This is a genomic window from Streptomyces chisholmiae (assembly GCF_031845445.1).
GTDB lineage: Bacteria > Actinomycetota > Actinomycetes > Streptomycetales > Streptomycetaceae > Streptomyces > Streptomyces chisholmiae.
On the sequence record NZ_JAVREO010000018.1, the window covers coordinates 57,672 to 113,273 of the forward strand.

Sequence of the window (55,602 nt, forward strand, 5' to 3'; positions counted from 1 at the left end):
CGTTTAAGGGCGTGGGGGTTCAAGTCCCCCCTCGGACACCATACTTCCCCAGGCCTGACCTGCGGTTTCTCCTCGGTCAGGGGCTCTCAGGGCCGCGTGTGACCAGCAGCGTGACCAACGCGGGTGATGATCTTGCGCCGTCAGCCGAGCGCCGAACAACCCGGCCCGTTCGGCGCTGGCACTTCTGCTCGGAAGACCTTCGGGTGGCCGAGTGGCACTCCCCTTCCTCGCCCCCGCCAAGCCGCTCTACCTTCCGACTCAGTGGCGGCGTCCTGGACACCCAGGTCCCCGTCGTGAACCCCGGAGACACCGTCTCCTGGCCCCACTGGAAGATCCGCGGGCCCCTGCGTTCCTTCGCCCTCACCAGCCCCGCCGGGGAGCACTTCGGCAGCACCCCGGCCGAGGGGAACGCCGTGGCGGACGGACGGATCCTGATCGTGGACACCCGCCCCGGTCACAAGGCCCTCCTCGACAACGAGGGAACGAGTTGCTGGCCCGCGCTCGACACCGACCCTCAGCCGTGGTCCGTACCTGCCGGACGCTCGGTGATCGGCCTGAGCATCGTCGCGGCCGGGAGCACAGCCGGCGCGCGGCTGACGCTTCGTCCCCGCTACATGACCCACCGAGGTCTTCCTCGCCTACGATAGTTGCGGTGCGTGCCCGTAGGCGGGCCGTTTTGGGCCGAGGACAACGATCTGGCGTCAGGTGTGTGGATGCACAGCTCTGCCCCGGAGGCTGGTCCGGCCCGCAGCTCATAAACTGGTTCCACACTCGACGGGCGGAGATGCAGTTGCGCGGTATTGGCGAGTACCCGTCAGATCGGCTAGCGCATCTTGTCGATATTCGGACCAAACCCGGATTTCCGAACGCCACAATCATCCACAGCTACGCGACCTACCCCATCCTCCTTCGTCGGCCCGATGAAGGGAGCAGGCAGGAGTACATACACTGTGGGCAGTGCAGCGCACGGATCCGTCTACGCATCTACAGTGCCAAACGCACCGCGTTGATACGGCGCCTATGGCTCGTACTGGCAATGGTTGGCTTAGCACTGGTGGCGGGATGCGTATACGTCGCCTTTGGAACCCACGGCTCGCCCATGTCTCTGACGCCCATCCTGTTCGTCCTCACCATGACCGCGAGCTTCATAGGCCTTCTGGCTCTGCTCCTTGGAGTCATTTACGGCTGCACCTACGACGGCACCCACGTGACGCCAGCGGTCAGCTCACACAGATTGGTCGGCATCGGGCGTCGGCCACCGACGACTCACTCGTGAGTGGCGAACGGTCGGTGATCCACAGGTGATGCTGGAAGGCACGTGGAGCCTCAGGTTTCGCTGAGCGCCACCGCCGCCACCTCGCAGTGCAGTCGCCACGTTGCCGAAAGAGATTCACTGAGGTCCGCGAAACTTGGGAAGTTGGTTGTACCCAACAGCAGGGTCATTCGATCGGAACTGGAGGATGAACTCCTTCTCCCGCTGGTTGACTTCAGCCTTCTCAGCTGTTTCGGATTCCCACAGGATCTCCTTCCTGATGGTGAAATCGCGCAGTGCTTCGCGATCGGTGTCCTGCTCCAACAGCCTTTTCGACGGGCTCCCGTAGTACCGAAGTCGGTCATCGGTGATGTCCTGTCCTATATAGATCTTGCCCGTCGGATAGGTGATCTTGTAAATGACCTTCATGCCGGCACCGTAGCACTGCACCGCAGCGCCCGGGCGGCTACTTGATACGCAGGAGGGAGCGTGGGATACCGCGTTGCGGTCCGAGACTCATCTGTCCGACGCATCGGAGTCATTCAGATCTGGATCAGACTCGACATCGTCGTTCGCTGTTGCCAGCCGGCACCTGGCAGCTCCTCGTGCGCGACCGCACCCCCCGGCCCGCGCTCCTCCATCACGGTGGAGGCACCGCCATCTACCAGCTGGGTTCGAACAGCCGGTCCTGACCGGGCAGATCGAGTCCATCGAGCGCTGCGGACCGTCGAGCAGTACACCGGGCCGGGGCTCGGTGTCCGTGGCTGGCCGCTGCGACAACCAGCTCGCCTACCGGTGACTGGGCTTCCCCGAACCTGGCCGGCCGATCGCCGGGCAGTCCCTCGGTCGCGATCCCCGGGCGGTCAAAGGACCGGCTGGGCAGGCGGTGTGGTCGGCACCGGAGAACGCGCTCGGCGCCCTCGGCATCGAGTGACCGCCGGGTCAGTGGAATGGGCCCGGCCCCGCGGCAGTTCGGCGACGAACTCACCGACAGCCTTCGGTTCGACGTGCTGGGGACGTAGTCGAGGACTGGAGCAGGCAGAGAGAGCGGGCCACCGACTCGTGCCCGATCCAGATCCGCGAGCGATCCGGCCGCACCGCTCACACCTACAGGACAGATCCGAAGAGATCCGCTTCTCCCCGAGCCGGGCAACCTGCGCCAGTACACCTGGGCCCGGTCCGCCCCTCTGGTGACCCGCGCGATCGTCGCCTGCCAGGGTGAGAACGAGGATCGATACCTCCCCCAGAAGATCGCCGCGGAGGCCGAAGCGGGGTTATTGTCGTGGCGCTGCGCAGGATCGGCTCCGTACCGACACCTCGGTGCGATCCGCGCCCCCCACGGGACCCGGCGGGCCCGCCGCTGGCTTGAATGAGCGTGAACGCGTTCGTCGGAGTGGCAGCCCGCAGCGGCCGCGAGTGAGCGGTGGCCCGTAGGCGCGTACAGGGAGTTGCCCTCTGCTACGGTGCCCGGGGATCGACGATCACAAGGGGGGCGGATGGGGTCCGTCCGACAGTCGAGGGCCGAGCGGCAGCGGCAGGCACAAATCCTGCGGTACTGGCGGGCCGTGGAGTACTTCTCACCGCCGAAGGTCGATCGGGCCAATCCGCGCAAAAACGTCTTCCCGGTGGGACCGGGGCAACCGTTGCCCTGGGAGCCCGGGTCCGCTGTCAGTCGGATGCGGACCCGGCCGGATCGGGTGTGGCAGCACACGGTCTACGCCGGGATCTTCGCGGTCGACAAAGTGCGCGACGTCCTCCTCGAAGCGTTCCGCGCGCCCGACTCGGAACAGGACCTGGACGGCCGGATCGGCGGCGACAGCGCGGTGCTCTGCTTCAGCGTGAACCAGGACGGGCTGCTGATCAAGGAGAGCGTCACGCTGTCCTCGTGCGCGTGGGCGGTCGGGCAGACGCTGCACCCCGGACCGCACAGCGACCAGTGGCTGACCACGTTCGACAGGGACAGCACGCTACTGCTGCAACGGCTGCTGGAGCTCGGCGACGGGCGGATCGAGGTCGATCGCGAACCCGCTGCCGACTCCGGGTCGTCACCGTCGGGACTCGGCCGGGTCGCGGGGCTGACGTCCCGCCTCGTGGTCAGCGCGGCGAAGGGCGGCCTGGACGCGGCGGCCGGTGCGGTCGGTGCCGGGCTCGGTCCGCTGGCCGGAGCGGTCGCCGCGAAGGTGGTCGACGAGGTCGGCGGCGACCTGATCGACGCCGCCGCCGCCCGGTTGACCGACCGCCCCCGGGACGGGGTGGCGGCCGGCCAGGGCCGGGACGGTCCTGACGCGGAGGAATCAGAGGGAACAGCGGAGGAAGGAAGAACGGAGCGGGACGAGGCGGAGCCCGCGGGGCCGCCGCCCGAGGTGGGCACGAAGGTCCTGGACGGGCACGACCTCTCGGCCGTCACCCGGTGGGTGGCCGAGCAGTTGGGCGTCGCCGAGGTTCTCCAGCCGACGAGGATTCAGGTCAGGAGCTACCAGGTCGCGGCCAAGCACGCGGACGAGGCGGGTGGCGACGGCTTCCTCAACAGCTTCTACGCGGACGACCTGGAACGCGTCGCCGGGGTGGTCGAGGCCGGGCAGGCCGGCACCGCCCTGGTGGACTATCTGCGCGCCGGGGCGGATCTGGACGGTATGGATCGCCTCGATGTTCGGCGGCTGCCCGAGGTCGTGCGCGAGAACGTGCAGCCGGCGAGCACGCCGCCGGGCCGCTGGCCGGCCGATGCCGACAAGCCTTTGGTCCTCAGCCAGCAGTTCGCGGTCAACCGCGTCCTGGCCGGTCTCGGGCCGGACGACGGCCGCGGGATCTACGCGGTCAACGGGCCGCCCGGCACGGGCAAGACGACCATGCTGCGGGACCTCATCGCAGCCGTGGTCGTCCAGCGGGCCGAGCGGCTGGCGGTGTTGCAGCGGCCGGAGGACGCCTTCGTCCGCAAGCCGCGCACCTGGCGCACGGAGGAGACCGCAGGCAAGACCTACCCCCGCACCATTCATCCGCTGATCCCCGAACTCACCGGCTTCGAGATCGTCATCGCCTCGTCCAACAACGGCGCGGTGGAGAACGTCACCCTGGAGGTCCCGGGGGCACGGGCGATCGGCGCGGCGTGGCAGGGGCGCGCCGACTACCTCGCCGGCCCCGCCAGCCTGGCGCTGGAGGAGGACGCGTGGGGTGCGATCGCCGCCCGCCTGGGGCGGCGGAGCAACCGTTCCGACTTCGTCCAACGCTTCTGGTGGGGCGAGGAGGCCAAAGGCAGAGGCCGGCCAACGCCGGTGACACACGAGGAGCGCCCCCGGCTGGGGCTGCAGAAGATGCTCCAGTTGCAGGCCCAGCACCTAGCTGACGGAGCACAGCGCCCCCCGAACGCCAGCCAGGAGGCGGACCACGCGGCGCCGTTGGGGCGGGAGACCTGGGCGCAGGCCGTCCGGCGCTTCACCCAGGCCCGCGACCGGGTGGGCGAACTGGCCGCGGAGCGGCAGGAGGTCGCGGACCTGCTGACCCGGCTCGCCGGCCCTGACGCCCTGCTGGACGAGCTGCTGTCCGAGGAGTCCGGCGCCCAGGACACGCTGCGTCTCCTGGAACAGGAGCAGCGCCGCGCCGAAGGCGCACTTGCCGCCGCCCGGGCGGAGCACGCCCGGCGCCGGGACGCGATGTCCGCCGAGCGGACACGGCTGGACTTGGCTGAGGCCGCGGTCCGCGCCGGCGAGGAGGACGTGCGGGTGGCGGAGGCGTCACTGCACGCCCACCAGGCGGACCGACCCCGGCTGTGGGTGCGAGTCTTCCAGCGCGAGCGTACGCGGCGCTGGGAGGTGGAGAGCCGTCCGCTCCGGGCCGAGGTCACGGCAGCTGACCTCCGCCTCGCCGAGCTCGAAGCCGCGCGAGCCGCACAGCAAGCCACCCTGCGCACCGCGCAGGGGCGGCTGGACCAGGCGCTGGGGGCGATCAGGCGCGCGGCGGACCGGCTGGCCGTGTGCGCTCAGGCACGCGAGCGGCAGGTCGCCACCGCCGCCGAGGCCGGCCAGCAAGTGGCCCGCCGGCGCAGCGAGCGGGCGGCGGACGAACGCCGACTGGACGCGGCCAGGGAGCGGTGGGGCGACCGGGTTCCGGGGGCCGAATGGCGGGCGCCCCTCGATGACCGGGTGGCCATGGAGACGCGCGAGCGGTCAGCGCCCTGGATGGACGCCGCGTTCGCCGAGGCGCGCTCGGAGCTCTTCCTCGCAGCCCTGGATCTGCACCGCGCGCTGCTGGCCACCGCGCCCGAGCGGATGCGCACCAACCTGCGGGCCGTCATGGAGGTGGTCAAGGACCAGGCGCCGCCGGACCTGGACGCCGAAACGGTGCTGGCTGCCTGGCAGTTGCTTTTCATGGTGGTCCCCGTGGTCTCGACGACCTTCGCGTCGGTCGCTCGCATGTTCGCCCAGCTGGGCGGCGAGTCCCTGGGTTGGCTGTTCGTCGATGAGGCCGGTCAGGCCGCGCCGCAGGCGGTGGTCGGCGCGCTGTGGCGGGCCCGCCGCGCCGTGGTGGTCGGCGACCCGTTGCAGCTTGAGCCGGTGACCACCCTCCCGTGGACCGGCCAGCGGCGCCTGGCCGGCCACTTCTCGGTGGACCGTCAGTGGGCCCCGGCGGCCGGCTCGGTGCAGACGCTGGCCGACCGCCTCAACCCGTACGGCACCTGGCTGACGGACCAGGAGGGCGAGGACATCTGGCTCGGCTCGCCGCTGCGTGTGCACCGGCGTTGCGATCGGCTGATGTTCGAGATCAGCAACAAGATCGCCTACGACGGGATGATGGTCTACGGGGTCGTCCGGGAACAGGACGACTTCCCGCTGGAGTTGGACAGCGTGTGGTGGGACGTTCCCGCGCTGCCGGGCGAGGAGAAGTGGAATCCCGCGGAGGGCAGGGCCCTGGAGACCACCATCGACCGGATCCGCGGCCGCGTTGACGAGGCGATCCGTCAGGAGCGCCTGCTCGGTGGCGAGGCGTTGCCCGACGTCGCGGCGGCCGGCGGCGCGGCCGACGAGGGCCGGCGCCGGCTGGACGAATCCGTCTTCGTGGTCAGCCCGTTCCGGGACGTCGTCCACGGCCTCGGCCGGGTGGTGAGCGGCAGGCTCGGCACCCAGCGCTACGGCACGGTGCACACCACGCAGGGCAAGGAGGCCGACATCGTGATCCTGGTGCTGGGCACCGGCGCCGGTCAGGTGAGGTCGCGCGACTGGGCAGCCCAGAAGCCAAACCTGCTCAACGTGGCCGTCACCCGCGCCCGCCGCCGCCTGATCGTCATCGGCGACCTCGACGCCTGGTCCCGGCACCGCTACTTCAAGGACCTGGCGCAGCACGAGCTGATCCGCCGCTGGTCCCCCGAGCGCTGAGCCGGGACAGCCGGTACTACGGCTCGCCGCTGGACCAGAAGGCGCAGGACGGGTTGTCCCACATCTCGTGGCAGGGGCGGAAGTTCGGCGCGGCCTCGTCGTACGGGATCTCGGCGATGACCGGGCTCGCCAGCCAGTAGTGTTCGGGCCGGTCGGGGACGGCCTCGGCGAAGAACGGTCGGTCGCCGTCGCGCAGGGTGACCTCGGCCGTGGAGCCGTCCGCTTCGCGGTACTCGGCCCGCAGCTCCCAGGCGCAGGACTGGTCGTGCACCAGGCTCTCGACCCGGAGGCCGCCCGGTTCCAGTCCGCCACCGATGTCGATGCGCCGGTGCCCGAAGTACGGCTCTCCGTGGTCCGGCCCGCCGTCGGCGATGTACAGCGTGGGGTCGGACGCCGCCAGGTCGACGACCACCCCCGGATAGGTCCCCTCCCCCTGGGGCGGTATGTCCACGACCGTCCGCGCGGTGGGCGCCTGACACGAGACGTTCACCGGGGTCATGTCCACGATGCTCAGTTGCGTGGCGCGTTCCGACAGCAGCGTCATGGTGAAGGTGGTGGCGACGGCCCGGCCGTCCGCCGTCGGGTACGGCGGCTGGGACCCGTCCGTCGGGTAGCGGATCAGCCGACCGCCCCGGGAGCGGAGGTACGCCCAGACCTCCTGGTAGGGGGTGGCCCGCAGGGTGGCCTGTTCCTCCTCGGTGAGCAGCCGGTCCAGCACCACCCGGTACTCGTTGGGCACCGCGGTGTCGTAGGTGATGGCGTGGGTGAAGGGGGCCCGTGCCCGGTCCAGCCGCCGCTGGGCGTCCAGTTCGGTGCCGAGCCGGGATTCGGTGCTCCACAGGTCGAACCAGAAGCTCGCCACGAGACCGCACAGCGCGGTGAGGAGCCCCAGGGAGACGGTGATGGCCAGGGCGCCGCGCCGGGTGCGCCGGGAGGCGCCCCGCCCCTCGGGGAGGTACCGGTCGGCCAACACGTCCCGGATCGACGGCTCGTCGGGCGGTGGCGGCGACGGCGGTGGGGACGGGGGCGGCGGCGGTGAGGGCGGCGGTGGCGGCGGTAAGGAAGAGGAACCCATCGAGGATCTCCAGCCTGCGCGTCGGAGGAGAGCCACGCTCGGTGAGCCGTCGAACGCGGTGGATCCTCCAGAGTACGCCGAGCGGCGGCCCTCGGTCTCGATCGGACCGCCAACGGGCGGTGGCCGAGGTCGCGTTGGGAGCGGCCGGACGGTGGCGGAGGAATCCCGGACCGGGCGGGATGGCGGCCCGCCGGCCACGTCCGCATGCTGGGGGCATGACGGGAGAACAGCAACGGATACCGGTGGTCCCGACGAGCGCGTTGCCGGCCGGCGCGGGGACGGTGGCGCTGGTGACGGGCGGGGCGCGGGGGCTCGGGCGGGCGGTGGCCGGGCAACTCGCCGCCCGGGGGGTCGAGGTCCTGGTCGGCTCGCGGAGGCCGGACGAGGCGGTGGCGGCGACCCGCGGGCTGCCCGGGGTCAGTGTGTTGCCCGCGCCGCTCGACCTCACCGACCAGCGGTCGGTGGACGCGGCCCTGCGCGTGGTCGAGGAGACCAGGGGCCGGCTCGACGTGCTGGTCAACAACGCGGCGGCGCCGCCGGACTGGGACAACGACGTGGTCGAAGCCGACCTGGCCGCGGCCGCCCGGGTGCTGGAGGTCGACCTGTTCGGCACCTGGCGGATGACGATCAGCGCGCTGCCGCTGCTGCGGCGCTCCCCCGGGCCGCGGGTGGTCAACGTCAGCTCGGGGGCGGGCTCGCACGCCGACGGCCGCTACGGGCTGGCTGTCTCCGGGGGCGCGTTCCCCGGCCACGCGATCGGCAAGGCCGCGGTCAACGCGCTGACTTCGGCGCTGGCCGCCGCGCTCGCCGACACCCCGGTGCTGGTCAACGCGGTCTGCCCGGATGTGACGGCGACCGTGCCCGGGGCGGCGGCGCGGGGCGCGCGACCGGCCGCGGCGAGCGCTCCCGGCGTGGTCTGGGCCGCCACGCTGCCGCCGGACGGCCCGCGCGGCGGCTTCCACCGGGACGGGGCCGCGCTGGGATGGTGAACGAGGGCGGGCCGGGCTCGCTGTCCGAGGACGAGTTGTCGGGCGTGCTGCGCCACCTTCAGCCGGTCGGTGTGCTGTCCGGCGGTTTCGTGTCCGACGTGCCCTGGGTCTCCGGCGGCGCGGTCGGCGGCGAGCTGAAGGTCGTCGCGGTGCTGCGGGGCAGCGCCCGACTGGCCACGGACGGCGGGCTCTCGGCGCGGCTGGGGGCTGGCGACGTGGCGTTGCTGAGCGGGCGTTCCTGGCTCACCCTGCGCGGCGGCGCGGGTCGGCGGGCGCCGCGCGAGATCGCCCCGCCGACCGGCTGGTCGGGCCAGGGGTCGGCACCGGACGGCGCGGGCGATGTCGTGGTCGGCGGTCACCTGGGGCTGGGCGTCGCCGGCCGGGAGCTGCTGCGTGCCGCGCTGCCCCCGCTGAGCCGGCTGCCCGGCTCGGCCCCGGGGGCGCACCGGCTGCGTTCGGTGTTGGGGCTGCTGCTGGCGGAGTTCGTCGACGGCGGCCCCGGCTCCCGGTTCGCGGCCGAACAGTACGCGCGGCTGGTCCTGTTGGAGGCGGTGCGGGCGCTCGTCGCGGGGGCCGCGCTGCCGCCCGGCTGGCTCCGGCTGCTGGCGGACGAGCGGCTGCGGCCGGCGGTCCGGCTCATCCACGAACAGCCGGGGCGGTCCTGGCGGTTGGCGCAGCTGGCGCGGGCGGCCGCGATGTCGCGGACCACGTTCGCCGACCGCTTCCGGCGGACCGGCGGGTGCACCCCGTTCGGCTATCTCCACCGCTGGCGGGTGGTGTTGGCCGAGCACGCGCTGCGCCACACGGACACCACCGTCGACGCGCTCGCCGGCCAGCTCGGCTACGCCTCGCCCGGTGCCTTCAGCACCGCCTTCCGGCGCACCGTCGGGATGCCGCCGGGCGCCTACCGGCGGGCGCACACCGGGCGTTGAGCGGCGCGCCCCAGCCGGCGAGACGGCGACGGGCGGCGGAGCGGCGATGGGGCGGAGCAGCGGAGCGGCGATGGGGCGGCGGGGCGGCGGGGCCCGTGCTCGGCGTGGGAAACCGCGTGGTCGGGGCCGGCCGGCCTGCGGTATACCGGAGGGCTGGCCGTCACCGCTCCCGGAGGTTTTCCATGCGTCGTCTCGCCGTCTTCCTCGCCTCGTCCAACGGGACCGACCCGGTGCACGTCGAACTGGCCGCCGCCGTGGGCGCGGAGCTGGCGGCGCGGGGCATCGGGGTCGTCTACGGCGGGGGCCGCTCCGGGCTGATGGGGGTGCTGGCGGACAGCGCGCTGCGGGCCGGCGGCGAGGTCGTCGGCGTGATGCCGCGCAGCATGGTGGAGCGGGAGTGGGCGCACGACGGGGTGACGGAGCTGCTGCTGTGCGACTCGATGCACGAGCGGAAGGCCATGATGGCCGACCGGGCCGACGCGTTCGTCGCGCTGCCCGGCGGGCTGGGCACCCTGGAGGAGATCTTCGAGGTGTGGTCCTGGCGTCAGCTCGGCTTCCACGCCAAGCCCGTCGGCCTGCTGGACGCCGGCGGCTTCTGGGCGCCGCTGCTGGCCGCGCTGCGCGGCATCGCCGACTCCGGTTTCCTGGCCGCCGCCACCCTGGACGACCTGGCCGTGGCGCCGGCCCTGCCGGAGCTGTTGGACGCGTTGGAGGAGCGGCTGCGGGTCCCGGCGCGGCCGGCGCGCGGCGGCCGGGAGGTGGTCGCCGGCCCGCGGCCCGCGCCGGTCGACCGGGCCGGCCGACCGGCGGGCTGAGCAGGCGGGGGCGGGGCCGGGGCCCCGCCCCCGGGTCAGTCGGTGTAGACCTCCGCCCGGTCCACGCTGACGAACGCCGCGCCGGAGGACGGGTTGCGTTCCCCCGTCACCCGGACCGTCAACGTGTGGGTGCCGTACGGGAGTCGGGGGCTGAGGTAGTTCAGCGTCTCGCCGACGCGGATGAGTCCGTGGAAGTCGACGCGCTGTTCCGGCCCGCCGTCGACGCTGATCGCGGCGATGCCGTTGCCGGTGTCCCGCACCGACAGCAGCGCGATCCGGGTGCCGGTGAAGGTGAAGGTGGCGGTCGCGCCCGGCTCGTCGCTCCAGTGGTCGTCGCCCCAGAAGCACTGGGTGGCGCAGCCGTTCCCCGCGTTCCAGGCGCCGGTGAAGGTGACGGTGCCGTCGCCGCTGGAGCGGCCGTCGTCGTTGATCCAGTGGTTGCCGGAGCCCGGATCGCCGGCCGGCAGGTCCTGGGTGGCCCCGAGGGCGAGTGGGGCGCCCAGGTCCGGGCGGCCGTCCGGGTGCCAGCCGATCCGTTGGGCGCGGGTGGTGCGGTCGGTGTAGGTGTTCACCGAGGTGGTCTTGGCGTGGTAGATGATCCAGTCCTCGGTGCCGTCGGGGGACGTGAAGAACGTGTGGTGGCCGGGGCCGTAGACGCCGACCGCGTCGTTCCTGGCGAAGAGCGGCCCGTGGTGCTGGGTCCAGTTCCCCGGGACCAGCGGGTCGGCGCCCGCCGGCAGGGACATCATCCAGACCTGGTAGTCGGGCTTCCCGGTGTCGCAGGTCGAGTAGGTCATCCAGGTGTGGCCGTTGCGGTAGAGGAACGCCGGCCCCTCGCGGACCTCGGGGCAGCCGCCGGCGCCGTCGAGGGCGACCGCGTCGCCGGAGACCGTGTAGGGGTTGGACATCGGCGCGATGTTCAGGCCGTTGTGCTGGTAGGCGTTGATGCCGCTGTAGGCGAGGTAGAGCCGCCCGTCGTGCTGGAGGATGCCGGGGTCGATGGCGAAGTCGTCGGCGTGGTTGGGCGGCGCGAGCTTGGCCTTGAAGTGGTAGGGCCCGCGCGGGTCGTCGCCCTCGGACTCCAGGACGTAGAGCCGGTGGTGCTCGTCCACCCCGTCGTCGGCCGTGTAGTAGAGGTACCAGCGGCCGTCGAAGCGGTAGAACTCGGGCGCCCAGATGTGCTGGTCGCGCGAGGGGTCGGTGTCCGTCCAGACGGTGACGGGGTCGGCGGCGAGCAGGGTGGCCAGGGAGGGCGAACTCCACATCCGGATGGCGTCGCCCTGGGTGGTGGCGAGGTGGTAGTTCCCGTCGGCGTAGGTGAGGAACGGGTCGGGGCCGGTGTTCAGGGGGTTGCGGAAGGTGCCCGCTGCTGTGGGGGTCATCGAGTCTCCTGCGCTGGCCGGTGGGGTCAGGACCAGGCCGATCAGCAGTGCGAACACCGCGGCTACCAGGGTGGTTCGGGTTCGGGCGCGCATCGTCGGCTCCCTCTTCTCCGCACGTCCGGTGGACGCCGAGCCGGCGTCCGCTGACGGTTGTCCATGGCAGCACGACGCTTACAGCGATGTAAATCCCTCGACGGCGATCCGGTACGGGGGCGGCGTCGGGGTGGGTGGCGCGGGCCGGGGTGCGGGGGACGGGGAGGGGTGCGGCGGGGGTGGCGCGAACCGGCAGCGGGGCGGGGGCGGTTGGCGCGGCGGGGCAGGTGAACCGGCGGCGGGGCGGGGGCGCGTTCGGGGGCGCGGGCGCCCGCGTCGCGGCGCGCGGGCCGGCCGCTCCCGCCCCGCCCGGGGTCACCCGGCGCGCCGGATGGTCAGCACGTGGTCGGTGACCTCAGCGGTGCTGCCGTCAGGGCCGGTCGCGATCCGGCGTGGCGCGTCGGCCCGTTCCACCGTCCAGGTCGCCGGGTCCAGCGCGAGGTCGGCGGCGATCTCGTGGGGCGTCGGGAAGTGGGTGTCGGGGTCCTGGTTCCAGGACCACGGGGCGATCGAGCCGTGGTCGACGACCAGCAGCCGCCCGCCGGGCGTCAACGCGTGCGCGGCGGCCCGCAGCACGGCCGCCCGGTCCAGGTCCAGGGGCGTGTGCAGGTAGTGGGCGCTCACCAGGTCGAACGGCCCGGTCGGGAAGGACTCGGCCAGATCGTGCCGTTCGACGGTGATCCGGTCGTGCCGGCCGTGGGCCCGGGCCAGGGCGGCGAGCCGCTCGACGGCCACCGCCGAGACGTCCACGGCGGTGACCCGCCAGCCACGACCGGCCAGCCACAGCGCGTCGCCGCCCGGCCCGCAGCCGAGGTCGAGGGCGGCACCGGGCGCCAGGCCGGTGACCGCCTCGGTGAGTCGAACGTTCGGCCGGGGGTCGGTGACCGGCGGCCGGTCCGCGTAGACGCCGTCCCAGAAGGTGACCGCGGGCGAGGTGCTCATGGAGGGCTCCTTGTGGTTTCTCGGGGTTCTCGTCAAGGGCTTGGTACGCGGGGCAGTCTGGCCGGGCTCGCGCGAATCGCCACGCGTTCTTGCGGTTCTGGCAAGATGGCGGGATGGAGAGCGGGGCGGACGACGTGCTCGCGCTGGTCGGCCCCCGACTGCGCGCGCTGCGGCGGGAGAAGGGCATCACGCTCGCCGACCTCGCGGCCGTGACGGGCGTGTCCCAGAGCACGCTGTCCCGCCTGGAGAGCGGCCAACGCCGGGCCACGCTTGAGCTGTTGCTCCCGCTGGCCCGCACCTACGACGTGCCGCTGGACGACCTGGTCGGCGCGCCGCGCACCGGCGACCCGCGGATCCACCTGAAGCCGATCCGGCGGTACGGCATGGTCTTCGTGCCGCTGTCCCGACGGCCGGGCGGCGCCCAGGCGTTCAAGATGATCATCCCGGCCCGGCCGGAGCCGCTCGCACCCGACCCGCAGACCCACGAGGGGTTCGAGTGGCTCTACGTGCTCAACGGGCGGCTGCGGCTGCTGCTCGGCGAGCGCGACCTGACGCTGACGCCCGGCGAGGCGGCCGAGTTCGACACGCTCCTGCCGCACTGGCTGGGCAGCGCCGACGGCGGCGTGGTCGAGGTGCTCGTCCTCTTCGGTCCGCAGGGCGCCCGCGCGCACCTGCGGGCGACGCCCAAGCGGTCGTAGGGACGCGGCGCCGGCGGGGTGTTCCCGGAAGCGGTCAGCCGGCGGGCCGGCGCGGTGCGGCGGGCGGCGGGTCAGCCGGCGGGCCGGCGGAGGCCGAGGAGGAAGCGGAGACGGCGGGACCGTTCCGGGCCGAGGACGTCCTCGGCCTCGGCCAGCCGGGCGGCGAGCGCCGCCGCCGTCGCGCCGGCCGGCATCCCGTAGGTGGTGGCCGCCTCGCGCGTCGCCCAGGTGACCAGGTCGTTGCGGGCCCGGGCGCGCAGCACCGCCGACGGGTCGGTGAACAGTTCCAGGTCGACCAGCAGCCGGGTCCAGACGTCCCGCGCGTGCAGCAACCGGTAGGCGGCCAACCGGACATGCCCCGGCTGGTCGACCGCCAGCAGACCCCGCAGGTAGGCCGGGTCCAACGCGCCGGCGTGCGGCCGGAGCGCGACGGCCAGCTGCCGGGTGACGGCACCGGACGGATCGGTGAGCAGCGGCGCGAGCAACGCCGGTTCAGCCGCGCCGAGTCGGCGCAGCGCGCGCACCGCCGCCGCGCGCCCCCGGGGCCGCGGGTGGGTCAGCCAGGGGCGGACCAGGTCGGCGTCGCCGGACCCGCTCCCCGTCTCCCCGAGGCCGGCGATCGCGCCCGGCTCGGGCGCGGCGACGGCGAGCAACTCCCGGTAGCACGCTGCCGGTTCGAGCCCGGCGCGGCGCGCCGCCGCCTGCGCGGTGGCCCGCACCAGCGGGTTGCGGTCCGGCAGCGCGTCGCGCGCCGGGCCCACCTCACCCGCGCCGGCCAGCGCCTGCACGGCCGCGGCCCGCACCACCGCCGCGCCGTTGGCCAGCAGCGGGCGGACCAGGTCAACGGCGCGCGCCGCGACGGCCGTGCGGACCGCGGCCTCGGCGCAGACAGCCCGCGTCAGCGGATCCCGGTCGTGCCGCGCGGCGCGCAGCAGCCGGGGCAGATCGAGCCGGCCGGCGGCCAGCGCGGTCAGATGGGCGGTGCGCCGGGTGCGCCAGTCCTGGGCGGCGAGCGCGGCGTGCAGTGTGGCGTCCGGGCCGCCCCTGAGCACGTTCTCGATCCGGTCGGCGAGCCAGCGGCCGGCGCGGCGGTCCCGCAGGACCAGCGCCACGGGCGCGGCCCCGACCAGGGCCGCGCCGTCCGGCTCCCGCAGCCGGCGGGTCAGCGCGGCCCGGGCCGGGTCGCGCACCTGCGGCACCGGGTCCGCCGCCCGGAGCACCAGCGCGGGCAGCGCCAACACGTCCTCCAGAGACGCCAGTTCGGCGACGGCGGCCTCCCGCACATGGCCGCTGGGGTGGGCGGCGGCCAGCGCCAGTCCGAAGACGCGCGGCCCGTCGTCCAGCAGCCGCTCCACCGCGCGGGAGTACGCACCCGGCGCGTGCCACCAGGCCCGGCGGAGCTTCTCGTCGAGCAGCGTCCACCGGCGGGGGGCGGCCGACCGCAGCACCCGCTCGGCCTCGGCGAGCACCGCCGGGTCGGTCGCGCAGGCGGCGGCCAGCAGCAGCCCGGCCAGCGCGCCGACCGGATCCCCCGGGCCGCGGTCGGCGACGGCCGCCGCGTCCCGCAGCTGGCCGGGCGCGGGCGTGACGGGTTGCGGGCCGGTCCGCAGATGCCAGTTCAACGTCGCGGTGTGGGACCGGAGTTGGTCCCCTACTCGCTGCATGACGCTCCCCCACTCGCTACGGCGGCCCGCCCGAACAACCCGCCCCGGGCCCCGAGCCTGTCCTCCCCGAGCCCCGCCCGCCACCGCTTTTCCCACGCCAGGGGATCACTCTGTGCCCCGACCCTCCAACAGCGTCGTGTACGCGCCCTCCGCGAGCCGGCCGGCCACCGTCTCCGGTGGGGCCAGGGCCACGAAGGAGTCGGTGCTGCCGCTGTGCAGGATCGTGCCGGCGTCGAGCACCGTGACATGGTCCGCCTCCTCCGCGAGGTCCGCCACGTCGTGGGTGGAGAGCAGCACGTCGACGTCCTCCCGCAGACCGCTCAACAGGTCGCGGAAGACCCGCCGTTGGCGCGGGTCGAGGCCGGCGGTCGGCTCGTCCAGCAGCAGGACCCGCGCGTCGTGGACCAGGGCCGCCGCGACGCCGACCCGGCGCAGTTGACCGCCGGAGAGGCGGGAGGTGCGGTCCCCGGCCCGGTCGGTCAACTCCACCCGGCGCAGGGCGCCTTCCGCCCGGTCCCAGGCGTCCCGCCGGTTCACCCCCTTCAGCCAGCCGACATAGGCGACGTACTCGCGGCGGTCAACGAGGCCAGCGGCGTGATGTGTTGCGGCATCCAGGCGACAGCCTGCCGGTAGGGCCCGGAGCCGTGCCGCGGGTCGCCGAACGAGACGCGGCCCGACCGGGGCGCGGCCCCCGGAAAACGCCCGGGGGCGGGGGCGGCCCGGGGCGGGGCCCCTGGTCGTCCCCGCCCCCGGTGGGCCGGTGGTTGGGTCAGGACGGGTTGTCGGCGTCCGTCTCCAGGATGGCGGCGAGGGTGGCGAGCGCCTCGTCGGCGCCCTCGCCCTCGGCCTGGAGGGTGACGGCGTCGCCCTGGCCGACACCCAGGCTGAGCACGGCCAGGATGCTCGCCGCGTCGACCGCGGGGCGATCGCCGTGGGCGATGGTCACCTTGACCGGCTGGTTGCGGGCCGCCTCCACGAACAGGGTGGCGGGCCTGGCGTGCAGGCCGGCTGCGCTGGCCACGACGGCGGTTCTGCTGGGCATGGTCGGTGCTCCTCGGTGGGATGGGAAGTGGGGTGCGGCGGAAGGGAGTTCCGCGGGTCAGAGGCCCAGCTCGGTGAGGACCGGCAGGGCGTCCCGCGCGGTGGCGCGGGCGGTCTGGGCGTCGGGCGCGCCGACGCAGGCGCGGGCCAGCCGGGCCGCCTCGGCCTCGGTGACCGAGGCCAGCACGGCGGCGACCGTGGGCAGCGCCCGGGCGGTCATGGACAGGCTGGTGACGCCGAGGCCAACGAGGACGACGGCCAGCGCCGGGTCGGCCGCGGCCTCGCCGCAGACGCCGACCCCCGCGCCGGTCGGGTCGTCGCCCCGGACGGTGCCGCCGGCCTCGGCCACGTGCCGGACCAGCCGCAGCACGGCCGGCTGCCACGGGTCGTGGAACGCGCTGAGCGCGCCGTGTTCGCGGTCGGCGGCCATCGTGTACTGGGTCAGGTCGTTGGTGCCGATGCTGACGAAGTCGACGGTGCGCAGCAGCGCCTCGGCGTCCAGCGCGGCGGCCGGCACCTCGATCATCACGCCGGAGGTGGTGATCCCGGCCTCGGCGCACAGCTCGCGGAAGCCGGCCGCCTCGGCGACCGTGGTGACCATCGGGGCCATCACCTTGAGCTGGGTGTCGGTGCCGGCGGCGGCCGCCGCGAGGGCGTGCAGCTGGCGGCGGAGCACGCCCGGGTCGCGCTCGGCGGTGCGGAAGCCCCGCACGCCCAGCGCCGGGTTGGCCTCCCGGCCGGTGGTGACGAACGGCAGCGGCTTGTCCGAGCCGGCGTCCAGCGTGCGGACCACCGCGGTGCCGCCGGGGAACTGGGCCAACACCTCGCGGTAGGCCCGCAGTTGCTCGTCGAAGGTCGGCTCTTCGGTGTTGCCGAGGAAGCAGAACTCGGTGCGGAACAGCCCGACGCCGCGGGCGCCGAGCCGGGCCGCCGCGGCGGCGTCCTCGGGGCCGCCCACGTTGGCCAGCAGGGTGACCGGCCGGCCGTCGGCGAGGGTGGCGGCGCCGGAGAACCGGGCGAGCCGGCGGCTGACCAGGGACCAGGCCGCGACCCGGTCGCGGTGGCCGGCGTCCGGCCGGGCGACCACCTCGCCGTGCACCCCGTTGACGTACACCTCGGTGCCGTCGGCGAGTTGGCCGGCCGCCGGGGCGGCGACGACCGCGGGGATGCCGAGGGCGCGGGCCAGGATCGCGGTGTGCGACTGCTGGCCGCCGCCCTCGGTGACGATGGCCAGGACGGTCTCCGGGTCCAGGGTCGCGGTGTCGGCGGGGGCCAGGTCGTCGGCGACCAGCACGTAGGGGTGCCCGGGGGTGGGCAGCCCGGGGGCGGGGACGCCGCGCAGCTCGGCGACGATCCGGTTGCCGACGTCGCGGACGTCGCCGGCCCGCTCGGCCAGGTAGCCGCCCAGGCCGGCGAGTTGGTCGGCGATCCGGCCGGCGGCCAGCCAGGTGGCGCGTTCGACGGAGTCCTGGGTGTCGGCGAGGGCGGTGGCCACGTCGCCGTCCAGGGTGGGGTCGGTGGCCATCATGGCGAGCGCGCCGAGCACCTCGCCGGCGGTGCCGTCCCCGGCGGCCTCGGCGCGGCGGGTGAGTTCGGCGGCGACCGCGTCGCGGGCGGCGGTGAACCGGGCGTGCTCGGTCGCCGCTTCGGCCGTGCCGGGGCGGGGGGCCGCGTCCGGTTCGGCGATCGGCGGCGCCATCCTGGCGACCGGGCCGATGACGTGGCCGGGGCTGACCCCGACACCGCTCAGCGCGACGCTCCGCTGGCCGTCGCCGCTCGCCCCGGTGCCGTCCGGGCCGTCGCCTTCGGCCGGTCCGGCGGGGGATCCGACGTGCGCCGCGCCGCCGTCGGCGTACCGCAGGTCACTCATCAGCGGGTCAGCTCCTCAAGGTCGGCGCGCAGCGCGGGCTTCGGCTCGCCGTCGTGCCGCTCCAGCAGGGCCAGCAGTACCCCGGCGAGCGCCACGGCCCCGGGGTCGGGGGTGCCGAGGACGCGCTCGCCGAGGTAGCTGGCCCGGCCGCGACGGGCGACCAGGTCACGGGTGGCGGCGGCGCCGGCCAGGGCGGCCGCCACCGCCGCCTCGTCGAGGTGGCCGCGCGGGGCGTCACCGTCGAAGGCGGCCGGGTGCAGGGCGTCCAGCAGGGTGCGGTCGCCTGGCTGGGCGCCGCCCACCCGGGAGACCGCGGCCAGGCCGGCGCGCAGCCCCGCGGCGAGCCGGGCCGCCTCGGTGGCCTCGCCCGGCACGGTCAGGGCGCCGGCGAGCTGCTGGAAGAGCAGGCCGAACAGCGGGCCGCTGGAGCCGCCGACGTCGTCGAGGAAGGCCCCGGCGACGGCGGTCAGGTCGTCGGCGAGGGTGGGCTCGGCGGCCCGGGCCCGGCGCACGGCAGCGGCCATGCCGCCGGCCAGGTTGGTGCCCAGGTCGCCGTCGCCGGTCCGCTGGTCCAGCGTGTTGAACGCCGCCCGGCGGTCGGCGAAGAGCGCGGCCAGCTCGGCCAGCCAGGCGGACGGCGCGGGGGTCTGGGCGGCCGCCGGCGCGTCATCGGCGGCCTCGGCGGGGGCCGGCTCGGGCAGTGCCCTCGGGGTGGGCAGCCCGGCGGTGCCGTGCGGGGCGAGCCAGTGGGTGAGCCACTCCTCTTCCAGCGCGGTCAGGGTGAGCGAGAAGCCGCGCATGTCCAGGGCCGAGGCCCAGGTGCCGCTGTGCGCGCTGCGCAGCCGCACGCCGCGCGCGGCGAGCTGGTCGCTGGCGGCGGCCAGCACGTGCAGCAGTTCCAGGTTGCTGACCCCGCCCAGGCCGTTGACCAGCAGCAGGTAGCCGGCCGGTGCGGTGGGCAGCGCGGTCAGCAGGCGCTCGACCATGCGGCCCACCAGGGCGTCCAGCGCGGGCTGTGCGAAGGTGTCGGAGCCGGCCTCGCCGTGGATGCCGACGCCGTACTCCAGCTGGCCGGCCGGCAGGTCGAAGGCCGGGCCGCCGTCGCCGCCCGGCGCGGTGTGCGCGCCGTTGGCCACGGCCAGGCTGCGGGAGTTGGCGACGACCCGCCCGCCCAGGTCCGCCAGGGCGTCCAGGCCGAGCCCGGTGTCGGCGGCGGCGCCGAGGATCTTCTCCACCACCACGGTGGCGCCGGTGCCCCGGCGTCCGACGTCGCTGCCGTCGCTGCCGAGGTCGTCGTCGATGAGCAGCTCGGTCACCCGGTGGCCCTCGGCCCGCAGCCGCTCGGCGGCGATAGCGAAGTTGATCCGGTCGCCGGTGTAGTTCTTCACCAGGTGCAGCACGCCGCCGGGCAGCGCGACCCGGGCCCCGGCGGCGTGGATCTGCCGGTTGTGCGGGGAGGTGAAGATCTCGCCCGGGCAGGCGGCGTCCAGCCCGCCCTGGCCGACGAACGAGGCGTGCATCGGCTCGTGCCCGGCCCCGCCGCCGCTCACCAGGGCGACGACGCGCCCCGGCGCGGGGGTGCGGGCGAAGGCGTACACCGGGTCGTGGTGGACGCGGACCGCTGAGCCGGAGTCGAGGACGACGCCGTCCAGCGCCCGAGCGGAGGGTGAGACTCCTTCGCTGAGGAAACTGCGGGCCATGGTGATCCCTCCCGAGTGAGGATGACGTGGTGGCGGTTGGGGCGGGCGGGCGGGCCGACCGCTACGGCAGGAAGCGGGCGGGCGGCTCGATGCCGAACGCGGCCGCGAGTTCCCGCAGCTGGTCGTCGGTGATGGAGCGCCGGTCCCCTCCCCTGGTGAGCAGGTAGGTCTTGGCGGCCTTCTCGACGCTTTCGACCACGCCCATAGCGTCCTGCACGGAGCGGCCGGCCACCAGGACACCGTGGCAGGCCCAGATGACGATGCTGGCCTCGCGCAGCTTGGCGGCCGACTCGATGCCGATGAGGTCGGTGCCGCAGACCATCCAGGGCAGCAGCCCGACACCGCGCGGGATCGCCAGGATCGTCTCGGAGTTGGAGGCCCACAGGCTGCGGGTCAGCTCCGCCTCGTCCAGCGGGTGCACGTGGGTGAGGGCCACCACGTTGGTGGGGTGGCAGTGCATGATGACGCGGTTGTCCGGCTCCACCTTGGCGCGCTCCTGGTGGCCGCGCAGGTGGGCGGGCAGCTCGCTGGTGGGCCGCTTGTCGCCGTCGAAGCCCCAGACGACCGTGTAGGCGGAGCCGTCGGCCGAGATGGTGATGACGCCGGTGTGCCGGGTCGGCTCCTTGACCAGCAGCCGGAACGGGCTGCCGGCCGCGGTGACCAGGAACGAGGCGCCGGCCAGCTCGGGGAACGGGCTCTCGAAGGTGGCGCCGCGGGCCTGGTCGGAGACGGGGAAGGCGGCCAGTTCGGCGTCGGTGAGCCGGTAGCTGAGGTTGCCCGCGTGGTTCTCCGCCCACCCCCAGCGGTACAGGTCGGCGCAGACGTCGACGACGGGGCCGAGCACCGAGGGGACGGTCGCGGTGGTGGGGTCGGCGTTCACGATACGGGTCGCTTCCTTCGGTAGGCGGCTGCCGTCTCCTTGGTCATCCGCTGCGGCCGCTCGGGGGCGACGCCGACGATGTCGAGGCGGCGGTACAGGGGCAGGGCGAGCGCGAGCGAGCCGAGTCCCAGCAGGACGTTCCAGGTCACGATGGACAGCACCAGGAGGATGGCGCTCAGGGCCACGCCGCCGTAGAAGGCCGCGCGGATCCACCGGCTGGGGGTGGTGGGGGTCTGGTCAGGCGGCAACGGGATCACCCTCCAACTCCTGCTGGAACTTGCGGTCGTCGGCCTTGATGCCGCGGAAGTAGTAGATGGTGAGCAGCACGGTGACCGCGGCCAGGGCGATGCCGACCGGGGTGAGCTGCACGGCCTCGACGACGATGTAGCGCAGCTCGGAGATGTCCATGCCGAACCAGCCGAGCATCTGGCCGTCGGGGGTGGACACGCCGCCGCTGCTCTCGGCGAGCGAGGTGAAGTAGGGGGCGAAGTAGGTGGCCACGTACAGCTGCATGGGCAGGCCGATGACGGTGCCGATGGCCATCTTGACGAAGTCGCCCATGGTGAAGAAGAACAGCGGCACGACCAGGCAGATGTTCATCAGGCCGCCGAACGGCAGCACCAGGTTGCCGGGCAGGATCAGCGCGTAGGCCAGCAGCACCGGGATGGTGAGGATCATGACCAGCCAGTGCTCGGAGCGGCCGGCCATCACCGGCCAGTCCAGGCCGATGGTGAACTCGCGCCCGCCGAACCGCTTCTTGGTGAAGTTGGTGGCGGCCTCGCTCACCGGGGTGAGCGCGGTGGTGAACAGCTTGGCGACCAGCGGGAAGAGGGTCAGCGCGGCGGCGGCCTGGATGCCCAGGGTCAGGGTCTCGCTCAGGCCGTAGCCCCCGACGGCGCCGATGAGGCAGCCGATGATGAAGCCCATCACGTGGTTCTCGCCGAAGACGCCGATCTTGTTGCGCAGCGCCTGCGCCTCGACGTGCCAGGTGGACGGCAGCACCCGGTCCATGATCTTGACGATCGGGTAGAGCCAGATGCCGGTCAGGAACATCGGGTGCGGCATCGAGACGCCGGGGATGCCGGTCAGCTTCTGCAGCCGGTAGCGGGTGACGTCGGCGTTCTTCAGCTCGGCGACGGCCTGCAGGCTGGCCACCACGAAGCCCAGCCACACCTGGTCGGTGACGTGCTGCACGAGGAACGCGGTCAGCACCTTGTTCCCGACGTTCCACATGTCGACGTTGAGACACGACGTCCAGCGGAAGGCCAGCATCACCAGGTTGATGACGATCTGGATCGGGAACATCAGGAAGGCGAAGTGCCAGCCCCAGGCGAGGCCGAGGGCGGGGGGCCAGCCCATGTCCAGGGCGCTCAGGGTGACGCCGGTGTTCTCGATGAACGCCTGGGAGGCGGCGCCGACGTTCTGGATCATGTAGTCGACGACGAGCGAGATGCCGGCGAGGGCGACGCCGAGGGTGAGGCCGGCGGATATCGCCCGGGTGGGCTTCATCCGGAAGACCAGGCCGATGGCGGTCAGGATGAAGGCCAGGAAGACGGGGGCGCCGAGGTCTATGAGCCCTTGGAAGAAGGTTTCGAGCAGGTGCATGACGCGACGGTCCTTGTCGAATCAGGTGGTGCGGGGAGCGGGCGCCCCGGGGGGACGGAGGGGAGGGGCGCCTGGGCCGGGGACGGCCGGACGGGGAGGGGAGGTGGGACTCCCGGAAGGGGGGACGGGGAGGAGTCGGGCGCCTCCGGGGGGCGGAGGCGCACGCGTCAGGCGGCGCGGAGCGCGGCGAGGATCTTCTCGAACTCGCTGTCGGCGCCCATCCCGGTCAGGAAGGGAATGCCACTGAAGGTCGGGATGTCGTAGCTCTGCTCGCCCTGCTGGGCGATGGAGACGTACACGTCGGCCGACTTGATGTACGTCGGGATGGAGTTGATGTTGATGGCCTCGACGTTGACCTCGCCCCGCAGGCCGTGGTCGGCCAGCAGCGACTCCAGCCGGACGGCGACCGTCTGCGAGGTGGCGATGCCGCCACCACAGGCCACGATGATGGTCTTCATGTGATTCCCTCTGTTCGGTGCACTTCGTTGTGGGTCAGGGAGTGGTGCCTCGGGGCGTGGCGCCCCGGACGGCGCCGCGTCAGGACGCGGGCCCGGCGTCGAGGCCGCCGATGCGGTCCTCGACGACGGCGTACAGCGCGGCGGCGTCGGCGGCGTCCCGCAGCCGCCGCATGGTCGGCTCGTCGGAGAACATCCCGATGAGCGCCTGCAACGTGCCGAGCTGCGACTTCCCGTCCGCGATGGCGAGCAGGAAGACGATCTCCACGTCGACGGTGGCGGCGTTGTTGCCCATCTCGTGGAACGCGACGGGGCGGGCGAGCCGGGCGACGCTGATGAACGACCGGTGGACGTGCTCGGGGTCGGTGTGCGGGATGGCCACCTTCAGCACGTTGGTGGGCAGCCCGGTGGGGAACTTCTCCTCGCGGGCCAGCAGGGCGTCCCGGAAGGTGTCGGCGACGTACCCGCGCTCGGCCAGGTCGTCGGCCAGCCGGCTCAGCAGCTCCGTGCTGCTGGCCGCCTCGACGTCGACCAGCACGCAGTCCTGGTCGATCAGTGCGGAACTCATGGTCTGGTCACCGGCCTTCCTGGCGGGCGTGGGTGGATGCGGTCACGGGTAGCGGATCGCGTTCTTGATCACGTCGCCCCTGGCGTGCTCGCGCAGCGCGGACTCCAGGTCCGTCAGCTCGTAGGAGTTCTGGACGAAGTCCTCGTGCCGGATCGCGCCGGTGCGCAGCAGCTCGAAGGCGGCGCGGACGTGGATCGGGGTGGTGTGGAAGATCCCCTTGGCGGTGATCTGGTCGTAGTGGAAGCGGGTGCAGTCCAGCTCCACGGAGGTGCCCTTCTTGGTCCCGCCGAAGAAGAGCACGGTGCCGCCGGGGCAGACCATGTCGAAGGCCAGCTCCCACACCTGGGGCAGGCCGGTGGCCTCGATGGCGATGTCGACGCCACGCTCGTCCTCGGTCAGCGCCTTGATGGCGGCGACCTGGTTCTCGCCCTGGCGGACGACCACGGTGTGCTTGGCGCCGAGCTTCTCGGCCAGCGCCAGCCGCTTCTCGTTGACGTCGGCCGCGATGACGATCGCGCCGCGCAGGTACGCCAGCCGCACGAACATCAGGCCGATGGGGCCGCAGCCGTTGACGACGACGGTGTCCCCGAGCTCGATCGGCACCTGCGAGGTGCCGTAGACCGCGCAGGCCAGCGGCTCGGTGAGGGCGGCCTGCTCGAACTCCATCCCCTCGGGGATGAGGAAGGCGGTCTCCCGCACGATGTTGGCGGGTATGAGCTGGTACTCGGCGTAGGCGCCCAGGTTCGACGGCAGGTCAACGCACATCGAGTGGTTGCCCTTCTTGCAGTAGTAACAGGCGTGGCAGGGCGCCGTGTTGTGCGCCACCACCCGGTCACCGACGGCGAACCGGGTCACGCCCTCCCCCACCGCGTGCACGACGCCGGCGGCCTCGTGGCCGATCAGGTGCGGCGGGTCGTAGCGGTAGCCGCGCATGAACATCTTCACGTCGGTGCCGCAGGTCAGGGTGACCCGGTTGCGTACGACGATCTCGCCGGGGCCGGGGACCGGGATCTCGGTCTCCTGAATCCGCACGTCTTCGATGCCGTGGTAGACAGCCTGCTTCACTGCGCTGAACCCTTCGTTCTGGTCCTGAGTGTCCGCTCCGCCCCAGTAAACGACTTACGCGGGCTTACGCGGCGTCTAGGAGCAAGTCGGAGGCGAACGTAACATGAGCGACCGCGAAAGAAAATAGAATCAAAACAAGAGACAGTGAAACGGGCTTCCGTTTCGATGGATGTGAGGGCAGCTGATGTACGCAGCCGAACGCCAGCGCGAGATCATGAGCGTGATCAGGCTTCGCGACCGGGCGTCCGTGCAGGACCTGGCGCAGGCCCTGGGGGTGACCCCGGAGACCGTCCGCCGCGACCTGACCGCGCTGGAGCGGCGCGGCCTGCTCCGCCGCACCCACGGCGGCGCGGTCCACGTCGAGCGGGTCTCGTTCTCCACCCCGGTCACCGACCGGGCCGGCGTCTACGACGCGGAGAAGGACGCGATCGCCGCCGGCGCGCTGGAGCGGATCGTCGACGACTCGACGATCGGCATCGACGCCGGCACCACGACGATCAAGCTGGCCGAGCTGATCCCCAAGACCAGCCGGCTCACCGTGGTGACCTACTCCCTGATCGTGGCCTCCGAGCTGGCCGCCCACCCGGGGGTGCAGATCCACTTCCTGGGCGGGCAGATCCAGGAGAACTCCCGGGCCGCGGTGGGCACCTGGGCGCTGGAGCACATCGGCCGGATCACCCTGGACCAGGTCTTCCTGAGCGTGGACGGCATCAACACCCGGCACGGCCTGAGCACCCACAACCTGGCCGAGGCGCAGGTCAAGGCCGCGCTGATGAACGCCGCCCGGCACACGGTGGTGATGGCCGACCGGTCCAAGTTCGGCCGCGAGGAGTTCGGCCGGGTGGCGCCGCTGGCGGACGTGGACCTGATCATCACCGACGCCGGCGTCTCGGCCGAGCAGCTCGCCGAGGTGCGGGAGCAGGGCCCCGAGGTGATAGCCATCCCCGGCTCCCGGGCCACCGCGCCGCCCGCGGAGTGAGCCCGCGGCACTCGCGCCGGCGCCGACCCGGCCGGGTGAGGGCGCCCCGCGCCGCCCGGGCGCGGAGGACCCGGCGCGCGCCGGCGCGCCGGACCGAAACGGGGCGCCCGGGGGCCGCCAGGACCCGGGGCGAAACGGGGCGACCCGGGGGCGCGCGCGGACGGATCGGCCGCCGATCGCGCGCCCCCATAGCAGACGGTGACACCTCGGTGACCGTGCGCCCGGGCCGCTCCCCCGATGGCGTGAGGTACGCGCCCAAGCGGGGTGCCGGTGCCGACGGCCGAGCAGAGTCCCGGGTGAACTGCCGGCTAAGGAGGCCTGTCAACCGTGGAGAACGGAATCTCCCACGCGTGCCCGGCGCGGGACACCGCGCCGACGTCGCCCGACGCACCACGAGGGCGGGTGGCGACGGACACCGCCGCCCGGCCCTACCCCTTCGGCGAGAGCCGGGAGCTGGCGCCCCACCCGGCCTACGCCGTGCTGCGCGGCGGACCACCCGTCCGAGTGCGGCTGCCACACGGCGAGGAGTGCTGGCTGGCGATCGGCTACGAGGACGTGCGGACGGTGCTGACCGACCCCCGGTTCAGCGTGGCCGAGGCGATGCGCCGCGACCACCCGCGGATGCGGCCCACGCCCCGCCGGGGCGGCGGCATGGTCGCCACCGACCCACCGGAGCAGACCCGGCTGCGCCAGGTGGTCAGCCGCCGGTTCACCGCCCGCCGGGTGGCCCAACTGCGGCCGCACATCAGGCAGGTCGCCGAGGAGATGCTGACGGCGCTGCGCGCCGGCCCGCGACCGGCCGACCTGGTCGAGACGTTCGCCACCCCGCTGGCCGTGCGGGTCAGCTGTGACCTGCTGGGCCTGCCGGAGGACGGCCGGCAGCGGTTCGGCGACTGGGCCGGCACCGTGCTCTCCTACCAGTCGTCCGACGAGGAGGTGGCGGCCGGCACCATGGCGTTCCGCGCCTATCTCACCGAGCTGGCCCACACCCGCCGGACGGACCCTCGGGACGACGTGCTCACCGACCTCGTCCAGGCGTCCACCGCCGGCACCATCAACGACCACGAACTCTTCGCGGTGGCAGCCGAGTTGCTCAACGCCGGGTTCGAGTCCACGGCCGTGCAGCTGGCCAACGTCGGCTTTCTGCTGGCGAGCCGCCCCGAGGTGGCCGCGCGGCTGCGGGAGCGGCCGGAGCTGATCCCGGACGCGGTGGAGGAGCTGCTGCGCTTCGTCCCGCTGGTCCTGGGCTCCACCCTGCCCCGGTACGCCACCGAGGACGTGCTGCTCGGCGAGACGTTGATCACCGCCGGCTCGCCGGTGATGGTGGACGTCTCGGCCGCCAACCGCGACGACCGGACCTTCCCCCAGCCGGACGAGCTGCGGCTGGACGCCCGGGAGCGGGGCGGCCACCTGGCCTTCGGCGCCGGCCCGCACTACTGCCTGGGCGCCCCGCTGGCCAGGGAGGAGCTGCGGATCGCGCTGGAGCTGCTGGTCACCGAGCTGCCGGGGCTGCGGCTCGCGGTGCCTCAGGGGGAGGTGCCCTGGCGCGCCGGCTCGCTGCTCTCCGGCCCCCGGCGGCTGCCCGTGACCTGGTGACCCGCCCGGCCCGGGTCCGGCGGCGGGGCCGGACCCGGGCCGGCCGGTACGGTGAGCGGCATGGCCGAGAACGCGACCCCGCACACGCTCTTCCGGCGCTGGATCGAGGAGGTCTGGAACGGCTCCCCGGAGGCGGCTCGGCGGTTGGTGACCGAGGACTTCGTCGGGCACTGGCCGGACCGCGAGGTGCGCGGCCCGGACGCGCTGGTCGCCGCGATCGCCGAGACGCACGACCTGGCCACCGAGGCGCGGTTCGAGCTGACACTCGGCCCGTTCGCCGAGGGGGACCTGGTCGCCGGCCGCTGGGCGGGCACGCTGCGCACGCCGGGCGGCGAGCTGCGGTTCACCGGCAACGACATCCTCCGCGTCCGGGACGGCCGGTTCGCCGAGTACTGGAACGCGGCGGCCCAGCTGGACTGACCGGAGCGGCCACACAGCGACGCCCGGGCGGCTTTCCCGCCAACCGACGGACCGGGGTGGGCCGCTGACGGCACGGGGGCGTCGTGTCTACCGGCCGCCCGTCGGGGGGCGCAGGGCCGCCACCGGGTTCGGTCCCCCCGCCCCGCCCGGGTACGCCTCCACCGTGGCGCGCACGGTCCGGAGGTAGGTCTCCCTGGCCGCCCGCACGGTGGTCCGTCCACGGTCCGTGATCTGGGTGTACACCCCACGCCGGTCGGACTGGCAGTGGTAGCGCTCGGTCAGCCCGGCCCGCTCCAGTCGCGCGACCAGCCGGCTCACCGAACTGTGGTTGAGCGGGATCGCGTCGGCCAGGACCTGCTGCCGCAGATGACCGCCGTCGTCGGAGTACTCCAGGGCGGCGAGCGCCAGGTACTCCGTCACCGACAGGCTGTGCTCCGCCTGCAGCGCGCGCTCGGCCGCCTCGTCCGCCCGAACGACGAAGTGGCGCATCGCCTGCCATCGCTCCTCCAGGGCGGAGGGGAGCCGAACGCGCGGAGTGCTGGACATGGGGGCGCCTTCCTTCGGAGGTTCCAGCTTGACAGATACTCCAGGCACACACACCATCTGCATGTGCACTATTTGCACATACACAGACCTGGGGAGTTCGGATGCGCGTGTTCGTCACCGGAGCGACCGGTTACATCGGCGGCTCGGTCGCCACCCGCCTGCGGCGCGAGGGGCACCAGGTGGACGGGCTGACGCGCTCCCCCGAGGGTGCGCGCCGGCTCGCCGCGTCCGGGGTGCGCCCCGTCCTCGGCACCCTCGACGACGTCGCTGTCCTGACGGATGCCGCCCGCACGGCGGACGCGGTGGTCAACGCCGCCGACAGCGATCACCGGTCCGCCGTCGAGACCCTGATCGAGGCGCTGGCGGGCTCCGGGAAGCCCCTGCTGCACACCAGCGGCTCCAGCATCGTGGGGGACGACGCGCGCGGACTGCACGCGTCCGACCAGGTCTTCGCCGAACAGGACGTGCACGGCGGCCGGTGGGAACCGACCGCCGACAAGGCGCCCCGCGTCGCGATCGACCGTCTGGTGCTGGCGGCCGCCGACCGGTCGGTCGCCGCCATGGTGCTGTGCAACAGCATGATCTACGGCCACGGCACGGGGCTGTCGCGGGACAGCGTGCAGATCCCGCGGCTGGTACGGCAGGCCCGGGACAGCGGGGTGGTGCGGCACATCGGCACCGGCTCCAACATCTGGTCGCACGCGCACATCGACGACGTGGTCGACCTCTACCTGCGCGCGCTGCGCAACCCGCTCCCCGGGGCCTTCCTGTTCGTGGAGAACGGGGAGGCGTCCTTCGCCGAGATCACCCACGCCATCGCCGACGCCCTCGACCTGCCCCCCGCCCGCCCCTGGGCCCTGGAGTCCGCGATCGAGGAGTGGGGCGAGGAGCCGGCGCGGTACGCGCTGGCCTCCAACAGCCGGGTACGGGGCGGGCGGGCACGCCAGGAGCTCGGCTGGCAACCGCGCCACAGCTCCGTGACACGGTGGATCCTCGGGCACCTCAACGACTGACACGCCCCGGGCGGGGCATCCGCCCGCCACGTTGCCCGCCGCCCCACACCATCCCGTCAGCCGGCTACGCCGACTGCCGGTAGCCGGCGAGGAAGCGGCCGATCCGGCCGATGGCCGACTCCAGGTCGCTGGCGTGCGGCAGGGTGAGGATCCGGAAGTGGTCGGGGCGCGGCCAGTTGAAGCCCGTGCCCTGGACGACCTGGATCTTCTCCCGCAGCAACAGGTCGAGGACGAACCGCTCGTCGTCCCGGATGTCGTACACGCCGAGGTCGATCCGCGGGAAGGCGTACAGCGCGCCCCGCGGCTTGACGCAGGAGACGCCCGGGATCTCGTTGAGCTTCCGCCAGGCCACGTCCCGCTGCTCGCGCAGCCTGCCCCCCGGGAGCACCAGCTCCTCGATGGACTGCCGGCCGCCGAGCGCGGCCTGGATGGCGTACTGCGCCGGGGCGTTGGGGCACAGCCGCATGGAGGCCAGCATCGTCAGGCCCTCCAGGTAGTCCTTCGCGTGCTGGCGCGGGCCGGTGACGACCAGCCAGCCGCTGCGGAAGCCGGCGATCCGGTACGCCTTGGAGAGCCCGCTGAAGGTGAGGCAGACCAGGTCGGGGGCCTCGGCCGCGGCGATGTGGTGCACGGCGTCGTCGTAGAGGATCTTGTCGTAGATCTCGTCGGCGAAGACCAGGAGCTGGTGCCGGCGCGCCAGGTCGAGCATCGCCCGCAGGTGCTCGCGCGGGTAGACCGCGCCCGTGGGGTTGTTGGGGTTGATGATGACCATGGCCTTGGTGCGGTCGGTGATCTTCGCCGCCATGTCGTCGAGGTCGGGCAGCCAGCCGGCCTCCTCGTCGCACACGTAGTGCACCGCCCGGCCGCCGGCGAGCGTGGTGACCGCCGTCCACAGCGGGAAGTCCGGCGCGGGCACCAGCACTTCGTCGCCGTCCTCGACCAGCGCCTGCACCGCCATCGAGACCAGCTCGGAGACGCCGTTGCCCAGGAAGACGTCGTCCACGCCGACCTCGGGCAGCCCGCGCTCCTGGTAGTGCGCGGCGACCGCGCGGCGGGCCGGGAGGATGCCCCGCGAGTCCGTGTAGCCGTGCGCCTGCGGCAGCATCCGAATCACGTCCTGGAGGATCTCCGTCGGCGCCTCGAAGCCGAAGAGCGCGGGATTGCCGGTGTTCAGCCGGAGCACGCTGTGGCCGGCCTCCTCCAGCCGGTCCGCGTGCTCGATCACCGGGCCACGGATCTCGTAGCAGACCTCGCTCAGCTTGCTTGACTGCCGAAACTCCATCGCCTGACCTCCCAGAACATCCCGACTCGCGTCGCCGACCTGGCCCCCACCGGGCACCACCCTGGCGCTACCCGCCTGGTTCCACTCACCTGGTTGCACCCACTTGGTTCTACCAAGCGACCACTTGGAAAGTCCAAGTTATCGAATAGACTACTCCCCATGCCACGCAGAAGCTACGACCAGTACTGCGCCATCGCCCGCGCCCTCGACGCCGTGGGGGACCGCTGGGCCCTGCTGATCGTCCGGGAGTTGCTGGCCGGCCCTCGCCGGTACACCGACCTGCACACCGAACTGCCGGGCGTCAGCACGGACATGCTCGCCGCCCGCCTCAAGAGCCTGGAGCGGGAGGCGGTGCTGACCCGCCGCCGGCTGCCGCCGCCCGCCTCGGCCGCGGTGTACGAGCTGACCGACCGCGGCCGGGCGCTGCTCCCCGTGCTCACCTCGCTGGCCGCGTGGGGCGCCCCGGCGCTCGCCGAGTGCCGCGACACGGACGCGGTCCGCGCGCACTGGCTGGCGCTGCCGCTCCGCGAGCAGCTGCTGGAGTACGCGGGCGCGCCGGCCGGCGTGACGGTCGATGTCGAGCTGCCCGAGGGCACCTTCCACCTCCATCTGGACGCGGACCGCCTGCCCTACGGCGACGGCCCGGCGGCCACCGCGGACGCGGCGCTGCGCATCGACGCCGACACGCACGCGGAGCTGGCCGCCGGCGCGTTGACGGCGCGTCAGGCGTTGACGACGGGCCGGATCGCGGTGCGGGGCGAGCTGCCGGTGGGGGTGGACTGACGCCGCGTCGCCCGCCGCCGGGGGTGCCGGCCGTTCGACGCGGTGCGCGCGGGGGCGGTCGGCCGGAGCCGGCTCAGGCGCCGGCCGGGGGCAGCGGCGCCCCGGCCGCCGCCGGCGGCAGGCTGTCGAGGAGCAGCGCGAGATACCTGGCCCAGCCCCGGCCGGTGTGGTCCGCGCTGGCCGCCACCATGGTGACCAGGCAGGGGATGTCCTCCGGGGTGAGGTCCGCCCGGACGGCGCCGGCCCGCTGGGCCCGGGCCAGGATGTCGGCCAGGGGCGGTAGTTGGCGCGCCAGGACGGCGGCGGCGGGGGCGCCCCCGTTGACCAGGCCGAGCACGCCCGGCTGCTCGACGACCGCGGCGGTGGTCTCGGTCAGCACGGTCAGCAGCGCGCGGCGCGGGTCGGGGTCGGCGGCGGCCCGGCGCAGCACCGGCGCCACCCGCTCGGCGAGGTAGTCCTCCAGCACCGCGGCCACCAGGTCGTCCCGGGTGGGGAAGTGCCGGAAGAGCGTGCGCGCGTTGACGTTCGCCCGCCGGGCGATCTGCTCCAGGGGCACCTCGCCGCCCTGCTCGGCCACGGCCGCGCGGGCCGCGGTGACGATGGCGGCCCGGTTGCGCCGGGCGTCCGCGCGCACCCGCCCGTTCCCGCTCTCCGTCACGCGGGTCACGGTAGCACCCACTAAGTGTCATACGACTGACATTTATGCCATGCTCGGGGCATGGAACACGGCATCGTCACCTTCCTGACCGACTACGGCATCCCTCCCGTCCAGTTGGGGCGGGCGGTGGAGGAGCGCGGTTTCGACGCGCTCTTCCTGACCGAGCACACCCACATCCCGGCCAGCCGGCTGACCCCGTGGCCGGTGGGCGCGGCCGAGCCGCAGCCGCTGCCGCGGCACTACGCGCACACCTTCGACCCGCTGGCCGCGCTCGCCGCGATCGCGGCCACCACCCACCGCGTCCGGCTGGGCACCGGGGTGCTGCTGGTCAACCAGCACCACCCGATCACCCTGGCCAAGCAGGTCGCCAGCGTGGACCGGATCTCCGGCGGCCGGCTCGAGCTGGGCGTCGGCCCGGGCTGGAACGTCGAGGAGATGGCCAACCACGGGGTGGATCCCGCGCGACCGCTGGCCCGGATGCTGGAACACGTGGCCGCCCTGCGGAGGATCTGGTCCGAGGACGAGCCGGAGTTCCACGGCGAGTTCGTGGACTTCGACCCGATCTGGTCCTGGCCCAAGCCGGTCCGCCAGCCGCCGGTGCTGATCGCCGGCGTCGGGCCGACCGTGCTGGACCGGGTGCTCAGCCACGGCGACGGCTGGCTGCCGCTACCGCTGTTCACCCCCGAGCGGCTCGGCGAGCGCGTCACGGAGCTGCGCGCGCGGGCCGCCGACGCCGGCCGCACGGTGAACGTCACGCTGTACGGGGGCAGTCCGGACGCCCTCGACGCCTACCGGGAGGCCGGGGTGGACCGGGTGCTCTTCGAACTGCCCGACCACGAGAACCCGGACGACGCGCTGCGCGCGCTCGACCGCCTCGCCGGCCGCCTGCCGGCGGCAGCCACGGTGCCGGCAGCGGCCGGCGGCTGACCCGGGCACGACCGGACCGCCGTCCCCGCCAGGGCCGGCAACGGGCGCCGCCGGCGCGGGAGCTCGGCCGCTACCCGGGCGGGCGCCCCGGCTCGCCCGGGGGCGGGTAGGCCACTTCGGCCTGCGGGTCCCAGACGACCAGCCGGCACGCGGCCGCCAGCTCCTCGACCGCCAGGAGCGCCGCGTCGGAACGGGGCGCGTGGCCGAGCGACACGATCACGTGGTCGATGCCGACATCGAGCGGCGTCGAGGCCCACGGCGTCCCGGCGCCGGCCGACGGGTGGTCGGGGAACCGCGCGCGCAGCCGCTCGTAGAACGCGACCACCCGCGCGTCGGGCTCCCCCTCGACGTGCCGGCCGGACCGGCACCGCTCGAACATGGCGCGGACCGCCGCGGCGTCGGACGGCTCGGCCGCCGCGAGGACCGCAAGATCGAAGCTCACGGGCGCCATTCTCCGCCGCACCCCGCCGCGCCCGCCGGGCGGGGGCACCGGATCAGTGCCCAACACCGTTCTACCTGTGGGCACGGGTCATAGACTCGGCGAGGTGACTGGTGAGGATGCCACCGAGGACGCCGCGTTCACGACGCTGGGCGCGCTGACCGACCCCGTGCGCCGGCGGCTGTACCGGCAGGTCGCCGCCGCCCCGGGCGAGATGGGACGGGACGCGGCCGCCGAGGCGGCCGGGGTCTCCCGGTCGCTGGCCGCCTTCCACCTGGACAAGCTGGTGGAGGCCGGGCTGCTGACCGTGTCCTACCGGCGGCTGTCCGGGCGCACCGGGCCGGGGGCCGGGCGGCCGGCGAAGGTCTACCGGCGCGCCGAGGGCGAGCACAGCGTGTCGGTGCCGCCCCGGTGCTACGACGCGGCCGGCCGGCTGCTCGCCGAGGTGGTGGAGAACGCCGGCCTGGACCGGGAGTTGCAGGCCGCGGCCCGGGCGACGGGAGCGGCCGCGGCCGGCGACGACCTGGTCGGGGCGTTGCGGGCGCGCGGCTACGCGCCGTTCTGGGACGGGGCGACGCTGCGGCTGCGGAACTGCCCCTTCCACGCGCTCGCCGAGGAGTTCCCCGCGCTGGTCTGCGGGATGAACCTGGCGCTGATCGAGGGTCTGGCGCCCGGGGAGTGGACGCCGGCGATGGACGCCGGGCCGGACCGGTGCTGCGTGTCGATCTCTAAAAACAATCCCCATTGACTATAGAAGCGGGCGCGGGCCATGCTGACCCCATGACGGGTTATCACCTCGCGCAGGTCAACATCGGCCGCATCGTCGCCCCGTTGGGCGGCCCGGAGTTGGCCGATTTCGTGGCCCAACTCCCCGAGATCAACGCGCTGGCCGAGGGCAGCCCCGGCTTCGTGTGGCGGATGGTCGACGACGACGGCGCGGATGCGACCGGCCTGCGCCCCGACGCGGACGACGACCTGCTGCTGATCAACCTCTCGGTCTGGGAGTCGGTCGAGACGCTACGGGACTTCACCTACCGCAGCGACCACCTGCGCGTGCTCAGCCGCCGCCGCGAGTGGTTCCAGCCCGCGTCGGCGCCGAGCCAGGCCCTGTGGTGGGTCCCGGCCGGGCACCGGCCGAGCGTCGCCGAGTCGCTGGACCGGGTCGCGCTGGTGCGCGAGCACGGCCCGGGGCCGGCCGCGTTCACCTTCCGCCACCCCTATCCGGCACCGGGCGACGGGGTGACGGCGGGCGGGGAGACGGCGGACCGGGCGGCGCCGGCCTGAGCGACCGGCCGCCACGGCAGCGGCGAACGCGACGGCGCTACCGACTGCCGCGTCCCCGCCGCTCGTCGCCCCGCAGCACCCGAAGGGTCCACAGCCCGTAGACCGCCAACAGTGGTTTGGCCAGCAGCCACTCGCCGGGCCGGTAGTCCTCCGCGCGCACCAACCGCGCGGCCAGATCGGGGCGTTGCCGCCGCAGGTAGGCGCGCGCCTTGAGCGCGTGCGCCGGCTGGGAGACGATCTTGATCCGGTCGACGCCCGCCAGCAGCGGGATCACCTGAGTGATGTTCTCCCAGGTCGTCCTACTCCGGTCTTCGAGGAACACGGGGCCCACGAAGGCGTGTTGGGACCGTGCGTAGTCGGCGAGCAGCCGCGCCTCCGCGGTGCCGCCGGTGGTCGGGCCGCCGCTGAAGATCATCCGGGTGCTCACCGCCGGGCCGGCGGCGACGGAGCGGAGCCCCGCGCGCACCCGCCAGCGGTTGACCAGGTTCACCGTCTCCCCCGGGTTGCGGTACCCCAGCACGACCACGGCCTCGGCGTCGCCCACCCGGTCGCCCACGAGCGTGCGAGACCAGCGCCAGTTCAACCACTCACCCCAGGCCAGGGCCGCCGCCCCGGCTATCGCCGCTCCGGTCCTCCGCCGCATGCGGCGACTCTAGCGAGGCGGCACCGCCGAACGCGACGGCGCGGCACCGGTGCGGGAGCGGACAGCACGCGGGGGCGTGGGCGGCTCACTGTTCGGCGACGACCCAGCGGTCGGAGTCGGCCGGCAGCCCCAGGTAGCTGTCCAGCACCCGCCCGAGCACCTCGGCGAGCGCGCCCCGCTCGTCGACGGGCTCGGCGCCGGCGTCCGCCGGACCCCAGTCGACCGTCAGGTAGCGGCCGGCCTCCCAGTCGGCCACGCTCCAGGACAGCTCACCGAAGAGGTCGAGCGGCGGCAGCACCCGCTCGGGCGCGTCCTGGTGCGGGTAGGGCAGGTTGATCGCGTTGCCCCGCAGCTGCACCCAGCGCTCGTCGTCCTCGCGGTCGCTGACCGTGACCGTGAAGTCGAAGTATTCGGCTTCCAGTTGCTCGAAGAGCCGGTCCACGATCCCCCGGGGGTGCACGGCCACCGCTTCTCTCCCGTCCCCGTTGGCAGCGGAATGGTGTGACAAGAACACCCCCGACCCTACCCGTCGCGCTGCCCCGACCCGGCGACCGGTCCGGCGACGGTCCGGCGGCCCTTCCCAGCCCGCCGGTATTCCGGTGTTCCCCGCCACCCCTACTCCCCTGACGGCCATCGGGGTGAGCCAAGGGGTTTTTCCGACGGCCGGCCGGAGAACTCCCGGCACGCATTAGGGTTTTTTCGACGGACTTTGTTTCTCTTCCTGGTTTCTTTTGGGAGTTCAGTGATGCCGAAGAACAGTTCCGCACGCACCGTGGTGGTCGCCGGTGGGACGGACGGAATGGGGCGGGCCACCGCCCTGGCCCGACTCGAACGCGGCGACACGGTCGTGGTCGTGGGCCGCAGCGCCGCGAAGGCGGCCGACCTCGCCGATGAGGCACGACGGCTCGGCGCCGCCGAGCGCCTGGACTTCCACCAGGCCGACCTCAGCTCGATCGCGGCGGTCCGCGAGGTGATCGCCCACGTCGCGAAGGCCCATCCGGCCATGCACGCCCTGGTGTTGACGGCCAACCGGCAGCACCTCAGGCGGGAGACGTCCGCCGAGGGCCTGGAGTCCACCTTCGCCCTCTACTACGTCAGCCGCTACCTGCTCGGCCATGGCCTCGCCCGACAGTTCGACGCGGCCCCGGACCCGGTGATCATCAACGTCGCCGGCCCCGGCACCTCGGCGGGCTCGGTCAACTGGGACGACCCCCACCTCACCCGCCGGTACAGCACCATGCGGGCCCAGCTCCAGGCCGGGCGGGCCAACGACCTGCTGGCGGTGGAGTTCGCCGAGCGGCCGACGAGCAAGGCCAGGTACGTGCTCTACCACCCGGGCTTCACCCAGACCGCGGCGATCAACCAGTTCAACCAGCCGCTGCGGGCGATCGTGAAGGTGTACGCCAGGATCGGCGCCCGGTCGGTCGCCGACTCGGCCGCCCCGATGATCGAGTGGGTCGAGAACCCGCCGAAGGCGCGGCTGACCGTGGACGACCGGGGCAAGCCGGTGGACCTCGGCCGCAAGATGTTCGACAAGGCCAACGCCGCCCGGCTGGCCGCGCTGACCGAGGAACTGCTCGACGAACGGTGAGCCCACCGACGCCCGGTCCGCCCCCTAGGGAGCCCGGCCGTTACGGGGTTCAGCGGCGAACGGGCGGCCGGCCTCTCGCCGGCACGGGCCGCCGGCGCCGACCGGAATCCGTCTCCCGGCCCCCGTCGGTGAATGCGGCGAACGACGGTGCCGGAAGGGCACCCACGTGCCGAAACCCCTTTCCCTTGCGCGCTTTCCGCACCACCATTCCGCACCACATTTCCGCACGCGATTCCGCACGCGATTCCGCGCCGCGATTCCGCACCACATTTCCGCACGCGATTCCGCGCCGCGATTCCGCACGACCATTCCGCGCCGCCGTTCGGGACCGCCGTTACCGACCGCCGTTCCGTCCAGCCCCGAACACACCGGAGGACGTCCCGTTGGGTGTCACCTTCCGTCACCGCGCGCCGGTGACGCGCTCTCAGGAGCCCTCTACCATGGACGGCGCGCACGGCGGCGCCGGCGGGGCGGGGGGGGCGGATGGACCTGATCGGACGCGAGCGTGAGTCCGCGCTGCTGGACGCGCTGCTCGACCGGGCGGCGCGCGGCCGGGGCGGGGCCGCGATCCTCACCGGCCCGGTGGGCTGCGGCAAGACGGCGCTGCTCCAGGCGTTCGCCGAACGGGCCGCGGCCGGTGGTGCCCTGGTCCTCCGGGTGGCGTGCGCCGAGGCCGAGCGCGGCATGCCGTTCAGCGCCCTGGCGCAGGCCTTCCAGCAGGCCCCGATCCCGCCCGAGCACCTGGCCGGGCTGCGGGAACTCGCCCCGGACGAGGACTGTCTGAGCTTCCTCGGCCACCAGGCCGACGGCCTGGCGGAGCGGCTGGAGCGGGTCTACCCGCCGGTCGTGCACGGCCTCTGGCAGGCCCTGCGGGCGCTGGGCGTCCAGGCCCCCGTCGCCCTCGTCATCGACGACATCGACCGGTCCGACGAACTGTCCCTGCGCGCCTGGTCGTTCCTGGCCCGCCGGGTCGGGTCGGGCCGGGTGGCGCTGGTGGCGGCCGCGCAGACCGACACCCGGCGGGCCGGGCACTTCCTCCGCGCCGAGGTGCTGGGACAGCCGGGCTGGCAGCGGCTGCGGCTGGCGCCGCTGTCCGTGACCGAGGTGGCCGCGGTGCTGAGCCGCCGGCTCGGCCACGGCCAGGCCGCGCCGGCCTGGCACGCCGTCAGCGGCGGCAGTCCCCTGCTGCTCCAAGCCCTCCTGGACGACCACCCCGCACCACCCGGCCCGCCGAGCCAGGTGACCGGGCCGGAGCACGCCGACGCGCCCGTCGCCGGGCCGGCGTTCGCCGAGGCGGTGGCGGCGTGCCTGCACCGCTGCGACCCCGCGGCGGCCCGGGTCGCGGAGGCCAGCGCCGCGCTCGGCGAGCACGCCGGCGCCGCGCTGGTCGCCGACCTGCTGGGCACGCCGACGGAGACCGTCCGGCCCTGGCTGCGGGCGCTGGAAGCGGCGGGCGTGCTGGCCGACGGGCGGTTCCCCCAGCCGGCCGGGCGTGCGGCGGCGCTCGCACCGCTCACCCCCGAGCGGTCGGCCGACCTGCACCGGCGCGCCGCGGAGCGGCTGTACCACGCCGGCGCGCCGCCGACCGCGGTGGCCGAGGCGCTGCGGTCCGCCGCCGGCGAGGAGCTCCCCGGCTGGAGCGGCGCGGTGCTGCGCGAGGCGGGCCGCCGGGAGTTGGCGGCGGGCCGGTCCGACCGGGGCGCCGGGTACCTCGAACTGGCTTGCCGCGCCGCGACCGGGCCACCGGACCGGGTGGCCGCCCTCACCCTGCTGACCGCGGCGCGTTGGCGGACCGACCCGGCCGGCTGCGCCCGGCACGTCGACCGGCTCCTGACCATCGCCCGCGACGGCGGGTGCGAGGGCGCGGTGACACCGGCCGTGGCCGCGGTGACGCCGGCCGTCGACTACCTGCTGTGGCGGGGACGGTTCGCCGACGCCGAGCTGCTGCTCGGCCGGCTGGCGCCGCCGGACGGCGCGGTGGCGTCGCACCTCAGGGCGGAGTCGCGGCTGCTGCGCCTGCGGCTGCGCTACCGCGCCCCCGGGTGGCTCGCCCGGCTGTCCCCCGGCGTGCTCGACGACACCCCGGCCGACGGGTCCGAGCCGGCGCTCGGCCGCTCCCCGCAGGTGATCGCCGGCCGCGCGTTGGCGTCGCTGCTGGCCGGCGGCGATCCGGACGAGACGGCCGAGCACGCCGAGCGGGTGCTGCGGGACTGCCCACTCGGCGACGACACCGCCGAGCCGCTGTTCACCATGCTGGCGGTGCTGGTCGATCTCGACCGCCCGGCGGCCGCGCTCCCCCGGTGCGAGGCCCTGCTCGCCGAGGCGGAGCGGCTCGGGGCGACGGCCTGGGGTGGGCGGTTGCTGGACCTCAGGGCCGCGATCGCGCTGCGGCTGGCCGACTTCCCGGGTGCGGCCGGGTACGCGCGGCGCGCGCTGGCGGTGCTCCCGGTCGAGCACGGTGGACCGTTCCGCTCCGGGCCGCTGGCGACGCTGCTCCTCACGCACACCGCGCTGGGCCAGCACGACGAGGCGGCCGCGCTGCTCGCGCGACCCCTTCCCGAGGCCGGCGAGCAGACCACGGCCGGGCTCCGGTACGCCTACGCCAGGGGCCTGCACCAGTTGGCGACCGGCCGCCCGGAGGCGGCGGCGACCACCTTCGTGGCCTGCGGCGAACAGGCCGTGGCCTGGCGGCTGGACCTGCCGGCGCTGCTGCCGTGGCGCACCGGGCTGGCCCACGCGCTGCTGCGGTCCGGCCAGCCCGAGCAGGCCGGGGCGCTGCTGCGGGAGCAGCTCGACCATGCCGCCGCCGGCCCCCCGCGGGTGCGCGGGCAGGCGCTGCGGCTGCTGGCCCGCACCGTCGAGCCGGCCGCCCGGACGGGCCTGCTGCGGGCGGCCGTCGAGGAGTTGGGACGCTGCCCGGCGCCGCTGGACCAGGCCCGCGCGCTGCTCGACCTGGGCCGCGCCCTGCACCGGTTGGGCGAGCTGGAACGGGCCAGGGCGGCGGTGCGCCGCGCCCGGCTGCTGGCCGACGCGGGTGAGACGGACCCGGACGGCACCGGCTGGCCGCCGGCGACCGGCCCGGCCCGGGGCGCACGGGCCGCCGCGGCGCTCAGCGACGCCGAGCGGCGGGTGGCGGCGCTGGCCGCCCGGGGCACGAGCAACCAGCGGATCGCCGGCGAGTTGGCCATCACGGTGAGCACCGTGGAACAGCACCTGACCCGGGTCTACCGGAAGCTCGGCGTGCGGCGCCGCACCGAGCTGCCGACCGCGCTGGAACTGCTCGCCGTGGACAGCGCGTTGCTCGCCGTGGACGGCGCGGTCGGGGCGCCCTGACCCCCGGCCCGGCAGCCGGCCGGCGTGCCCCGGCGCGGGGCCGGGCCGGGCGCTCACTCCCCGTCGCTCCCGGTCCCCCCGTTCGTGGGGTTTTCCTACCGCGGGCCGGCCGGCCCGCGCGGCGTCGGGCAGGTGAGAGGGGGAAGCACCCGCGGACGACGGGAGACAGAACGTGGGCGAAGGAACGCGCCGGACCGTGATCGCCGCCGTGGCGGCGGCGTTGACCCTCGGCCTCGCGGCACCGGCCGCCTGGGCCACCATCCCACCCCCCACCGCACCGGAGACCACCGCACCGGAGACCACCACCCAGACCACCTTCGCCGGCCCCGCCACGGACCCCGGCCCCGTCCCCACGGCCGACCCGGTCACGCTGCCGCTGCGCGAGGCGATCGATCGGCTCGAGGTCGCCGAGGAGGACCGGACCGGCTACGACCGGGACCGGGAGTTCGGCTCCGGCTGGACCGACGCCGACCGCGACGGCTGCCACACCCGCGCGGAGGTGCTGCTGGAAGAGGCCGTCACCCCGCCCACCGTCACCGGACGCTGCACCCTGAGCGGCGGCACCTGGTACAGCTGGTACGACGACCAGACGGTCACCGCGACCGACATCGACCACCTCGTGCCGCTGGCCGAGGCCTGGGACAGCGGCGCCCGCGACTGGACCCGCGAACAGCGCGTCGCCTACGCCAACTACCTCGACGACCCGCGCCACCTGGAGGCGGTCAGCCAGCGTTCCAACCGGCAGAAGGGTGACAAGGACGTCGCCGAGTGGCTGCCGATCGAGTCCGCCCAGTGCAGGTACCTGACCTACTGGGTGCCGGTCAAGCTCGCCTGGGGGCTGTCGGTCGACCCGGTGGAGCTGACCGCGTTGACCACGCTGGCGGCGGACTGCCCCAACGACCCGATCAGCTACACCCCGGTGCCGCTGGACCCGGCCCCGGCCCCGGTGCCCACGCCGGCCCCGAGCCAGCCGCCGCACCCGGACCCGGGCGCCGCGCTGCGGAACGCGCTGCTGCCGGGCTTCCCCGGCTGACGGCCGGCTGACGGCCGGCTGACGGGTGGCGGCGGCCCCGGCTAACGGCGGGGCTTGCGGCGCTTGGCCGGCTTGGCCCCGCCGGCGCCCCGCCGTGGGTTCCTGCCACCCGCACCGCCCGAACCACCGCCCGACCGCCCGCCGGACCGGCCCGCCGAGCCGGCCCCGCGGGGGTCGCCGGCGGCGGGCCGGCGGGCCTTCGGCTTCTCCTTCGCCTTCTCCCGCGGCGGGGTCGGGCGGCCCCGGGAGCTGTTGACCGTCCGGCCACGGACGATCCCGATGAACGTCTCCATCAGGTCGGTGGTGCGGTCCTCCCGCCAGCAGAGCCCGACCTGGGAGGTGGGGGCGTCCGTCACCGGCCGGTAGGTGAGGTCCTTGCGGTGGTGCAGCCGGGCCAGCGACTGGGGGACGACGAGCAGGCCGACGCCGGCCGCCACCAGCTCGACGGCGTCCCCCGTGCTGGCGGGCCGCTCGACCGCCGGCCGGCCGGGCGGGCGCTCCCAGGGCAGGGTGTCGTCCAGCGGGTGCAGCAGCAGCTCGTCGGCGAGGTCGGCGACCGCCACCTCGTCCACGGCCGCCACCAGGTGGTCCTTGGGGACGACGACCACCGTCGTCTCGACATAGAGCGGGATCACGCTCAGCTCGGCGCGGTCCAGGGGCAGCCGCCCGAACACGGCGTCGGCGCGGCCCTCCCGCACCCCGGCGGCCGCCTCGGCCGCCGGCACCCCCGAGAGGGTCAGCGGCACGTCCGGCATCCGCTCCTGCCAGATCCGCACCCACTTGGCGGGGATCACGCCCGGGACATAGGCGAGCCGGAAGGAGGGGGGCACGTCGGAGCCTGTCACCGGGCCAGGCTATCCGGTCGGGTTCGTGCGCCGCCGCCCGCGCTCGCTACCCTGGTCGGCATGACGTCGCAGCAGACCACCCAGACCATGAAGCCCGCGACCGCGGCGAAGAAGCTGGGTGTGTACCTCCAGGCCACACCCACCGAGTTCCAGGAGGGCGTGGTCTCGCGCGAGGAGTTGCGGTCGCTCCAGACCGACCCGCCCGAGTGGCTGCGCGAGCTGCGCCGGGACGGCCCGCACCCGCGCCCGGTGGTCGCCGCCAAGCTGGGCGTCTCCATCGCCGGCCTGGCGCGTGGCGGGGTCACCGAGCCGCTGACCACGGAGCAGATCGACGCGCTGAAGCAGGAGGAGCCCGAGTGGCTGCGCCAGGAGCGCGCCACCCAGGCCGACGTCCGGAAGGAAGCGGCGCGGATCAGGGAGCGGGACGCGGCGCGCGCCGAGCAGCGTCGCTGACGGCGGCCCCGGTCCCGCCGCCACCGCGCGGCCCACGGCCCGTGTCCCTACCCCGGGGGCACGGGCCGTCGCCCGTCCCGGGCCGTGGGACCGGCTGCGAACGGAACGAACGGGAGCCTCCGCGGCCCGCTTTTACATCGATGGAAGGAACTTTGGCAACCCTGCTGATGTCTGGTGGATCCGCCCAACCCGCTGCCAGGGTGCTGGACATGACGCCGCTCGGCCGGCGGCCCGGCGGGCCGTTGCTTCGACCTGCCGAACGGCGTTCGACTCGCCGCCGGGCCCCGTTCCGGTGCGAGGCGTGACCCCCACCGACACGAGACAGGGACACCACCCGCATGACCCGAACCGTGACCCGAAGGGCCAGACCCCGCACGTTGCTGGGCGTCGGCGTGCTGCTGACCGCGCTGCTGAGCACGATGGCGGCCAGCCCCAGCCCGGCCGCGCCACCACCGGCGGCGACGGCCCAGACCGCCGCCGCCACTCCCACCTCGACCTCGCCCCCCACCTCGACCGATCCGAGCCCCGGGGACGCGACGCCGGCCCCGGCCGCCACCGGCACCCCGATCGCCGAGGGCACCGGCCTCTACCCGCGCGCCATCCGGCTGGCGCACAACGGCGCGGCCAACGGCCGCATCCTGGCCAGTACCGTCACCTTCGACGGCAACACCGGCCTCGGCGCGATCCACGAGTCAATCGACGACGGCCGGAGCTTCCGGCAGGTCGGCACCGTCGCCGACCCCGACTCGGCCGGCGGCCAGGGCCTGTGCTGCGCCACCCTCTACGAACTCCCCCAGCAGGTAGGCGAGTTGCCGGCCGGCACCCTGCTCTGGGCCTCCTCGGCCGGGCAGGACGAGGCCGACCGGCGGATGGCCCTGCGGGTCTGGGCCAGCGACGACCTGGGCCGCTCCTGGCGCCACCTCTCCGACGTGGCGGTGGCCGGCGACACCGGCGGCCTGTGGGAGCCGGAGTTCTCGGTGGCCGCCGACGGCGCACTGGTCTGCCACTACGCCGACGAGACCGATCCGGCGCACAGCCAGAAGCTGGTCGCCGCCCGCTCCTACGACGGCGTCACCTGGGGCGACCACCAGAACACCGTGGCCAGCTCCTGGGAGCCGGACCGTCCCGGGATGCCGGTGGTCAGGAAACTGCCCGACGGCAGCTACTTCATGATCTTCGAGATCTGCAACCCGGGCGGCCAGTACCAGTGCGTGGTGCACTACCGCACCTCGCCGGACGGCTGGGACTGGGGCGCGGCCACCCACCTCGGGTTCCGGCCGGAGACGGCGGACGGCACCTACCTGCGGGCGGCGCCCACCGTCGCCTGGTCGCCCGCGCCGGACGGTGATCCGGACGGCCGGCTGGTGATCGTCGGCCAGATGGCGCTGAACGCGGACGGATCCACGTCACCGGACAACGGGCGCATCGTGCTGGTCAACGACGCGGGCGGCGAAGGCCCCTGGCGGGCCGCCCCGGCGCCGGTCCAGGTGCCGACCGCCGAGCCGAACTACTGCCCCAACTACAGCTCCCCGCTGCTGCCTTCGGCCGACGGGCGGGAGCTGTTCCAGATCGCGACCGACTGGGACGGCGACATCTGCCGGGCCTACCACGCCACCGGACCGCTCTGACCGGTCCGCCGCGCGTGGCCCCCGCTGACCGTCCGCCGGGCGGGCGGTCAGCGGCCGGGCCGCCGCGTCCGCGGGGCGCCGACGGCCCGGCCGAGGACGGCGCGCACGTGCTCGGCGTCGGCCGGCGCGTTCTCGATGAGCAGCGCGGTGCACAGCCCGTCCGAGGTGGCCACCACGGCGGCGACCGCGTCGGGGTCGTCGGTGAGGGTGGCGGCCAGCTCGGCGACGCCCTCCCGCCACCGCCTGGCGACCGGCATCAGCGCCGGCCTGCGCGCCGCGAGCGTGCACAACTCCCGCTCGGCCAGGGCTCGTTCCCGGCCCGGGCCGGCGGACTCCACGATCAGCTCGGCCAGGCCGGCCAGCTTGTCCTCGTGCTGGTCGACGATCTCCCTGATGCGCGCGGTGTAGCCGTCGGCGACGCTGGAGAGCGCCGCGACCAGCAGCTCGTCCAGGGTGGCGAAGTAGTAGGTGCTCAGGCTGACCGGGATGCCGGCCTGTTTGGCGACCGCGCGGTGGGTCACGCCGGCGGCGCCATCACGCCGCACGACCGCGAGGGTCGCCTCGATGATCTCCGCGCGGCGCTTCTGGCCACGGGCGCGGCGCCCGTCGACGGTGGCACCCGGCTGGTCACTCATGCACCCTCCCGACCTCAGGTTAGGCGATCACCGCCCCCGGCCCGCACGTCGGCGGTCGGCTCGGCGCCGAGCGGCCGGACGTGCCGCAGGGTGCCCAGGCACAGGAAGGTCGCCACGGCGATGGCGACCGCGGCCACCAGCGACGCCGTGTTGACCCCGGTGGTGAACGCCTCCCGGGCGGCGTCCACCGTCCCGGCCGGCACCTCGTCCCGCACCGCGAGGGCGTCGCCGAGCCCTTCGGTGAGCCGGCCGGCGACCTCGGGCGGCGCGTCCGCCGGGACGCGGACCTCGGCCCGGTAGACGGCGGTGGTCAGGCTGCCGAGCAGCGCGACGCCGACGGCGATGCCCAGCTCCTGGACCGTCTCGGAGAGCGCCGCCGCCGCGCCGGACCTGGTCGGCGGGGCCGCGCCGACCACCATGTCCGTGCCGAGCGCAGCGATGGCGCCCAGCCCGAGGTAGCCGAGCGCGAACCCGGCGACGACCCGCGGCACGTCGTCGGTGCCGGCGGTGGCCAGCAGCGCGTAGCCGACCACGGACAGGCCCAGCGTGCCGCCCATCACCAGCCCCGGCCGCACCCGCGCGGCCAGCAGCGGGGCGCCGATCGCGGCGGCGAACATCGCCAGGGCCGGCGGCCCCATCCACAGCCCGGCGGTGGCCGGGCTGAGCCCCTGGACCAGCTGCAGGTACTGGGTCACCAGGTACATCGCGCCGCCGACGCCGACCAGCCCGACCAGCAGCACCACCAGGGCCACGGCGAACGCCCGGTTGGCGAACAGCGAGACGTCCAACAGCGGTGTCGCCAGCCGTCGTTGGCGCCGCACGAAGTGCGCGCCGGCCAGCAGGCCGACCAGCAGCGGGACCGCCGTCAGGGCGTCCGGGCCGTGGCTGGCGGCCTGCTTGACCGCGTAGACCACGGGCAGGATCGCGGCCAGCGAGAGGGCGACGCTCGGCAGGTCGAGCCGGCCCGCGGCGGGGTCGGCGTACTCCGGGAGCAGGCTCCGGGCACCGGCCAGCACGGCCACCGCGATCGGCACCGCGAGCAGGAAGGCCGCCCCCCACCAGAACCGCCCGACCAGCAGTCCGCCGACCACCGGACCGGCGGCCATGCCGAGCGCGAACATCGTGGCCCAGACGCCGATCGCCACCGCGCGCTGCCGCACGTCACGGAACATGTTCGAGATCAGGGAGAGCGTGGACGGCATCAGCGTCGCCCCCGCGACGCCGAGCAACGCCCGGGCCAGCAGCAGGAGTTCGGCGGTGGGCGCGAAGGCGGCGAGGACCGAGACGGCGGCGAACGCCGCCATCCCGACCTGCAGCAGCCGCCGTCGACCGATCCGGTCGCCGAGCGTCCCCATGGTGATGAGGAAGCCGGCGACCAGGAAGCCGTAGGCGTCCATGATCCACAGCGACTGGGTCGCCGAGGGCGCCAGGTCGGCCGCCATCGCCGGCAACACCAGGTAGAGCACCGTCACATCGAGTCCGAGCAGCAGTGTCGGCAACGCCAACAGCCCGAGCCCGGCCCACTCCCGCGCCCCCGCGCGCGCGGCCACCACCTGTGCCACTGTTCGCCCCCTCGTTCCGGCTTCGCCGATCGACACCCCAGATAGTTGAACGCTAGTCCAACTTGGACAATCGTTCAACTTACTGGGGTGTGGGAGGGTGTCCGGCCTACCGGGAGCCGTCGGCGGGCGGCCGACCGGCGGTGGCGTGCTCGCGGACCACGGCCGCGAACGCGGCCACCAGCCGCCGCGCGGCGCTGGCCGCGGCCGGCTCCCGGGCCTCGGCCTCGGCCCGCAGGGCCGGCAGGTCCAGCCCGTCGGCGGCCAGCCCGGCCGGGTCCCAGTGGGCGAGGCGCTCGGCACCCACCTCCGGATGGAACTGCACCCCCCAGGCCCGCTCCCCCAGCCGGAACGCCTGCACCGGGCAGCGCGCGCTCTCCGCCAGGTGGACGGCCCCGGGCGGGAGTTGGGTGATCTGGTCCCGGTGGCTCTGGATCACCGGGAAGGTGTCCGGCAGGGCGGCGAGCAACCGGTCCGCCGCGGCCCCGGGGCGCCGGGTCACCAGGTGCGAGCCGCGTTCCGGGGTGCCGTGGTCGCCCAGCACGGTGCCGCCGTGGGCGGCGGCCAGCAGCTGGGCGCCCAGGCAGATGCCGAGCAGCGGCACACCGCCGGCCACCGCCTGCCGGGCCAACTCCCGTTCCCGCGCCAGCCAGGGGTACCGGGCGTCGTCGTCGGGCAGGAAGCCGCCGCCGAGCAGCACCACCGCCTGGTAGCCGGCCGGCGTCCCGGGCACCTCGGCGCCGGGCAGCTCGACCGGCGCCAGCCCCTCAGCGGTCAGCCAGTCGGGCAGCCGCCCGGGTCCGCTGGCCTCGTGGTTGCGGACGATCAGGACCCGGGGGGCCGGGGTGGGCGCGGTGGACGGCGCGGGCTGGGTGCTCATGGGCGAGGACCTTTCTGCGGGCGGGAGCGGTGGCTGGACGCCATCCGGCGGGCGGCGGGCCGGCCGTCGGTGAGCACGTCCGGCAACTGCCTTCCTCCGCCAGCCGCCCGGTACACCCGCGCCCCCGCGCCGCGCCGGCCCGTCCGGTCAGCCGCCGCGCAGCACCCGGGACAGGCCGAGCGCGGCGGTGCGCACCGCCGGGGCGAGCTGGGCCGGGCGGAAGCTGGCCCGGGGAACGGCGACCGACAGGGCGGCGACGGCCCCGCCACCGGGCCCGAAGACGGGCGCGGCTATGCAGCTGACCCCGAGCGCCGCCTCCTGCTCCTCGTAGGCCAGCCCGGCCACCTGGGCCTGCTCGACCACGGTGCGCAGCCGGGCCGGATCGGTGATCGAGTGGGGCGTCAGCCTGGGCAGCGGCCCGGCCAGCACCTCGTCCGTCAACTCCGCGTCGGAGAAGGCCAGCAGCGCCTTCCCGACACCCGTGCAGGTCAGCGGGAGGCTGCCGCCGATCCGGGAGGGCAGCGGCAGCACGTCGTGCCCGTGGATGCGCTCCACGTACACCACCTGATGGCCCTCCCGCACCCCGAGGTGGACGGTCTCCCGGGTGGCCTCGAACAGGTCCTGGAGGAACGGCAGCGCGGCCTCCCGCAGTTCGCGACGGCGCGGCACCCGGCTGCCCAACTCGAAGAGCTTGCCGCCGAGTCGGTAGTGCGGCCCGGACCGTTCCAGCCAGCCGAGGGCCATCAGCTCGGCGGCCAGCCGGTGGACGGTCGCCTTGGGCAGCCCGGTACGGGCCGCGAGTTCCGTCAGGCGGAACGGGCCACCGGTGGGCAGGAAGCATTCCAAGAGAAAGGCCGCCTTCTCCAGCATGCTGCCGCGCGCTTCGTCTCGTGTCACGGAACAAAGCTTGTCGGAACTGGGACGACCCGTCTATACCGGGGGGCGACATCCGTCCCAGCGGGAGGACCTCCGCCCATGCCCCACTCTCCGACGCCGCCCGCCGGGCGCGCCGTCGACACCGGCCCCGACCCGGCCGTCGCGCGCGCCGCCGATTTGCTCGCGGAGGCGGCCCGCACGGGCGTCCCGTGCCCGCCGGTGCGGACACTGCTCCCGGCCGCCGACGCCGCGACCGGCTATGCCGTGCAGCGTCTGGGCACCGCCCGGGCCCTGGCCGCCGGACGACGGCTCGTCGGCCGCAAGATCGGCCTGACATCACCGGCCGTGCAGACCCAACTCGGCGTCGATCAGCCGGACTTCGGGGCACTGTTCGCCGACATGGCGGTGCCGGACGGCGGCCTGGTGGCGGCCGGCCGGCTGCTCCAGCCCAAGGTGGAGGCCGAGGTGGCGCTGGTGCTCGGCCAGGACCTGCCGCACGCCGAGGTCACGGTGGCCGACGTGCTGCGGGCGGTCGACTTCGCGCTGCCCGCGCTGGAGATCGTGGACAGCCGGATCGCCGGCTGGGACATCACGCTGGTCGACACCGTCGCGGACAACGCCTCCAGCGGCCTGTTCGTGCTGGGCGGCACCCCGGTGCCGCTGGCCGGCCTCGACCTCGCCGCGGTGCGGATGACGATGAGCCGGGGCGCCTCGGAGGTCTCCACCGGGACCGGCGCCGACTGCCTGGGCGGCCCGCTCAACGCCGCCGCCTGGCTGGCCGGCACCCTGGCCCGGGCCGGCGACGCCCTGCGGGCCGGCGACATCCTGCTGACCGGCGCCCTGGGCCCGATGGTCGCCGCCGCGCCGGGCGACTCCTTCACGGCGCGGATCTCCTCGCTGGGCACCGTCCGGGTCGCGTTCGCCGCCACCCCAGCCACGGACACCCCCGCCGGCGACGCCCCGGCCACGGGCACCCCCGCCGGCGACGCCCCAGCCACGGACGCCCCGGCCAGCAACGAGGCTGCCACCGACGGCGGTTCGGGCCCCGCGGGAGGAGAGCGATGAGCGGCGCGAGCGCCGCCCCGCGCACCCGGGTCGCGATCATCGGGTCCGGCAACATCGGCACCGATCTGATGATCAAGATCCTGCGGCTCTCCGAGACGCTGGAGATCGCGGCGCTGGCCGGCATCGACCCCGACTCCGACGGCCTGGCCCGCGCCCGGCGGCTGAAGGTGGCCACCACCCACCACGGCGTCGACGGGCTGGTGGCCCTGGACGAGTTCGCCGACGTGCGGCTGGTCTTCGACGCCACCTCGGCCGGCGCGCACCGTCGGCACGACGAGGTGCTGCGGGCCCACGGCCGGACCGTGGTGGACCTGACGCCGGCCGCCCTCGGCCCCTACGTGGTACCGCCGGTCAACGGGGACGACCATCTGGACGCGCCCAACGTCAACATGGTCACCTGCGGCGGGCAGGCCACCATCCCGGTGGTGGCCGCCGTCGCCGCCGTCACCCCGGTGCACTACGCGGAGATCGTGGCCTCCATCGCCTCCCGCTCGGCCGGGCCCGGCACCCGCGCCAACATCGACGAGTTCACCGAGACCACCGCCACCGCCATCGAACGCGTCGGCGGCGCGGCGCGCGGCAAGGCGGTGATCGTCCTCAACCCGGCCGAGCCGCCGCTGATCATGCGGGACACCGTGCACTGTCTGGTCTCCGGCGGCGACCGGGCGGCGATCGACGCCTCGGTCCACGCCATGGTGGAGCGGGTCCGCGGCTATGTGCCGGGCTACCGGCTCAAGCAGGACGTGCAGTTCGAGCCGGTGCCGGCCGACGACCCGCTGCGCGGGCTGCTGCCGGCCGACGCCGGCGGCGAGGCGACCCGGGTGTCGGTCTTCCTGGAGGTCGCGGGCGCGGCCCACTACCTGCCGGCCTACGCCGGCAACCTCGACATCATGACCTCGGCCGCGCTGCGCACCGGGGAGCGCCTGGCCGCGCACGCCGACTCCCGTGAGGTGGACGCCCGATGAGCGGTGCGGAGGAGGCCGGCGCGACCCGGCCCCGGCTCTATGTCCAGGACGTGACCCTGCGGGACGGGATGCACGCGCTGCGGCACCGGTACACCACGGAACAGGCGGCGACCATCGCCGCCGCCCTGGACCACGCCGGCGTCGCGGCCATCGAGATCGCGCACGGCGACGGGCTGTCGGGGTCCAGCATCACCTACGGGGTGGGCGCGCACACCGACTGGGAGTGGATCGAGGCGGTCGTCGGCGCCACCCGACGCGCCGTGCCCACCACGCTGTTGCTGCCCGGCATCGGCACGGTCGCCGACCTCCGGCGGGCGCACGCGCTCGGCATCCGCTCGGTGCGGGTGGCCACGCACTGCACCGAGGCCGACGTCTCCGCCCAACACATCGCCGCCGCCCGCGAGTTGGGCATGGACGTGGCCGGCTTCCTGATGATGTCGCACCTGGCCGAGCCGGCCGAACTGGCCCGTCAGGCCCGGCTGATGGAGTCCTACGGCGCGGCCTGCGTCTATGTCACGGACTCCGGGGGCCGGTTGACCATGGACGGGGTCCGCGACCGGCTCCGCGCCTACCGCGACGTCCTGGCCCCGGAGACCGAGTTGGGCATCCACGCGCACCACAACCTGGCGCTTGGCGTGGCCAACACGGTGGTCGCGGTGGAGAACGGCGTGACCCGGGTGGACGCCTCGCTGGCCGGCCAGGGCGCCGGGGCCGGCAACTGCCCGCTGGAGGCGTTCGTCGCCACCGCCGACCTGCTGGGCTGGGACCACGGCTGCGCGCTCTTCGAGCTGATGGACGCGGCCGACGACCTGGTCCGGCCGCTCCAGGACCGTGAGGTGCGGGTGGACCGGGAGACGCTGACGCTGGGGTACGCGGGCGTCTACTCCAGCTTCCTGCGGCACGCCGAGGCGGCCGCCGTCCGCTACGGCCTGGACACCCGCTCGATCCTGGTCGAGGTGGGCCGGCGGCGGCTGGTCGGGGGCCAGGAGGACATGATCGCCGACATCGCCCTTGACCTGGTGGCGAGTTCGCCGGAAAGCCGGCCAATCTCATCGCTATGAATGTATTGATTGCATTGGTTTCCTGTCCCATACTGCAACAACCGACGCGGCATCCCCGGCCAGAAGGCACGGAACAAGCCGGAAGGACATCCCCGCATGAGTGAGTGGACCATCGAGAGCACCGTCGACGAACTGCTCCGCCGTGAGCGGGAGCGGCGGGACGGCGGCCGGATCACCGACCGCTGGCCGGGGCTCGACCTGGAGACGGCCTACCGGGCCCAGGACGCGCTGCTGGAGCGGAAGAAGCGGGCCGGCGAGCGGCTGGTCGGCGTCAAGCTCGGCCTGACCTCCGCCGCCAAGCAGCGCCGGATGGGCATCGACTCCCCGCTCACCGGCTGGCTGACCGACGCGATGGTGCTGCCGGTGGGCGAGCCGGTCCGGGTGGGCCAGCTGATCCACCCCCGGGTGGAGCCGGAGATCGTCTTCACCATGGGCGAGCGGCTCGCCGGCCCCGGGGTGACGGCGGAGCGGGCGCTGGCCGCGGTGGCCACCGTACGCGCCGGCTTCGAGGTCATCGACAGCCGCTACCGGGACTTCAACTTCGCCCTGCCGGACGTGGTGGCGGACAACGCCTCGTCCTGCCGCTTCACCGTCGCGGACCTGGCCCTCGCCCCCGACGAGCTGGACCTGGTCGGCGAGGTCTGCCGGCTGTCCGTGGACGGGGAGTTGGTGGACACCGCGACCGGCGCGGCCGTCCAGGGCCACCCCGCCCAGGCGCTCGCGCTGGCCGCCAACGACCTGGCCCGGCGCGGGCTGGCCATCGAGGCGGGGTGGACCGTGCTGACCGGCGGGCTCACCGACGCCGTCTTCGTCGAACCCGGCCGGACGATCTCCGCCGAGTTCACCACCCTGGGCCGGCTGGCCCTCACCGGGGAACGCTGAGCGCACCCCGCCGGCGCCCGCCCTCCGTTCCGCTCCCTTCCCGCCACCGCCACCGCCCCGTTCCCGATCCCCGTCCCCGTCCCCGTTCTCGTTTCGCGTCCCCGTCCCCGTTCTCGTTCTCGTTTCGCGTTCTCGCCAACTCCCGTATTCGCGCCGCCCGTTCCCGGGCCGCCGGACCGGCCCGTGCCCGGCGCCGCAGGTGCCGTCGGGCCCACCGCCCGCGCCGTGGCGCGGCGACCAGGCCCCCGCCGCCGGACGTCCCCGCACACCCGGCCGCGGGCCCCACCCCCGCACCCCACCGTCGCCCCAGGGCGGTCATCAGCAGCTTCCTCACCGGAACATGGAGTGTCTGGCATGCCGTTTTCCTGTCGCACACACAGATTCAGCGCCCTGGCGGCCACCGCCGCCCTCGCCCTCACCACACTCACCGCCTGCGGCTCCGACGGCGGCGGCGGCGGTGGTGCCGGCGGCGACGCCGGCTCCGGGCCGGCGGAGATCACCCTCGGGGTGATCCCGATCATCGACATCGCCCCCGTCAAACTCGGCATCGAGCAGGGCATCTTCGCCGACCACGACCTGGAGCTGACCCTCCAGGAGTCACAGGGCGGCGCGGCGATCGTGCCGGGCGTGATCAGCGGCGACTTCCAGTTCGGCTACTCCAACCTGGTCAGCCTGCTGATCGCCAAGGGCGAGGACGTGCCGGTCGAACTGATCTCGGTCGGCGCCCGCGCCTCGGACGACCCGCTGGACGACGGCTCGGGCCAGCTGATGACGGTCGACCCGGCCCTCACCGAGGTCGAGGACCTCCGCGGCGCGACCATCGCCGTCAACACGCTGCTGGGCATCAACGAGGTGGCGGTGCGCGCCACCCTGGAGGAGCACGGCCTGGTCCGGGACGACGTCACGCTGGTCGAGGTGCCGATCCCCAACATGCCGGCCGCGCTGGCCTCGGGCGACGTGGACGCGGCGATGATGAGCGAGCCGTTCATCACCGTCACCGAGGAGCAGGGCGGGCACGCGCTGCCGGTCAGCTACGCGGCGATGGGGGCCAACCTGCCGTTCGCCGGCTGGTTCGCCGCGGAGCCCTACGCCGCGCAGAACCCCGAGGTGGTCGAGCGGTTCCAGGCGGCCCTTGAGGAGTCCCTGCGGTACGCGGAGGCACACCCGGACGAGGCGCGCGCCACCCTGAACAGCTATCTGGACCTGGCCGACGGCATCAGCGAGGCCGTCACCCTGCCCGGCTGGGACCCGACCACCGACCGGGCGGAGATCGAACACCTCGCCCAGCTCTCCGTCGACGCCGGTCTGATCGCCGACCTGGCCCCGCTGGACGCGCTCTTCACCGACTGAGGTCAGCCCCGCCCAGCAGCACCCGCCCCGCACCGCCCCGCAGGCACGGCACCCGCACCGGCCAGCCCCGCGCGACGCCGGCTGACCCCGGACCACGCGCCCGACCCGAGCCCGATCCGCCGGAGATGATGTGAAGATCCAACAACGCAGCGGCACCGGGCGGCCGGCCGTGCCGCCGCCCCCGACGGCCCGGCCGCCCGACCCGCCCACGGCCGACGCGGCACCGGAGACGGCGGGCCCCACCGGCCCGCGGGCCTGGACCAGCGCGCTGCCCGACGCGGCCTTCGGCGTGCTCGGCGTCCTGCTCTTCGCCGCGACCCTGGAGCTGCTGCCGCGGCTCGGCGTGGTCTCCGCCGACTACCTGCCGCCGTTCAGCGAGATGCTCGGCGCGCTCGGCGAACAGGCCGGCGAGAGCGCCTTCTGGACCGCGCTGCTGGACACCCTCCAGGGCTGGGCCTACGGGCTGGGCATCGCCGTCACCCTCGGGGTGGCCCTGGGCCTGGTGATCGGCAGCGTCGAGGTGCTGCGCAAGGCGACCGCCTCCACCATCGAGTTCCTGCGGCCCATTCCCTCGGTGGCGCTGATCCCGCTGGCCGTGCTGGTCTACGGCACCGGCCTGGAGTCGACGCTGCTGCTGGTGGTCTACGCCGCCGTCTGGCCGGTGCTGCTCCAGGTGCTGGCCGGGGTGCGGGACGTGGACCCGGTGGCCCGGGACACCGCAGCCAGCTACCGGTTCACGCCGTGGGCCCGGCTGCGGTACGTACTGTGGCCGACCACCCTGCCCTACCTGCTGACCGGCCTGCGGCTGTCCGCCTCGGTGGCGCTGATCCTCGCCGTCAGCTCCGAACTGATCATCGGCAGCCCGGGGTTGGGCAGCGAGATCGCCCGCGCCCAGTCCAGCAACGCGGTCGCCAAGATGTACGCCCTGGTCCTGGTCACGGGCGCGCTCGGGGTCTGCGTCAACGTGGCGGCGCGCGCCCTGGAGCGGCGCGCGCTGGCCTGGCACACCTCGGTGCGGACGGAGGCGGTGACATGAGGGTCCTGCGTGACGGTGCCAGGGCGCTGCTCTACCTGTTCGGGCTGCCGGCGGCGCTGATCGGCCTGTGGTGGGTGCTCGCCGCCCGCAGCGACACCTTCTACTACCCGACGCTGGACCGCATCCTGTCGGCGTTCGGCGAGACCTGGTTCTCCCAGCGGCTGCTGGACGACGTGGTGCCCAGCCTCGGGCGGCTGGCCGCCGGCTACCTGGGCGCGGTGCTGCTGGGCGTGGGGCTGGGGGTGCTGCTGGGCTCCCGCCGCCGGCTGCGGGCCCTGGCGGAGCCGGTGCTGGAGTTCTTCCGGGCCATCCCGCCGCCGGTGCTGATCCCGGTGCTGATGCTGTTCAGCGGCATCGGCGACACGATGAAGATCGTGGTGATCATCACCGGCGCCGTCTGGCCGGTGCTGCTCAACACCGTGGAGGGCGTCCGCGCGGTGGACACCGTGCTGGCCGACACCGCGCGCTGCTACCGGATCACCGGGGTGACCCGGCTGCGGCGGCTGGTGCTGCCGGCGGCCAGCCCGCAGATCGTGGCGGGCATGCGGCAGGCCCTGTCGATCTCGATCATCCTCATGGTCATCGGCGAGATGTTCGCCAGCTCCAGCGGGCTCGGCTTCGCCATCGTCCAGTTCCAACGGAGCTTCGCCATCCCGGAGATGTGGAGCGGCATCCTCCTGCTGGGCCTGCTGGGCTTCGGCCTGTCCCTGCTCTTCGGCCTGTTCGAGTCCCGCGTCCTGGGCTGGTACCGGGGCCTCCGTCAATCCCAACGAGGAGAGTAATGAGCAGCAACCCAGCCACCGCGACCGCCGACCCCGGCCTGCTCGACGTCCGCGGGGTGCGGAAGGTCTACCAGGGTTCGGGCCGGACCGTCGAGGCGGTGCGTGACCTGACGTTCCGCGTCGGCACCGGCGACCTGGCCTGCATCGTCGGCCCCTCGGGGGCCGGCAAGACGACGCTGCTGAAGTGCGTCGCTGGCCTGCTGGCGCCCACCGCGGGCGAGGTGCGGCTCGGCGGCACGCCGGTCCAGGGCCCGCCGGCGGACATGGCGGTGGTCTTCCAGGAGTACGGGCGCAGCCTCTTCCCCTGGATGACGGTCGCGCAGAACGTCGAACTGCCGCTGAAACAGAAGAAGATCGCCCGCGGCCGGCGGTCCGAACTCGTCACGCGGGCCCTCGCGTCGGTCGGCCTGGCGGACGTGCCGGGCGCCTACCCCTGGCAGCTGTCCGGCGGGATGCAGCAGCGGGTGGCCATCGCCCGGGCCATCGCCTACGAGCCGTCGGTGCTGCTGATGGACGAGCCGTTCGCCGCGGTGGACGCCCAGACCCGGGCCGAACTGGAGGACCTGACCCGCCGGTTGTGGCGGGAGCTGGGCATGACGGTGCTCTTCGTCACCCACGACATCGACGAGGCCGTCTACCTCGGGCAGCGCGTGCTGGTGCTGTCCG

At 74.3% G+C, this 55,602-nt stretch carries 53 protein-coding genes, 1 tRNA gene and 1 pseudogene (2 of these 55 running past the window's edge); 28 read left to right on the forward strand and 27 right to left on the reverse strand.

Annotation, left to right across the window (positions count from 1 at the left end; all coding sequences use genetic code 11):
* Positions 1-41 (forward strand) — tRNA-Leu (locus RM844_RS25360); it begins 47 nt to the left of the window's first position.
* 252 nt (positions 42-293) lie between these two features.
* A complete protein-coding gene (locus tag RM844_RS25365; protein ID WP_311669702.1) occupies positions 294-647 on the forward strand; it encodes a hypothetical protein in 354 nt (117 codons plus the stop codon).
* A 743-nt stretch (positions 648-1,390) separates the two neighbouring features.
* On the opposite strand, the gene RM844_RS25370 is transcribed toward RM844_RS25365, so the two are convergent.
* Entirely contained in the window at positions 1,391-1,681 is a 291-nt protein-coding gene (locus RM844_RS25370; protein WP_311669703.1) for a GIY-YIG nuclease family protein, read from the reverse strand.
* 1,247 nt (positions 1,682-2,928) lie between these two features.
* Between RM844_RS25370 and RM844_RS25375 the strand changes: the two genes are divergently transcribed.
* Complete coding sequence (locus RM844_RS25375; RefSeq protein WP_311669704.1) at positions 2,929-6,618, forward strand: DEAD/DEAH box helicase; 3,690 nt, start codon at positions 2,929-2,931, stop codon at positions 6,616-6,618.
* A 16-nt stretch (positions 6,619-6,634) separates the two neighbouring features.
* Here RM844_RS25375 and RM844_RS25380 read toward each other — a convergent pair whose 3' ends face one another.
* The gene (locus RM844_RS25380; RefSeq protein WP_311669705.1) at positions 6,635-7,693 is read right to left on the reverse strand and encodes a hypothetical protein; all 1,059 of its coding nucleotides are present in this window, start codon (positions 7,691-7,693) and stop codon (positions 6,635-6,637) included.
* A 215-nt stretch (positions 7,694-7,908) separates the two neighbouring features.
* Here RM844_RS25380 and RM844_RS25385 point away from each other — a divergent pair, with 215 nt between their 5' ends.
* The 3 genes from RM844_RS25385 (at position 7,909) to RM844_RS25395 (ending at position 10,429) form a co-directional block, all read left to right on the forward strand.
* The gene (locus RM844_RS25385; RefSeq protein ID WP_311669706.1) at positions 7,909-8,682 is read left to right on the forward strand and encodes an SDR family NAD(P)-dependent oxidoreductase; all 774 of its coding nucleotides are present in this window, start codon (positions 7,909-7,911) and stop codon (positions 8,680-8,682) included.
* Entirely contained in the window at positions 8,676-9,614 is a 939-nt protein-coding gene (locus RM844_RS25390) for an AraC family transcriptional regulator (RefSeq protein WP_311669707.1), read from the forward strand. The genes RM844_RS25385 and RM844_RS25390 overlap by 7 nt, the downstream gene beginning before the upstream one ends.
* 182 nt (positions 9,615-9,796) lie before the next feature.
* Positions 9,797-10,429, forward strand: a complete 633-nt coding sequence (locus tag RM844_RS25395) for an LOG family protein (protein ID WP_311669708.1) — start codon at positions 9,797-9,799, stop codon at positions 10,427-10,429.
* Between the two features lie 35 nt (positions 10,430-10,464).
* Here the strand turns inward: RM844_RS25395 and RM844_RS25400 are convergent, their stop codons facing one another.
* Together RM844_RS25400 and RM844_RS25405 are read right to left on the reverse strand one after the other, a co-directional pair.
* Positions 10,465-11,904: a glycoside hydrolase family 43 protein gene (locus RM844_RS25400; protein WP_311669709.1), complete on the reverse strand. Its 1,440-nt coding sequence runs from the start codon at positions 11,902-11,904 to the stop codon at positions 10,465-10,467.
* A gap of 315 nt (positions 11,905-12,219) precedes the next feature.
* Positions 12,220-12,846 carry an SAM-dependent methyltransferase gene (locus RM844_RS25405; protein WP_311669710.1) on the reverse strand — a complete coding sequence of 209 codons (627 nt, stop codon included), beginning with the start codon at positions 12,844-12,846 and terminating at the stop codon, positions 12,220-12,222.
* Positions 12,847-12,959: 113 nt separating this feature from the next.
* Between RM844_RS25405 and RM844_RS25410 the strand changes: the two genes are divergently transcribed.
* Positions 12,960-13,544: a helix-turn-helix domain-containing protein gene (locus RM844_RS25410; RefSeq protein WP_311669711.1), complete on the forward strand. Its 585-nt coding sequence runs from the start codon at positions 12,960-12,962 to the stop codon at positions 13,542-13,544.
* A gap of 71 nt (positions 13,545-13,615) precedes the next feature.
* Here RM844_RS25410 and RM844_RS25415 read toward each other — a convergent pair whose 3' ends face one another.
* The 12 genes and pseudogenes from RM844_RS25415 to RM844_RS25465 form a co-directional block, all read right to left on the reverse strand.
* Positions 13,616-15,208, reverse strand: a complete 1,593-nt coding sequence (locus RM844_RS25415) for a hypothetical protein (protein WP_311669712.1) — start codon at positions 15,206-15,208, stop codon at positions 13,616-13,618.
* 105 nt (positions 15,209-15,313) lie between these two features.
* The gene (locus RM844_RS25420; RefSeq protein ID WP_394814591.1) at positions 15,314-15,745 is read right to left on the reverse strand and encodes an ATP-binding cassette domain-containing protein; all 432 of its coding nucleotides are present in this window, start codon (positions 15,743-15,745) and stop codon (positions 15,314-15,316) included.
* A 232-nt stretch (positions 15,746-15,977) separates the two neighbouring features.
* On the reverse strand, positions 15,978-16,250 hold the full coding sequence (locus tag RM844_RS25425) for an HPr family phosphocarrier protein (protein WP_311669713.1): 273 nt from the start codon (positions 16,248-16,250) through the stop codon (positions 15,978-15,980).
* A gap of 57 nt (positions 16,251-16,307) precedes the next feature.
* Positions 16,308-18,119 (reverse strand): phosphoenolpyruvate--protein phosphotransferase, encoded by a 1,812-nt coding sequence (gene ptsP / locus RM844_RS25430; protein ID WP_311669714.1) that lies wholly within the window; start codon positions 18,117-18,119, stop codon positions 16,308-16,310.
* Positions 18,119-18,838, reverse strand: a complete 720-nt coding sequence (locus RM844_RS33625; protein ID WP_394814593.1) for a DAK2 domain-containing protein — start codon at positions 18,836-18,838, stop codon at positions 18,119-18,121. The genes ptsP and RM844_RS33625 overlap by 1 nt, the downstream gene beginning before the upstream one ends.
* Positions 18,836-19,819, reverse strand: a pseudogene (locus RM844_RS33630) (dihydroxyacetone kinase subunit DhaK); the annotation flags it as partial. The gene RM844_RS33625 and the pseudogene RM844_RS33630, both read right to left, overlap by 3 nt.
* A 61-nt stretch (positions 19,820-19,880) precedes the next feature.
* Positions 19,881-20,699 carry a rhamnulose-1-phosphate aldolase gene (gene rhaD / locus RM844_RS25440; protein WP_311669716.1) on the reverse strand — a complete coding sequence of 273 codons (819 nt, stop codon included), beginning with the start codon at positions 20,697-20,699 and terminating at the stop codon, positions 19,881-19,883.
* Complete coding sequence (locus tag RM844_RS25445; RefSeq protein ID WP_311669717.1) at positions 20,696-20,947, reverse strand: hypothetical protein; 252 nt, start codon at positions 20,945-20,947, stop codon at positions 20,696-20,698. The genes rhaD and RM844_RS25445 overlap by 4 nt, the downstream gene beginning before the upstream one ends.
* Positions 20,937-22,304, reverse strand: a complete 1,368-nt coding sequence (locus tag RM844_RS25450; protein ID WP_311669718.1) for a PTS galactitol transporter subunit IIC — start codon at positions 22,302-22,304, stop codon at positions 20,937-20,939. The genes RM844_RS25445 and RM844_RS25450 overlap by 11 nt, the downstream gene beginning before the upstream one ends.
* A gap of 167 nt (positions 22,305-22,471) precedes the next feature.
* Positions 22,472-22,762, reverse strand: coding sequence for a PTS sugar transporter subunit IIB (locus tag RM844_RS25455; protein WP_311669719.1), 291 nt, complete (start codon positions 22,760-22,762; stop codon positions 22,472-22,474).
* A gap of 79 nt (positions 22,763-22,841) precedes the next feature.
* Positions 22,842-23,327: a PTS sugar transporter subunit IIA gene (locus tag RM844_RS25460; RefSeq protein ID WP_311669720.1), complete on the reverse strand. Its 486-nt coding sequence runs from the start codon at positions 23,325-23,327 to the stop codon at positions 22,842-22,844.
* A 42-nt stretch (positions 23,328-23,369) separates the two neighbouring features.
* Positions 23,370-24,392, reverse strand: a complete 1,023-nt coding sequence (locus RM844_RS25465) for an alcohol dehydrogenase catalytic domain-containing protein (RefSeq protein ID WP_311669721.1) — start codon at positions 24,390-24,392, stop codon at positions 23,370-23,372.
* Between the two features lie 184 nt (positions 24,393-24,576).
* Between RM844_RS25465 and RM844_RS25470 the strand changes: the two genes are divergently transcribed.
* From RM844_RS25470 to RM844_RS25480, 3 genes are all read left to right on the forward strand, one after another.
* A complete protein-coding gene (locus RM844_RS25470) occupies positions 24,577-25,371 on the forward strand; it encodes a DeoR/GlpR family DNA-binding transcription regulator (RefSeq protein ID WP_311669722.1) in 795 nt (264 codons plus the stop codon).
* Between the two features lie 402 nt (positions 25,372-25,773).
* Entirely contained in the window at positions 25,774-26,967 is a 1,194-nt protein-coding gene (locus RM844_RS25475; RefSeq protein WP_311669723.1) for a cytochrome P450, read from the forward strand.
* A 60-nt stretch (positions 26,968-27,027) separates the two neighbouring features.
* Positions 27,028-27,387, forward strand: a complete 360-nt coding sequence (locus tag RM844_RS25480) for an ester cyclase (protein WP_311669724.1) — start codon at positions 27,028-27,030, stop codon at positions 27,385-27,387.
* 87 nt (positions 27,388-27,474) lie between these two features.
* Here RM844_RS25480 and RM844_RS25485 read toward each other — a convergent pair whose 3' ends face one another.
* Positions 27,475-27,933, reverse strand: coding sequence for a MarR family winged helix-turn-helix transcriptional regulator (locus RM844_RS25485; protein WP_311669725.1), 459 nt, complete (start codon positions 27,931-27,933; stop codon positions 27,475-27,477).
* Positions 27,934-28,034: 101 nt separating this feature from the next.
* Here RM844_RS25485 and RM844_RS25490 point away from each other — a divergent pair, with 101 nt between their 5' ends.
* A complete protein-coding gene (locus RM844_RS25490; RefSeq protein WP_311669726.1) occupies positions 28,035-28,946 on the forward strand; it encodes an NAD-dependent epimerase/dehydratase family protein in 912 nt (303 codons plus the stop codon).
* 64 nt (positions 28,947-29,010) lie between these two features.
* Here the strand turns inward: RM844_RS25490 and RM844_RS25495 are convergent, their stop codons facing one another.
* On the reverse strand, positions 29,011-30,228 hold the full coding sequence (locus RM844_RS25495) for a pyridoxal phosphate-dependent aminotransferase (protein WP_311669727.1): 1,218 nt from the start codon (positions 30,226-30,228) through the stop codon (positions 29,011-29,013).
* A gap of 159 nt (positions 30,229-30,387) precedes the next feature.
* Between RM844_RS25495 and RM844_RS25500 the strand changes: the two genes are divergently transcribed.
* The gene (locus RM844_RS25500; protein ID WP_311669728.1) at positions 30,388-31,011 is read left to right on the forward strand and encodes a winged helix-turn-helix transcriptional regulator; all 624 of its coding nucleotides are present in this window, start codon (positions 30,388-30,390) and stop codon (positions 31,009-31,011) included.
* A gap of 73 nt (positions 31,012-31,084) precedes the next feature.
* On the opposite strand, the gene RM844_RS25505 is transcribed toward RM844_RS25500, so the two are convergent.
* Entirely contained in the window at positions 31,085-31,669 is a 585-nt protein-coding gene (locus RM844_RS25505) for a TetR/AcrR family transcriptional regulator (protein ID WP_311669729.1), read from the reverse strand.
* Between the two features lie 60 nt (positions 31,670-31,729).
* Between RM844_RS25505 and RM844_RS25510 the strand changes: the two genes are divergently transcribed.
* Positions 31,730-32,596: an LLM class F420-dependent oxidoreductase gene (locus RM844_RS25510; protein WP_311669730.1), complete on the forward strand. Its 867-nt coding sequence runs from the start codon at positions 31,730-31,732 to the stop codon at positions 32,594-32,596.
* Between the two features lie 70 nt (positions 32,597-32,666).
* Here the strand turns inward: RM844_RS25510 and RM844_RS25515 are convergent, their stop codons facing one another.
* The gene (locus RM844_RS25515) at positions 32,667-33,038 is read right to left on the reverse strand and encodes a hypothetical protein (RefSeq protein WP_311669731.1); all 372 of its coding nucleotides are present in this window, start codon (positions 33,036-33,038) and stop codon (positions 32,667-32,669) included.
* A gap of 103 nt (positions 33,039-33,141) precedes the next feature.
* Here RM844_RS25515 and RM844_RS25520 point away from each other — a divergent pair, with 103 nt between their 5' ends.
* Together RM844_RS25520 and RM844_RS25525 are read left to right on the forward strand one after the other, a co-directional pair.
* Positions 33,142-33,783 (forward strand): helix-turn-helix transcriptional regulator, encoded by a 642-nt coding sequence (locus RM844_RS25520; RefSeq protein ID WP_311669732.1) that lies wholly within the window; start codon positions 33,142-33,144, stop codon positions 33,781-33,783.
* Between the two features lie 32 nt (positions 33,784-33,815).
* Positions 33,816-34,319 (forward strand): DUF3291 domain-containing protein, encoded by a 504-nt coding sequence (locus RM844_RS25525; RefSeq protein WP_311669733.1) that lies wholly within the window; start codon positions 33,816-33,818, stop codon positions 34,317-34,319.
* 37 nt (positions 34,320-34,356) lie between these two features.
* On the opposite strand, the gene RM844_RS25530 is transcribed toward RM844_RS25525, so the two are convergent.
* On the reverse strand, positions 34,357-34,962 hold the full coding sequence (locus RM844_RS25530; protein ID WP_311669734.1) for a YdcF family protein: 606 nt from the start codon (positions 34,960-34,962) through the stop codon (positions 34,357-34,359).
* A gap of 85 nt (positions 34,963-35,047) precedes the next feature.
* On the reverse strand, positions 35,048-35,428 hold the full coding sequence (locus RM844_RS25535; RefSeq protein WP_311669735.1) for a hypothetical protein: 381 nt from the start codon (positions 35,426-35,428) through the stop codon (positions 35,048-35,050).
* Between the two features lie 279 nt (positions 35,429-35,707).
* Here RM844_RS25535 and RM844_RS25540 point away from each other — a divergent pair, with 279 nt between their 5' ends.
* The 3 genes from RM844_RS25540 to RM844_RS25550 all read left to right on the forward strand — a co-directional run bounded on the left by RM844_RS25540 (position 35,708) and on the right by RM844_RS25550 (position 40,919).
* Positions 35,708-36,553 carry an SDR family NAD(P)-dependent oxidoreductase gene (locus RM844_RS25540; RefSeq protein WP_311669736.1) on the forward strand — a complete coding sequence of 282 codons (846 nt, stop codon included), beginning with the start codon at positions 35,708-35,710 and terminating at the stop codon, positions 36,551-36,553.
* 483 nt (positions 36,554-37,036) lie between these two features.
* Complete coding sequence (locus tag RM844_RS25545) at positions 37,037-39,886, forward strand: ATP-binding protein (protein WP_311669737.1); 2,850 nt, start codon at positions 37,037-37,039, stop codon at positions 39,884-39,886.
* 196 nt (positions 39,887-40,082) lie between these two features.
* Positions 40,083-40,919 carry an HNH endonuclease family protein gene (locus tag RM844_RS25550; RefSeq protein WP_311669738.1) on the forward strand — a complete coding sequence of 279 codons (837 nt, stop codon included), beginning with the start codon at positions 40,083-40,085 and terminating at the stop codon, positions 40,917-40,919.
* A 41-nt stretch (positions 40,920-40,960) separates the two neighbouring features.
* On the opposite strand, the gene RM844_RS25555 is transcribed toward RM844_RS25550, so the two are convergent.
* On the reverse strand, positions 40,961-41,764 hold the full coding sequence (locus RM844_RS25555) for a LysR family substrate-binding domain-containing protein (protein ID WP_311669739.1): 804 nt from the start codon (positions 41,762-41,764) through the stop codon (positions 40,961-40,963).
* 60 nt (positions 41,765-41,824) lie between these two features.
* Between RM844_RS25555 and RM844_RS25560 the strand changes: the two genes are divergently transcribed.
* On the forward strand, positions 41,825-42,217 hold the full coding sequence (locus RM844_RS25560) for a DUF5997 family protein (RefSeq protein WP_311669740.1): 393 nt from the start codon (positions 41,825-41,827) through the stop codon (positions 42,215-42,217).
* A 338-nt stretch (positions 42,218-42,555) separates the two neighbouring features.
* Entirely contained in the window at positions 42,556-43,845 is a 1,290-nt protein-coding gene (locus RM844_RS25565; protein WP_311669741.1) for an exo-alpha-sialidase, read from the forward strand.
* A gap of 47 nt (positions 43,846-43,892) precedes the next feature.
* On the opposite strand, the gene RM844_RS25570 is transcribed toward RM844_RS25565, so the two are convergent.
* The 4 genes from RM844_RS25570 to RM844_RS25585 all read right to left on the reverse strand — a co-directional run bounded on the left by RM844_RS25570 (position 43,893) and on the right by RM844_RS25585 (position 47,789).
* Complete coding sequence (locus tag RM844_RS25570) at positions 43,893-44,480, reverse strand: TetR/AcrR family transcriptional regulator (protein ID WP_311669742.1); 588 nt, start codon at positions 44,478-44,480, stop codon at positions 43,893-43,895.
* 14 nt (positions 44,481-44,494) lie between these two features.
* A complete protein-coding gene (locus RM844_RS25575; protein WP_311669743.1) occupies positions 44,495-46,042 on the reverse strand; it encodes an MFS transporter in 1,548 nt (515 codons plus the stop codon).
* A 106-nt stretch (positions 46,043-46,148) separates the two neighbouring features.
* Positions 46,149-46,919, reverse strand: coding sequence for a type 1 glutamine amidotransferase (locus RM844_RS25580; protein ID WP_311669744.1), 771 nt, complete (start codon positions 46,917-46,919; stop codon positions 46,149-46,151).
* 147 nt (positions 46,920-47,066) lie between these two features.
* Entirely contained in the window at positions 47,067-47,789 is a 723-nt protein-coding gene (locus tag RM844_RS25585) for an IclR family transcriptional regulator (RefSeq protein WP_311669778.1), read from the reverse strand.
* A 105-nt stretch (positions 47,790-47,894) separates the two neighbouring features.
* Here RM844_RS25585 and RM844_RS25590 point away from each other — a divergent pair, with 105 nt between their 5' ends.
* The 8 genes from RM844_RS25590 to RM844_RS25625 form a co-directional block, all read left to right on the forward strand.
* Positions 47,895-48,860, forward strand: a complete 966-nt coding sequence (locus RM844_RS25590) for a 2-keto-4-pentenoate hydratase (RefSeq protein ID WP_311669745.1) — start codon at positions 47,895-47,897, stop codon at positions 48,858-48,860.
* Positions 48,857-49,825 (forward strand): acetaldehyde dehydrogenase (acetylating), encoded by a 969-nt coding sequence (locus RM844_RS25595; RefSeq protein WP_311669746.1) that lies wholly within the window; start codon positions 48,857-48,859, stop codon positions 49,823-49,825. The genes RM844_RS25590 and RM844_RS25595 overlap by 4 nt, the downstream gene beginning before the upstream one ends.
* Complete coding sequence (gene dmpG / locus RM844_RS25600; RefSeq protein ID WP_311669747.1) at positions 49,822-50,886, forward strand: 4-hydroxy-2-oxovalerate aldolase; 1,065 nt, start codon at positions 49,822-49,824, stop codon at positions 50,884-50,886. The genes RM844_RS25595 and dmpG overlap by 4 nt, the downstream gene beginning before the upstream one ends.
* Positions 50,887-50,982: 96 nt before the next feature.
* Positions 50,983-51,768: a 2-keto-4-pentenoate hydratase gene (locus RM844_RS25605; protein WP_311669748.1), complete on the forward strand. Its 786-nt coding sequence runs from the start codon at positions 50,983-50,985 to the stop codon at positions 51,766-51,768.
* A 354-nt stretch (positions 51,769-52,122) separates the two neighbouring features.
* A complete protein-coding gene (locus RM844_RS25610; protein WP_311669749.1) occupies positions 52,123-53,118 on the forward strand; it encodes an ABC transporter substrate-binding protein in 996 nt (331 codons plus the stop codon).
* A 130-nt stretch (positions 53,119-53,248) separates the two neighbouring features.
* Complete coding sequence (locus tag RM844_RS25615) at positions 53,249-54,154, forward strand: ABC transporter permease (protein WP_311669750.1); 906 nt, start codon at positions 53,249-53,251, stop codon at positions 54,152-54,154.
* Complete coding sequence (locus RM844_RS25620) at positions 54,151-54,936, forward strand: ABC transporter permease (RefSeq protein WP_311669751.1); 786 nt, start codon at positions 54,151-54,153, stop codon at positions 54,934-54,936. Before RM844_RS25615 ends, RM844_RS25620 begins: the two co-directional genes overlap by 4 nt.
* Positions 54,936-55,602: the 5' portion of an ABC transporter ATP-binding protein gene (locus tag RM844_RS25625; protein WP_311669752.1), read on the forward strand. The gene runs 173 nt beyond the window's last position; only the first 667 of its 840 coding nucleotides appear in the window; its start codon is at positions 54,936-54,938; its stop codon lies beyond the right edge, outside the window. The genes RM844_RS25620 and RM844_RS25625 overlap by 1 nt, the downstream gene beginning before the upstream one ends.

Coding starts and splice junctions, on each gene's coding strand:
- RM844_RS25370 (WP_311669703.1), bottom strand. CDS start 1,681: ATGAAGGTCATTTACAAGATCACCTATCCGACGGGCAAGATCTATATA.
- RM844_RS25375 (WP_311669704.1), top strand. CDS start 2,929: ATGCGGACCCGGCCGGATCGGGTGTGGCAGCACACGGTCTACGCCGGG.
- RM844_RS25380 (WP_311669705.1), bottom strand. CDS start 7,693: ATGGGTTCCTCTTCCTTACCGCCGCCACCGCCGCCCTCACCGCCGCCG.
- RM844_RS25385 (WP_311669706.1), top strand. CDS start 7,909: ATGACGGGAGAACAGCAACGGATACCGGTGGTCCCGACGAGCGCGTTG.
- RM844_RS25390 (WP_311669707.1), top strand. CDS start 8,676: ATGGTGAACGAGGGCGGGCCGGGCTCGCTGTCCGAGGACGAGTTGTCG.
- RM844_RS25395 (WP_311669708.1), top strand. CDS start 9,797: ATGCGTCGTCTCGCCGTCTTCCTCGCCTCGTCCAACGGGACCGACCCG.
- RM844_RS25400 (WP_311669709.1), bottom strand. CDS start 11,904: ATGCGCGCCCGAACCCGAACCACCCTGGTAGCCGCGGTGTTCGCACTG.
- RM844_RS25405 (WP_311669710.1), bottom strand. CDS start 12,846: ATGAGCACCTCGCCCGCGGTCACCTTCTGGGACGGCGTCTACGCGGAC.
- RM844_RS25410 (WP_311669711.1), top strand. CDS start 12,960: ATGGAGAGCGGGGCGGACGACGTGCTCGCGCTGGTCGGCCCCCGACTG.
- RM844_RS25415 (WP_311669712.1), bottom strand. CDS start 15,208: ATGCAGCGAGTAGGGGACCAACTCCGGTCCCACACCGCGACGTTGAAC.
- RM844_RS25425 (WP_311669713.1), bottom strand. CDS start 16,250: ATGCCCAGCAGAACCGCCGTCGTGGCCAGCGCAGCCGGCCTGCACGCC.
- ptsP (WP_311669714.1), bottom strand. CDS start 18,119: ATGAGTGACCTGCGGTACGCCGACGGCGGCGCGGCGCACGTCGGATCC.
- RM844_RS25450 (WP_311669718.1), bottom strand. CDS start 22,304: ATGCACCTGCTCGAAACCTTCTTCCAAGGGCTCATAGACCTCGGCGCC.
- RM844_RS25455 (WP_311669719.1), bottom strand. CDS start 22,762: ATGAAGACCATCATCGTGGCCTGTGGTGGCGGCATCGCCACCTCGCAG.
- RM844_RS25460 (WP_311669720.1), bottom strand. CDS start 23,327: ATGAGTTCCGCACTGATCGACCAGGACTGCGTGCTGGTCGACGTCGAG.
- RM844_RS25470 (WP_311669722.1), top strand. CDS start 24,577: ATGTACGCAGCCGAACGCCAGCGCGAGATCATGAGCGTGATCAGGCTT.
- RM844_RS25480 (WP_311669724.1), top strand. CDS start 27,028: ATGGCCGAGAACGCGACCCCGCACACGCTCTTCCGGCGCTGGATCGAG.
- RM844_RS25485 (WP_311669725.1), bottom strand. CDS start 27,933: ATGTCCAGCACTCCGCGCGTTCGGCTCCCCTCCGCCCTGGAGGAGCGA.
- RM844_RS25490 (WP_311669726.1), top strand. CDS start 28,035: ATGCGCGTGTTCGTCACCGGAGCGACCGGTTACATCGGCGGCTCGGTC.
- RM844_RS25495 (WP_311669727.1), bottom strand. CDS start 30,228: ATGGAGTTTCGGCAGTCAAGCAAGCTGAGCGAGGTCTGCTACGAGATC.
- RM844_RS25500 (WP_311669728.1), top strand. CDS start 30,388: ATGCCACGCAGAAGCTACGACCAGTACTGCGCCATCGCCCGCGCCCTC.
- RM844_RS25510 (WP_311669730.1), top strand. CDS start 31,730: ATGGAACACGGCATCGTCACCTTCCTGACCGACTACGGCATCCCTCCC.
- RM844_RS25525 (WP_311669733.1), top strand. CDS start 33,816: ATGACGGGTTATCACCTCGCGCAGGTCAACATCGGCCGCATCGTCGCC.
- RM844_RS25530 (WP_311669734.1), bottom strand. CDS start 34,962: ATGCGGCGGAGGACCGGAGCGGCGATAGCCGGGGCGGCGGCCCTGGCC.
- RM844_RS25540 (WP_311669736.1), top strand. CDS start 35,708: ATGCCGAAGAACAGTTCCGCACGCACCGTGGTGGTCGCCGGTGGGACG.
- RM844_RS25545 (WP_311669737.1), top strand. CDS start 37,037: ATGGACCTGATCGGACGCGAGCGTGAGTCCGCGCTGCTGGACGCGCTG.
- RM844_RS25560 (WP_311669740.1), top strand. CDS start 41,825: ATGACGTCGCAGCAGACCACCCAGACCATGAAGCCCGCGACCGCGGCG.
- RM844_RS25565 (WP_311669741.1), top strand. CDS start 42,556: ATGACCCGAACCGTGACCCGAAGGGCCAGACCCCGCACGTTGCTGGGC.
- RM844_RS25570 (WP_311669742.1), bottom strand. CDS start 44,480: ATGAGTGACCAGCCGGGTGCCACCGTCGACGGGCGCCGCGCCCGTGGC.
- RM844_RS25580 (WP_311669744.1), bottom strand. CDS start 46,919: ATGAGCACCCAGCCCGCGCCGTCCACCGCGCCCACCCCGGCCCCCCGG.
- RM844_RS25585 (WP_311669778.1), bottom strand. CDS start 47,789: ATGCTGGAGAAGGCGGCCTTTCTCTTGGAATGCTTCCTGCCCACCGGT.
- RM844_RS25590 (WP_311669745.1), top strand. CDS start 47,895: ATGCCCCACTCTCCGACGCCGCCCGCCGGGCGCGCCGTCGACACCGGC.
- RM844_RS25595 (WP_311669746.1), top strand. CDS start 48,857: ATGAGCGGCGCGAGCGCCGCCCCGCGCACCCGGGTCGCGATCATCGGG.
- dmpG (WP_311669747.1), top strand. CDS start 49,822: ATGAGCGGTGCGGAGGAGGCCGGCGCGACCCGGCCCCGGCTCTATGTC.
- RM844_RS25605 (WP_311669748.1), top strand. CDS start 50,983: ATGAGTGAGTGGACCATCGAGAGCACCGTCGACGAACTGCTCCGCCGT.
- RM844_RS25610 (WP_311669749.1), top strand. CDS start 52,123: ATGCCGTTTTCCTGTCGCACACACAGATTCAGCGCCCTGGCGGCCACC.
- RM844_RS25620 (WP_311669751.1), top strand. CDS start 54,151: ATGAGGGTCCTGCGTGACGGTGCCAGGGCGCTGCTCTACCTGTTCGGG.